Source organism: Brucella grignonensis (assembly GCF_002252505.1).
GTDB lineage: Bacteria > Pseudomonadota > Alphaproteobacteria > Rhizobiales > Rhizobiaceae > Brucella > Brucella grignonensis.
Genome location: NZ_NNRL01000147.1, coordinates 113,702 through 163,828, shown reverse-complemented (window position 1 = coordinate 163,828; position 50,127 = coordinate 113,702). Strand labels below are relative to the sequence as shown.

Sequence of the window (50,127 nt, the reverse complement as noted above, 5' to 3'; positions counted from 1 at the left end):
ATATTAGGGATGTAGCTGAGAAGGTTTATACGCGAGATCTGTATGGGTCCGATTGAAAGTTTACTGGCACACGCAGTTCGCCAGTACTTATGACGGTAATTGGATAAGGCGTGCAATAACGACGATTATGCCAAGAACGGCACTTATTGCCAGGCCGACTGGAGACAACGTCACCAGCAGGCTAATGATGCGCTGATGTCTTGGTCGTAGGTCAATCGTCATACGTTCTGTTTGGCTGAAATTGAGGAGCAATGATATATAATATCCTACCAAGGCAACTGGAAAAGCGTTGTTGAAAATAATCGATTTAATCATCTTTATTCATCCAGTCTCTTCTTCTGTAGTCAAGTATTTTATGCCAAATTTTGGCTTTTGGGTGACAGATTGAAACTGTTAGCCAAATTATGTTTTTTAATCGATCGAAAGGTAGCTCTTAATTCGATAATAGTTAATCTCACAGTTGTGTTATCGTTTGTGTATAATGCATGCGATCGCGAGAATCACAAGAGAAAGAACGGAAAATGACAATGAAACTATTAAATCATCATAGAATATAGTCATTAACAACCCAGTTTAAATTAAAACCATACTGGTTCAATTTGTCAGAGTATTGGCACGAGCCGATATATAGCCACTCAGATCTTCCACGTCACATAAGGACTGTACAAGTAGCATAACTAATCAGCTTATGCCAACAGCGTTTATATAGGAGTTATCGAGAAATCCAACCCTGCAGATATCACGTTACAATTGGTATCAATGCAACGCACCTGGTTGAATTTGGGCCTCCTATGTAGATCACTTATCGCGCCGGGATTTAATTTTTTTGATTCCAGCTTATAACCCAGTCGGTGAAGAACTAATGCGGTGTAACGCATAGAGGGATTGGTGTCTTTACTAACAAGCTGGCTCGCATGGGTATTCGATACACCTAAGACCGCAGCTAAGTCAGTAAAATTCATCTTCCTTTTAGCCAGTCCATCCGCCAAGACCTGTCTAAAATGATCCACAGCATCTTGTGCGATCTGCTTTTCCAGATCATTCCACGCCCTCATAATTCTTGGCATCTTGAATAGCCCGGAGTTTCGTAGACACCCTCGGGTTAGATTTTCTGCTGCTTCTCGAACTCGACTGGCGACAGCATCCCGTTCCTGACGTGTTTGCGTTTTGGGTTGTAGAACATTTCTATGTAGTCGAACACGTCCAGACGAGCTTCATCGCGTGAACGGTAGACCTTGCGGCGTATCCGCTCTCGCTTCAGCAGGTTGAAGAAGCTCTCTGCCACCACGTTGTCATGGCAGTTGCCCCGACGACTCATCGAGTGAACCAGGTTGTGGTGCTTGAGGAACGAGGCCCAGTCCATACTGGTGAATTGTGAGCCCTGATCCGAGTGGATCAGCACCTTGTCTTTCGGTTTGCGTCGCCACACCGCCATAAGCAGGGCCTGCAGTACGACGTCCATGGTTTGGCGGCTCTGCATCGCCCAGCCGATGACACGACGGGAGTAGAGATCGATGACGACCGCGAGATAGGCGAAGCCCTCACAGGTTCGGATATAGGTGATGTCCGTGACCCACGCCGTGTCTGGAGCCTCGACGTCGAACTGCCGGTCGAGCGCATTATCTACGACGATGGCAGGCCTGCCGCCATAGATGCCGGGACGGCGTTTGTAGCCAATCTGCGCCTTTATCCCGGCAATGCGTGTCAGGCGTGCGACCCGGTTCGGGCAGCACATCTCGCCTTGGTCGAGAAGATCGTCGTGCAGCTTTCGATAGCCGTAGACCTTGCCGCTCTCTTCCCATGCTTTAAAGAGCAGATCGGTCTGTCGCTTGTCCTCACTGGCCCGCTTGCTCAGCGGGTTCTTCAGCCAGATATAAAACCCACTGGGATGAACCCGCAGGAGGCGGCACACCGTCCGCACAGAAAACTGCAAGCGATGCGGGACAATGAACGCGTACTTCACTTTGCATCCCTGGCGAAATACGCGGCCGCTTTTTTAGGATATCTCGCTCCTCGGTGACGCGAGCCAGTTCCTTCTTCAGTCGCCTGATCTCCTCGGCCTCGTCATTGCCTTTGGCGCTAGACGCAGAAAACTTCTTCTTCCATTCGTAAAGGGAATGCTGGCTGACGCCCAGACGCTGCGAGACCTCCGCGACAGGATAACCTCGCTCCGTGATCTGACGCACAGCGTCGCGCTTAAATTCTTCGCTGAAATTCGATTTGCTCATGATGCCCTTCTTGCCTCAAAATTAGGAAAGAAGGTGTCTACAAATCTAGGGGCTATTCACAGGGAATCATAACCTCTTACGCGCAAGCCTCGATGGTCGCGTGGTCCAATGGCCAAACTTCGGTCATCTGTTCGATCCATGAAGATCAAGCCAATGACGATGAGGCTCCGCTCAAGGAGCTTGCGCGTTCCTGCTGTTCGACACTTTGTCAGGCAGCTTGCGCCTTCGGTGTTGGCCTTACCGCTCAAGCGCTGTCGTTTGCCTACCACGCAGTATTTGTTGCCCGTTATCTTGTCGTGCGGCTTGTGGTTCACGGCCCACCTGATTTTCTGGCCGAAACCTATCTCCCCAGAGGCCCGCCTGAATTTTCAGCTGATGCATGAATCAATTCCGGCGTTATGTAGCTTGCGCGCATTCCAGAGCGCACTCCGAAAAGCGTGAAGCGGTTTTCGGATAAGATGCGCATCAAAACAAATACTTTAAATGATGCGCGGTTGCGTACCGTCCGGCTGTTTCACACTGGCTGGAGATGCCAATGTTTTCTTTTTATCTAACCGAAAGTGCTGCACAAAATGAGGTGCAGCTATGACTGATGCCATATTGCCAAAAGCTCAATCGAAGAACGGGCCTGCCGAGATAACACGCGCTTCCGGTTCAAGTTTAAAGGCCTTCATCACAAGGCTTCACTTCTATGTTGGGCTTTTCGTCGGCCCATTCATTCTGATCGCGGCGATCACAGGCACGCTTTATGTGCTGACGCCACAACTCGAAGATATGATCTATCGCGATCAATTGTGCACATCGTCCCTGGGCACTGCACAGCCTTTGGCCGATCAGGTTAAGGCCGCTGGCGATTATATAGGGGAAGATCCGAGGCTCTTTGCTATTCGCCCACCTGCTGGCTCCATGCCGCGAACCCTGATTCAAAGCTGGCTCTATCTCCGCATACCGCAGAAGCTTTCGGTGGTTCTGATTGCAGCTGTGATTGGTTGGGCTCTGCCGATGATCGGTTTGAGCCTGATCGCATTTTTGCTGATTGATCTTGCCCGCTGGAAATTGGGCAGAACGAGGATTGTGAAAGCGTGAGTAAAAATGGCACCGACATTCTCCGTCGGTGCCAATTTCGTTTTTTAGAACGCGTTTCGATCTGATTGGATCAGATCGGCACTCTAAATATTTGTTTTAACGCGCATCTTTGTCCGAAAACCGTTTCACACTTTTCGGGATGCGCTCTAGCTGGCAGGGCGCGGTGGCAAACCTGCGCGGGCGCGCATCTTATCAAGCAAAGCTGCGGCTATCGGCTCATAGTTTTCATCGAAATGATGCCCGCCGGACAGCTTCATCAAATCGGCACCTTTAAGCTCAGCTGCCGTGCAGGCTGTATCTTCTTCTTCTTCGCCATAGACGCAGACAACGCGATCAAGCGGGATCGTCGTGATAGCCGGTACAACGTCCTTGTCTCCATTCATACCCAGCCAGCCTTCAATAGAGACCTGGAATGTCGTGGTGGTTTCAACGCCGAGAAGCCCAACCATCTTCGTGCGGTCCTGAAGCGCCGGATCAAGATATTTCCATGCAAACGGGAAGGTATCTGCCCCGAAAGAATAGCCGAGAACGGCAACTGGCAGCTTGCCCGTTGGATCGGCCTTCTCGATCATCGCTGTTGTGTCCCGAGCGATTTCTTCAGGCGTGCGTTCGGACCAAAAATAGCGCAAAGAGTCGACGCCGATCACATGAACGCCATGAGCTTGCAGCCATTCACCGATTGATTTATCGAGATCGCGCCAACCGCCATCACCTGAATAGAACACGGCGACCATATCGCTCTTGCCGCCCTTGGCAGGAAGGTCGACGATAGGTAACGCTTCGTTCTTGGCGTCCAGATCGGCCATAGCGACGACGTTATCGACTGCCATCTTCATGCGTGCGGGAAAGTCGGGGCCTGATTGCAATACGGCAATCTTCTTCTGACGTGCGTCAACCGGGTTATTCACCGGCGAGCCAGTTGGCCCAATCACAAGTGTCGGAGCGGGCATATTTACGTCAAAACCGTAGGTGAAGCCGCCATCAGGTGTTTTGGTGGCTTCAGCTGCTTCTGTGCAGGAAGGCAGGCGCGTTTTTGCAGGCGTAGGATCCAAAACAATGGCGCCTGCAATGGTCGCAGCAGGCGAATCTGATGCGGCTGCATAGGCAATCGTTGCGCCCTGACCAATGCCGGTTACGACCGGATGAAAGTAAACATCAAGATCAAGTCCGCGCAGTGCTTCCTTGGCGATGGCTTCAAAATCAGAGTCGAGATAGTTGCACTCGCCGTCCTCTTTATCGAGCGCCGCCCGCCACGGACCAAGCTCGACGGGCAAAACGATTATGTTTCGCGCAAGCATCGCATCCATATAGCTGCGTTCTTTGTCACCGATGCCGTTTTCATCACTGAGCAGAATGGCAAGCCCGACCGGATCGCCCTTCGGCATATAGACTGGAATGTTTGAAAGTCGTTCGGCGCTCGCGTGAATCACAGGTTCGTCCGCGTTGAAGAACTGTGCCCATTGACGTGCAATTTTGCCGGGGTGAAGGGCTGCATAGGCACCAGCACCTCCGATCAGTGCCAACCCGAGAACAGTTAAAAGAATGCGTCGCTTCTTCATTTGCGGATGAACTCCAGAGGGCTACCATTGATCAGTGTTGTGGCATCGATAAGGGCACGCGGTGTTTCCAGCCCACCGGGGCAAACCATATAATGCGGCGTCCAGATCGGGTCGAACTTCTCTTTGAAAGCCTTGAGGCCGTCGAAATGATAGAGGTCCGCACCGCGGCGATAGATGAATGAACCGAAGCGGTTCCAGCGTGAAGCAAGTCTGCTGCGGTTCAGGCCGGAGAGCGGTGCCGCACCCAGATTGAACCATTTATAGCCTTGATCCTTACTATACATAAGCAATTTGGCAAAAAGCGCATCCATCAAAAGCTTATGCACATTGGGCATATAACGCATCAGGTCGACGGTGATTTCGTATTTGTCGGCCCCACGCCACAAATTGGCGAAGGCGACAATCTCGCCATCCTTTTTCATCACGGCAACGTCGAAGCGCTTCATGTAATCTTCGTCGAAATAGCCGAGAGAAAAGCCTTTCTCGCTGCCGGATTTATGGTCGAGCCATGCATCGGAGATTTCTTGCAAGCGAGGGACGAGTGGCGCTACATCCTTCACGTCGATGACTTCAAAGGTCAGTCCATCCTTGTCGACCTTGCGGTCGGCATAACGGAATGGCTGGCGGCGAGGGCCTTCAAGCGAGAAATCAGCAAGATCGACGCGCGCCACTTCACCGAGTTTCAGCGCTACAAGGCCCATATCCAGAAACAGCGGCAGGCTTTCAGGTCCAACGCCATAAAACACCGTGCGCAATGCCATTTTGTCAGCAAGGCCGTGGAACGACCATGCAAGTTCCCTGGCAGCTTTTTTGTCTCCGATTGGTTCACCCAAGGCGATCAGACTGCCACCGGATTGGGCATACATAATGAACGCGTTGTTATCAGGTGAGAGCAGGAATTGCTTGTCGCCCAGCATTGCAAGCGCTGCATCCGTATGCGGGCAGGCAGCGACAAGCGCAGGAACAGCCTCAGGAATGGAGTAATCGCGTTTACGCTTGCGCTGGCTGTGCCGGTTGATGATCGAATGGAGGCCAACTGCCGCTACAACTGCGAAGACCAGAACGGTCGCACGCAGGAAGCGCGGCGCATTGGCATTCCATGCAAAATCCCACCAGAGATTGTTGGAATATTCAACATGGCGATAAACGAAGAAGCCCAGCCATGTGGAAACGATAACGGTGGTGCCGACCGATGTGATCCAGCTCCAGCTCAGTTCAAACGGGCCAGAAATCGGACGACGATAGAAGGAGTCGCGAAAGCCCCATAGAGCAAAGGCAAAGATGCAGAGAATTGTCGCTTCTTCCCAGTCGAGGCCTTTTGTGAGCGAGAAAACTGCACCGAAAAGCAGAAGAATGAGGGCAGCAATCCATGCGCGCTCCAGCCGTTTGAACAGGCCACGCGCAACGATGAGCAGGGCAACGCCCACGAGACTTGCTGCGAGATGCGATGTTTCGACGAGAAACTCTGGCACGATGTCGGAAAGAATTTCTACGCGGTATCGCATATCTGGCGTTGCGCCAGATATCAGAAGAATAATGCCACCAAGGAAGATAATACTGGCGGAAAGTCCCGGTATCAGAGGCTCAACGAGACGTTTGGCAAACTTGGCCTGCCGTCCCAGCATGTGCCTGCGTCGCATGATTTCCCATATCAGGATGCCTGCTGTGGCGACCACAAGCGGCATGACCGTATAGATCACGCGATAGGCAAGGAGAGCCGCGATAGCATCGGGGTGTCCTCCGATGCCGAGGCCAGCAATAATCGTCGCTTCAAAAGCGCCAAGCCCACCCGGAGCATGGCTGGCGATGCCGAGCACAATGGCGATGACATAGACGAGCGCGAAGACTGCAAAGCTTGGTACGGCATCCTGAGGCATCAGCACATAGAGCGTTGCAGCAGCAGCGCCGACATCGACAAGGCCCGCAAAAATCTGTGTAATGGCACCTTTGGAGTTAGGCAGACGCAGGCTCAGCGATCCAACGCGCAGTGTGCGCTCGCCATGCGAAAGCCAGTAGATCAGCCAGCTGATGCCACCCAGAATGATGATGCCAGCGACAATATCGATGCGGGAGTCGATCGTGGAAATCCACGGTACGTCCTGTGGGTCGATAAGGAGTGCGGCTCCTACCATGATGATGAGCGCAAACCAGATCGCAAACCAGGAAGTGCCAACGATTTTTCCGATATCTGCAAGGCTGATGCCTTCAGCCGCATAGATGCGATAACGAAGCGCGCCACCGGTCAGAAGAGAAAAGCCAATCGCATTGGAAATTGCATAGCCAGCCGCACCTGCTATTGCTGCGATGCGGCGCGGAATTTGATTGGGCGCTATTGTGTCCACCGCAACCACGTCATACAGCGCCACGGCTGCATAGCTCAGCATCGTGAAAAATACGGCGAGCCCAATGGTCGTCCACGAAATGGCATGAAGGGCCTCAAGCGTATCCTTGCGTGAGGTATTCTGGAGCAGATTTTCCAGAACGTAGATTGCTAAAAGGGCGATGGCGATGCCCGCTATGGGGAACAGAAAATGCTGGTATCGTTTCAGAAATCCGAAAGACTTATTCTGTCTGGTGGATACTGAAGAAGGTTCTTCGTTATCAATTAAGCTCATCGGAGCGTCGTCCAGTTGGAGCAATCTAAAATTGCGCAAATGATCCTGATTTAGGGCGAACTTATGTTCGAGTGAGATGCGGCATTGAAAAGTTTCAAAGTAATGTCGAAGTTAGGCTATAAGGCCAGCAAACTGGTTTGGCCGCAAGCATTTTGAGTGACGTCGGAAAATTTGATATTTTTTTCGTAATTTGCTCAAAAACAATTCAATAGAACAGCTTGTCTGGTTCAGGTAAGAACTGCTCTATGTGAAAAAATGAGGTTTTGGTGCTCAGTGTTTCTTATCTGACGGCTGCCGGTGCGGGTGCGCTGTCGTTCTTATCACCCTGCGTTCTGCCGCTGGTTCCGCCTTATCTATGTTATATGGCGGGTGTAAGTGTTGAAGATTTTCGCGCCGAAAAGGAATCACGCGTTGCCGCCGCTTCCTTGCAGCGTCGCTCGCTGGCATTGGCCGCGATCTCATTTGTGCTTGGCTTTACCACAGTTTTTGTAGCGCTTGGCGCGGGTGCTTCGTCGATTGGCGCATTCTTGCGCATGTGGCAGCAGGAAATCGCCATGGTGGCTGGGGTCGTCATCATTTTGATGGGCCTCAACTTCCTTGGCATATTGCGTTTCTCGTTCTTGTCTCGCGAAGCCCGGTTTCAGGCACGCAATGCACCTGCGTCACCGCTTGGGGCTTATGTGATGGGCCTGGCCTTTGCATTCGGCTGGACTCCTTGTATCGGGCCGGTTCTCGGACCAATTCTCACATTGGCGGGCGGCAGCAGCACGGTGGGTGAGGGGGCCGCACTTTTAGCCGTTTATTCGCTAGGCTTGGGAATTCCGTTTTTGATCGCGGCCCTTTTTTCGGGCGCATTCATGCGGTTTCTGTCTAAGTTCCGCGTTCATCTTGGCAAAGTCGAAAAGGCAATGGGGGCGCTTCTCGTTATTGCCGGCGTCCTCTTCCTTACCGGCGGCATGCAGTCGTTTTCATTCTGGCTGCTTGAGACCTTCCCTGCGTTAGGCCGATTAGGCTGAGCAATCCGTAAGTTTCCATATACGCTTTGATGCTATGAGCAGATGAGCCTTCAATGTTTCTGGACGATATTATGACAGACCGTACCTGCCTTTCCATCGTGCTTGCCGCTGGCGAAGGCACGCGTATGAAATCAAGCTTGCCAAAGGTGCTGCATCAGGTGGCAGGGCTTCCACTGGTTTGTCATGTGGTGAAAGCCGTTCAGGGCACCGGCAAGAGCGATGTGGCGCTGGTCGTCGGGCGCGGTGCAGATGAAGTACGCGGTGCTGTTGAAAAGGTCGCTGACGCTGTTTCAGCTTTTGAGCAGAAAGAACGTCTTGGTACAGCCCACGCGGTTCTTGCGGCACGCGAAGCCATCGCGCGCGGTTATGATGATCTGCTGATTGTCTTCGGGGACACACCATTGATCGAAGCCCAATCCCTTCTGGTCGCCCGTGAAAAATTGGCTCATGGCGCCGACGTGGTTGTGATTGGTTTCCGTCCGGTGAATCCGCACGGTTATGGTCGCCTCATTGAAGAGGACGATCAATTGGTTGCTATTGTTGAGGAAAAGGAAGCCACCCCTGAGCAGAAAAAGATTGGTTTCTGCAATGGTGGTCTGATGGCTGTGCGCGGTGCCCACGCGCTTGCTTTGCTCGATGCTGTCGGTAATGACAATGCCAAAGGCGAGTATTACCTCACCGATATCGTGTCTATCGCTCATGACAAGGGGCTGAACGTCACTGCCATCGAAGTGCCAGTGGACAATGTGATCGGCATCAACAATCGCGCGGAACTGGCAGAGGCAGAGAGCATCTGGCAGAACCGCAAGCGTCAGGACATGATGCTGACAGGTGTGACGCTGATTGCACCTGAAACGGTGTTTTTCAGCCATGACACATTGATCGAAGCGGATGTTATAATCGAGCCAAATGTATTCTTTGGGCCTAAGGTTCATGTTGCATCGGGTGCGTTGATCCACGCTTTCTCGCATATTGAAGGCGCAAAAATTGGCGAGAAAGCCGAAATCGGGCCGTTCGCACGTTTGCGTCCCGGCGCAAATCTTGGTGAAAAGTCTAAGGTCGGAAATTTCTGCGAAGTGAAAAATGCTGAGGTCGGCAAGGGCGCCAAGATCAATCACCTTAGTTATATCGGGGATGCGATTGTCGGAGCATCAAGCAATATCGGTGCAGGCACGATTACCTGCAACTACGATGGCTACAACAAATACAAGACTGTAATTGGTGAAAACGCGTTCGTAGGCTCCAACAGTTCGCTCGTGGCGCCGGTCGAAATTGGCGATAATGGCTATATCGCTTCAGGCAGCACGATCACAGATAATGTGCCGGCAGATGCGTTGGCCTTTGGCCGTGCCCGACAGGAAACCAAAGAAGGCCGGGGAAAGATCCTGCGGGAGAAGTATGCTGCCATCAAAGCGGCTAAAACCTCTTTGAAATAAACGACCAACGGATTAATGGAACGGTGGTCCCTTGGGTTGCCGTTCTACGTTAGACTCTATAAATCGCAGCTATATGCGTGAATCTCGGATTTGGAGCACCTTATGTGTGGAATTATCGGCATTATCGGCAATGACGAAGTCGCACCGCGTCTGGTCGATGCGCTGAAGCGACTTGAATATCGTGGCTATGATTCTGCCGGTATCGCCACGCTGCTCGATGGAAAGCTTGCTCGCCGCCGTGCCGAGGGCAAGCTTGTCAATCTGGAAAAGCGTCTTGCAGGCGAGCCACTTCCGGGCGTGATTGGCATCGGCCACACCCGCTGGGCAACACATGGCAAGCCGGTTGAGCGCAACGCACACCCGCATATCACCACCCGTCTGGCTGTGGTGCATAACGGTATTATCGAAAACTTTGCCGAACTGCGTGCCATGCTCGAAGCGGAAGGCCGCAAGTTCGAGACAGAAACCGACACCGAAGCAGTCGCGCATCTCGTGACGCGTGAGCTGGAAAAGGGCAAGTCGCCTGTGGAAGCCGTGCGCGATAGCTTGCCATTGTTGCAGGGTGCTTTTGCACTCGCATTCCTGTTTGAAGGCGATGAAGAAACATTAATCGGTGCGCGTCAGGGGCCACCGCTGGCTGTCGGCTACGGCGAAGGCGAAATGTTTCTTGGCTCCGACGCCATCGCGTTGTCGCCCTTCACTGACACAATCGCTTATCTTGAAGATGGCGATTGGGCTGTGCTGACCCGCAAGGGCGTGACCGTCTATGACGAGAACAATCTTGAGGTTGAGCGCGCGATCCAGAAGTCGCAGACTGCCAATATGCTGGTCTCGAAGGGCAATCATCGTCACTTTATGCAGAAAGAGATGTTCGAGCAGCCGGAAGTTATTTCCCATACGCTTGCAAACTATCTTGATTTCACCACTGGCAAAGTCCGTGAAGAAGCAGTCGGTATTGATTTCAGCAAAGTCGACCGTCTGACGATTTCTGCTTGTGGCACCGCCTTTTATGCAGCATCGGTCGGCAAATATTGGTTTGAGCAGATCGCACGTCTGCCGGTCGACAGTGATATCGCCTCGGAATTCCGCTATCGCGAAATGCCGCTCTCGAAAGATTCTCTGGCGATGTTCGTTTCGCAGTCTGGCGAAACCGCCGATACGCTTGCTTCGCTGCGTTATTGCAAATCGCAGGGTCTGAAGATCGCCTCTGTTGTCAATGTCACCGGCTCGACCATTGCCCGTGAATCGGATGCCGTGTTCCCGACACTTGCCGGCCCTGAAATCGGTGTTGCATCGACCAAGGCTTTTACCTGTCAGCTTTCGACCATGGCATCGCTGGTCATTGCCGCTGCAAAAGCACGCGGTGCGATTGATGACAAGCGTGAACAGGAACTGGTGCGTCAGCTTTCCGAAGCACCGCGTTTCATCAATCAGGTATTGAAGCTTGAAGATCAGATTGCTGCCGTTTGCCATGAGCTGGCCAAGGTCAACCACGTCCTTTATCTCGGTCGTGGAACATCTTTCCCACTGGCTATGGAAGGTGCGCTGAAGCTCAAGGAAATTTCCTATATTCATGCTGAAGGTTACGCCGCCGGTGAGCTGAAGCACGGCCCGATTGCACTCATTGATGAGACCATGCCGGTTATCGTCATTGCACCGTCGGATCGTCTATATGAGAAGACCGTTTCTAATATGCAGGAAGTCGCAGCACGCGGCGGTCGTATCATTCTGATCACCGACAAGAAGGGCGCGGCAGCTGCAAGTCTTGATACGATGGCAACCATCGTTCTGCCTGACGTACCAGAGTTCATCACGCCGCTGGTCTATGCTCTGCCGATCCAGATGCTCGCTTATCATACCGCTATTCTGATGGGTACGGACGTCGATCAGCCGCGCAATCTCGCGAAGTCGGTGACTGTAGAGTAAAGGAAAAACAGTCTTTTATAGATAGGCTTTAATAGATGAATAGAAATGGCCGCAGCAATGCGGCCATTTCTGTTTCCATTATCCTGCTCGAAGCAGGCGGATCGCTTCATCGCGACCGAAAAGATAGAGAAGCACGCGCAGCGCTTGCCCGCGTTCGCCTTCAAGATCCGGGTCGCTTGCCAGAATATAACGGGCATCTTTGCGCGCTATTTCCAGAAGATCGCCATGAGCTTCAATGGAAGCAAGCCGAAAACCTGGCGTGCCGGATTGTCTTGTGCCGAGCAGTTCGCCTTCGCCGCGTAGCTTCAAATCTTCTTCGGCAATACGAAAGCCATCTTCCGTTTCGCGCATCACCTTAAGACGTGCCTGACCGATTTCTCCCAACGGGCCTTTATAGAGCAGCAGGCAAGTGGAAGGCTTGTCGCCACGGCCAACGCGTCCACGTAACTGATGCAATTGCGAGAGACCGAAACGCTCGGCATGTTCGATGACGATGATCGTTGCATCCGGCACGTCGACGCCGACTTCAATGACGGTCGTTGCCACCAGAAGCCGTGTTTCGCCCTGCTTAAAGGCGCGCATGGCTTCATCTTTTTCCGCGCCATTCATGCGACCGTGAATGAGCCCGATCTTGTTGCCAAAAACAGGTTTGAGCGATTCAAATCGTTCCTCGGCGGAGGTCAGTTCAACGAGTTCTGATTCTTCCACCAATGGGCAGATCCAGTAGATCTTCTGTCCTTCGCTCACCGCTTTATGGATGCGCTCAACGAGTTCGTTCATCCGCTCCATGGGCAGAATTGCCGTGGTGATCTTTTGACGTCCGGCTGGCTTTTCTGTGAGCTTGGAAACATCCATATCGCCAAAGGCCGTCAACACGAGCGTGCGTGGGATGGGTGTTGCTGTCATGACCAGCATATCGGGAGCAGTGCCCTTGGCGGTCAGCATCAGACGCTGATGCACACCGAAACGATGTTGTTCATCGATGATAACGAAGACCAGATCGTGATATTCGACCTTCTCCTGAAAAAGAGCATGCGTGCCGATGATGATATCGATGTCACCGCTTTTCAGGCCGTCAAGAATAGCATTACGCTCTTTGCCCTTATCGCGACCTGTGAGAAGAGCCACTTTCAGACCGACTTTTTCAGCCAGAGGTGCAATCGTTGCAAAATGCTGTCGCGCCAGAACTTCTGTCGGCGCCATAAGGGCCGATTGCCCTCCAGACTCAGCTGCATGTGCCATAGAAAGCAGGCCCACGACCGTCTTGCCGGAGCCCACGTCGCCCTGCAAAAGCCGCAGCATTCGATCCGGTGATTTAAGATCGGCGATGATTTCGCGCACCGCCTGATCCTGCCCCTTGGTCAGTTGATAAGGCAGGTGGCGCATGATTTCTGCAACAATACGTCCATTGCCTTCCAGTGGACGACCCGAAAGGCGGCGCGTTTTGGCGCGCACCAGCGCCAAAGCCAGTTGACCAGCTAGAAACTCGTCATAAGCAAGCCTGCGACGCGTGATGCTTTCAAGTGCAATATCGCTCGGGTCTTCCGGCAGATGCATTGTATCGAGCGCATCTTTGAATGAAGCAAAACGCTCACGCGTGATCAGCGGCCCGTCTATCCATTCGGGTAGCACCGGCACGCGGGTCAGCGCTTCTTTCATTGCGCGGCCAAGGGTCTTGGACGAAAGGCCAGCCGTCAGCGGATAGACTGGCTCAACCATCGGCAGATTAGCCGCATCTTCGAGGCTCGCAATATAATCGGGATGCACCATCGAGGCGCGTCCGTTGAACCATTCGACCTTGCCGGAAACGATGACGGTTTCGCCTTCGGGCAACATCTTTTCAAGCCATGGCAATTGCGCATGAAAGAAGGTGAGAATGATTTCACCGGTATCGTCATGGGCAATGACGCGATGCGGAACGTTGCCTCTCCCACGCGGGGCAGGCTGATGCTGATCGATCATCACTTCCAGTGTAACGATCGCGCCTTCCTGCGCAAAAGCGACGCCGGGACGGTTGCGCCGGTCGATCACACTATGCGGTGGCAGAAAGAGAAGCTGGCCAACTCTCGGCTCCGCACCGGGAATATCAGTGCCCAAAAGTTTACCAAGCAAGGCAGCCACTTTCGGGCCAATGCCGGAAAGCGAGCGGACGGAAGCGAAAAACGGATCAAGCACAGACGGACGCATGGCGGCGAGCATTAACTGCTTTGCTTTTCTGCGCAAGCCTTTGAAATGATTTTGTACTATTTTTGTTCTTGTTGCCTAAATGGGTTCCCACTTGCGCCGTAGATGCTATATACCGGCAGCATATTTTGTTAATGGAGCGCTCAAACAATGACTGGCAGCACACTTGCGGCAGAAAATCTTGATGTAAGGCGTCGCAAGCTTCTGTTTCGCGCCTGGCATCGCGGTATGCGCGAGATGGATCTGATCCTAGGGCAATATGCCGATCAGTATCTCCCAGCCTTCACCGATGCACAGCTTGATGAGTTTGAGCAGATTCTTGAAGTTCTTGATCGCGATCTTCTGAAATGGGTGACAGGCGAAAGCGAAACACCACAGGAATATGATACACCTTTGTTTCGAGACATTATCGCTTTCCGCGATCGCATAGAATTCTGAGAATAAGTCCCATGCCCGTATTCAGCAAACTCGGTCTTAAAACCAGTCCAGGCGTCAAAAACAGCAAGCATATCGTAATCGACGGCGTTGCCGATGGTTTCGAAGCCTTTTGTCTTGCGCGTCTGGTCGAGGAGATCGGTGAGCGCGGGCCTGTTCTGTATGTCGTCCGCGATGGTCAGCGCATTGCCGATTTGGAGCAGGTGCTGAATTTCGTTTCGCCCGATCTGCCGGTTCTGCATCTGCCGGCCTGGGACTGTCTGCCCTATGATCGCGTGTCGCCGGGAGCAGATGCATCGGCGCGCAGACTTGCGGCACTGGCCGCATTGGCTTCGCTGAAGAAGTCGCCGCATCCAGCTGTTATCATCACAACGGCGAATGCCATTTTGCAAAAGCTGCCGCCACAGGCAGCAATTGCCGAGCAGGTAATTTCGGCGCGTCCCGGCAACCAGCTCAATATGAATGATCTGGGTGTGCGGCTGGAACGCAACGGTTTTGAGCGTGTCTCGACTGTACGTGACATCGGCGAATATGCGGTTCGTGGGGGCATTCTTGATCTTTATGCGCCGGGTTCAGAAGAACCGCTGCGTCTTGATTTCTTTGGCGATACGCTGGAAACAATCCGTGCTTTTGATCCGGCGTCACAACGCACCACAGGCGCGCGCAAGGAATTCGTACTCCAGCCAATGAGCGAAATTTCGCTTTCGCCGGATATGATCAGCCGCTTCCGCAAAAACTATGTGGCGATGTTTGGCGCACCACAACGCGATGATGCGCTGTATCAGGCAATCAGTGAAGGCCGTCGCTTTGCCGGTATGGAACACTGGCTGCCACTGTTCTACGACAATCTTGAAACAGTGTTCGACCATGCGGGCGATATGCCGGTGGTGTTCGATCATCTGGTGCATGAGGCGCTGACCGAACGCCATACAATGGTCGTCGATCATTATGAGGCACGTCTCAGGCAGGCTGAAGGTAAAGAGCCGGGCAGCGATGCCATTCCCTATAAGCCGGTCAAGCCGGAAGCGCTTTATCTGACACCAAGGGAAGTTGAAGCGGTTGCCGCGTCGACGGGTCTGCGTATCGATCTTACGCCATTTGGCACACCAGAAGTCTCCGGTCGGACGGTCGTTCATGCCGATGTGCACAAGGGCCGTAGCTTTGCGGAAGAACGTGCCGCGACCGATGTGAACCTTTTTGAAGCGGTGGTGAAATACATCGCCGATCTGCGCGGGGCTGGCAAAAAAGTACTGGTTGCTGCATGGTCTGAAGGCTCGCTCGACCGTCTCTTGCAGGTGCTGGATGAGCACGGCCTTGAGAAAATCGAAACTGTTGATCGCCTTTCGACAGTCAAGGCGCTTTCGCGTGACAAGATCACAGCAGCCGTTCTTGCGGTCGAAAGCGGCTTTGATGCAGGCGATCTGGTCGTCGTTGCCGAACAGGATATTCTTGGTGACCGTCTCGTGCGTCGCACCAAGCGCCGCAAACGCGATCAGGATTTCATTTCCGAAGTGGCGTCGCTCTCAGCGGGCGATATCGTCGTCCACGTCGATCACGGTATCGGGCGGTTTATTGGTCTTAAGACGATCACGGCGGCGGGTGCGCCGCATGATTGTCTGGAGATACATTACGCAGGCGATGATCGTCTGTTCCTGCCGGTTGAAAATATTGAGTTGCTTTCTCGCTTCGGCTCGGAAGGGTCTGAAGCTGTTCTTGATAAGCTTGGCGGCGGCGCATGGCAGATGCGCAAGGCCAAACTCAAGAAGCGCTTGCTGGAGATTGCGGGGCATCTGATCCAGATTGCCGCTGAACGGCAGATGCGCGGCGCGCCGTCCATGACACCGCCCGACGGGCTTTATGCCGAATTTGCCGCGCGCTTCCCTTATGATGAAACCGAAGATCAGCTGCGTGCGATTGATGCCATCACGGATGATCTTGCGGCAGGCAAGCCGATGGATCGCCTGATCTGCGGTGACGTCGGTTTTGGCAAAACGGAAGTGGCACTGCGCGCAGCTTTTGTTGCTGCCTTGAGCGGTTTTCAGGTGGCGGTGGTCGTGCCAACGACACTTCTGTCACGCCAGCATTTCAAGACTTTCTCCGCGCGTTTCCATGGTTTGCCGGTCAATGTGGCTCACGCTTCACGCCTTGTGGGCACAAAAGAGCTGGCGGCGACCAAAAAGGGGCTAGAAGACGGCACCGTCGATATTGTTGTGGGCACTCATGCACTGCTCGGCAATTCGATCAAGATCAAAAATCTTGGCTTGCTTATCATCGATGAGGAACAGCATTTTGGGGTTAAGCACAAGGAACGGCTGAAGGAACTGAAGTCGGACATTCATGTGCTGACACTTTCAGCAACGCCAATCCCGCGCACATTGCAGCTGGCTCTGACAGGTGTGCGCGAGCTTTCGCTGATCACGACGCCGCCCGTGGATCGTATGGCCGTGCGCACTTTCGTCTCCCCTTTCGATCCGCTTGTAATCCGTGAAACATTGCTGCGCGAACGCTATCGCGGCGGCCAGAGTTTTTATGTTTGCCCGCGTATTGCCGATCTCACGGAGATTGAGGAGTTCCTCAAAGAGCATGTCCCAGAGCTGAAAATTGCCGTAGCTCATGGCCAGATGGCTCCGGGCATGCTCGACGACATTATGAATGCCTTCTATGACGGGCAATATGATGTGCTGCTCTCCACGACCATCGTTGAATCCGGCCTTGATATTCCGACGGCCAATACGATGATCGTGCATCGTGCGGATATGTTCGGTCTGTCGCAGCTTTATCAGTTGCGCGGACGTGTTGGTCGCTCCAAGCAGCGTGCATTTGCATTGTTCACACTCCCTGCCGGACGCACACTGACCGCCACTGCCGAACGTCGCCTTAAGGTTCTGCAATCGCTCGATACACTTGGCGCAGGCTTCCAGCTTGCCAGCCACGACATGGATATTCGCGGTGCGGGCAATCTGCTCGGCGAAGAGCAGTCGGGTCACATCAAGGAAGTCGGCTTCGAACTGTATCAACAGATGCTGGAAGAGGCGGTCGCGACGCTCAAGGGCACAATTGAGGTTGAAGACAGCCAGTGGTCGCCACAGATTGCGATTGGTACAGCTGTCATGATCCCGGAAGCCTATGTGCCGGATCTGCAATTGCGTCTTGGGCTCTATCGTCGTCTGGCCGATCTCGAAGAACCGCAGGATATCGACGCCTTCGGCGCGGAACTGATCGATCGTTTCGGCTCGATGCCGGAAGAAGTGCAGCACTTGCTCAAGATCGTTTATATCAAGGCGCTGTGCCGTCGCGCCAATGTCGAAAAGCTCGATGCCGGTCCGAAGGGCGTGGTTATCCAGTTCCGCAATGCAACCTTTGCAAACCCGGTTGGGCTGGTGAAGATGATCGGCGAGCAGGGCTCCATGGCCAAGATCAGACCGGACCAAAGCATCGTTTTCATTCGCGACTGGGCAACCCCGGAAAAGCGGCTTAACGGCTCGGCAGTTATCATGACTCAGCTTGCAAAAATCGCGGCTAGTGGCTGAGATACACAGAGATTGAACATTGAGTGTTCGGAGCCAATCCCCCGGCTCTGAAGTTTAAAACGGAGAAAACTTTGATGCTTAAGAATGCTTTGCGCGTTTCCTGCGCTGCTGCCGCACTCGTATTGGTTTCTCAATCGGCTTTTGCTCTGACTACGCCTAATTGCAAGGCTCAGGAGATTGAGCATTTCGTTAAGAATTTCAGCCACGATATCGCGATTCAGGAAGCTTCTACCGCAAAGACAGTCATCTTTGAGAGCATGGATATGGAAGCCGACCCAGAGCCGAAGAAGGTCAGCAGGCAAGTTCCTCTTGCTGACGTTGAATGGCCGGTGATGCCAGATGTGGAAACGCTGGCCGGAAGAAAACGGCAGGCTGAGTACAAAGATGGTGAGAATGGTAACAAGATTGTCGTTATCAAAGGCACCGACAATGGCGAATACATGGAGTTCGAATTTGCCAAGCAGCCATGCTGGACTCTGGTTCGCGTATCCGACGAAAGCATGTAAGTATTTACTTGATACTTAAGCAAAAAGCCCGCGCATCCGGATGGAGCGCGGGCTTTTTGTTGTATAGTTCTGTTTTCAGCGATCTTCAGAAATTCCTGGTTCAAAGCCTTCCGCGGTCTGCTGAATTGCATCAGCCAGAACAGCCGCTGACTGCGCGCCCATGACGGCATATTTCTGATCGATAATGAAGCAGGGCACGCCGCGCACACCGATACGATTGGCGGTGTCGATTTCCTCACGGATCGTAGCCTTATCGGCATCCGTTTGCAGAAGCCGGGCGACGACTGGCGCTTCCATGCCGATGCTTGCTGCGGCATCAACGAGCACGTCATGGTCGCCGATATCCTGTCCCTGCTCGAAATAGAGCGAGAACAACGTGCCGACGAGCTTATCCTGCTTTCCCGGACCAGCTTGTGCGGCCCAATGGATCAGACGATGTGCATCAAGCGTGTTCGGTGCCCGCGTGATAGCCTCGAAATCGAAGACGATATCGTTCTCTTCGCCAAGCTCAGTGAGTTGCTTATGAATGTCGTCAATCTTCGAGCCTGTGCCGAATTTTTCGCGCATATAGGCCTGACGATCCTTGCCTTGTGCTGGCAAAGACGGGTCAAGCTGATAAGGACGCCAGCGGACCTCGGCATCGATTTCCGGCGCCAGCGCAAGGGCCTGTTCCAGCCTTTTGCGGCCAAGGAAGCACCATGGGCAGACGACATCTGAAACAACATCGATGGTGATTTTTCTTGCGGTCATAAAGGTGCTCCGTTCGACGAGCAGGAGACGTATTCTCCTGCTCGCTTATCTCTATAGTTCTAAAATGTAGTGTGAATTACGGCCTTATCAACTAAAGCTATTTGGCGACCTGCCACCATGTGGGAAGCTGATAGCCATACAGCGATGTTTTTTCCGGATGTCCGATCCGATCCCAGCGCGCTACCCACTGATAAGGCAGATAATAGAGCGGGATATAATAGTCACCGGATATGAGAATGCGGTCGAGGGCGCGTACAGCGCTGACGAAATCCTCACGTTTGCGTGCCGCAAGCATTGCTTCGATCATGGCATCCACCGCCGGATCGGCAACGCCGGGATAATTGAAGCTGCCCTGAGCTTCGCGCGATGCTGAGCCCCAGCGCTGCCATTGTTCGTTGCCCGGTGATAGCGAGCCAGTCAAAGCGCCAAGGATCATGTCATAATCAAAGGTCTGCAGGCGCTGCTGATATTGTGCATCGTCTGCACTGCGAATTTCGGCGTTGATACCAAGGCGCCCGAGATTGCGCTTATAGGCAAGCGCTACTTTTTCCTCGTCTGCTGAGCGTGTCATGATCTCAAATTGCAAAGGCTTGCCGGATGGATCGATCGCTTTGCCTTGCTCGAAAGAGAAACCCGCCTCAATCAGAAGCTCGTAGGCTGCCTTTGCCGGTCCGCGATCATGACCACTCCCGTCTGTGGTCGATGGGTGCCACGTTCCGTCCAGAACGTCCTTTCGAACGGCATTGGGGAACGGCTGCAGCAACTCACGTTCGCGCGCGCTTGCAGGCTTGCCAACGGATGACAGCTCTGAGCCTTCCCAGAAGCTTTGCAAACGGTTGTACTGATCAGCAAAGAGATTGCGATTGGCCCATTCAAAATCAAACAGCAGTCCGAGCGCCTGTCTCACCCGGCGATCCTCGAAAACCGGACGCCGTGTGTTGAAGACAAAGCCCAGCATGTTTGCTGGTGTGCCTTTCTCGAAGTTCTCTTTGATGACCTTTCCCTGTGTCACTGCCGGGAAATCATAGAATTTTTCCCAGCGTGTCGGGTTGCCTTCAAGAAATACATCAAGCAGTCCTTTCTTGAAGGACTCAAACAAGACAGTTTCGTTTCGATAATATTCGATGCTCAGGGTTTCGAAATTATCGAAGCCGCGTCGAACGGGTAGGTCCTTGCCCCAATAGTCAGGGTTCAGTTTATAAACGATGCGCTGGCCTGGCTGTATGCCAGATACGGTATAAGGACCGCTGCCGACCGGCGCTTTAAGCGTCGAATTGGCGAAAGTCGCAGGATCAATTGCATGTTTGGGAAGTACCGGCATGGTTGCGGCAATCAGCAGCGGGAATTCGCGGTCTGACTTGTCATTGAAGACAAAGCGCACCGAACGTTCACCGGTCTTCTCGATCTTTTCAATCCGGCTCATACGATTGTTGTATGGTGGGCGACCTTTCTCGGTCAGAATGTCATAGGTGAAGATGACATCGTCCACGGTGACAGGCTCACCGTCGGACCATTTGGCCTTCGGGTTAAGCGTAAATTCCACCCATTTGCGTTCTGGATCGACGGCAACTTTTTCGGCAAGCAGTCCATAAAGCGTGAACGGCTCGTCGCGTGAGCGCTGCATGAGCGTTTCATAGAGCAGATTGCCAAAGTCGAGATCGCCGAACAAACCACGGGCCGTCGTGCGCATACTTTTGAGCACAAAAGGATTGAGGCTATCAAATGTACCAACCACACCCATTTTAAGCGCACCGCCTTTGGGCGCATCCGGGTTCGCATAAGGAAAATGCGTAAAGTCAGCGGGCAGGGCCACGTCGCCATGCATTGAAAGCGCATAATTGGGCGAAGCGTTATTTTCCGCTTGTGCTGAAGCAATGCTCGCAAAGATGCCAATCAGGCTTGCCAAAGCTGTGTTGCGGAAAAGAGCAAACAATCCAGTCAACTTTCTCGCGTCCCCGTTCAACTTGATAGGTCCATTGTAAATAAGTGTGAGCTTAGTATCGATTCGTGTGGCGAAATTAGCATGAACCTTGCGTTTGTGCGGATTAAGAGCGTGTCTGGCGCGCGACAGTGCAGATTAAAACAAAAAATATGGCGTATTTTGCTGTCTGAATGCAGTCGACCATCTGGATTCATGCGAGAAGTCGTTGTAACACGGCCCTCGGATTGGGATGATAAGTCCCTGAGGTCACGCTGTTGCCGCATTTTCAAATCAGTGACGGTCTATCGCTGACTCAAACCAGAGACCGGAAGATCAAAGCCTTGGAAGGAAACTGTTGATCATGACCAGCACGAAGACAATCGCTGCCGCATCTGCATTTGCTGGCGCGTTCGCCCTGCTTGCCTCTGCGACGATGCCTGCAGCCGCACAGCAGCAGCCGCCACAAGGCTGGTTCAAGGTTTGCTCGAAGCAGGAAGATAACGATATCTGCAATACGCAGAACATTGTCACTGCTGACTCCGGCCAGCTGTTGACCGCCGTCAACCTCATCGAAATCAAGGGCAAGATCAATCGCAAGATTTTTCAGGTCACTGTGCCGATTGGCCGTTTGATCCCTGCTGGCGTTGGTTTGCAGATCGACAACAACAAGCCAACCAAACTTGAATACGGCATCTGCTTCCCAGATCGCTGCATTGCGGAAGCTCCGCTTTCCGACGATCTGATCAATGCTCTCAAGAAGGGCAGCAAGGTAACTCTGACTTCGGTCAACTACCAGAACAAGCAGAATCCGATTCCAGTTGCACTGACCGGCTTCTCGGCAGCTCTTACCGGCCCGGGCCTGAAGCAGTCTGAACTTGAAGAACGTCAGAAGGAACTTCAGGACGCTGTTGCAAAGCGCCAGAAGGAATTCGAAGAAAAGATGAAGGCTGAACAGGCCAAGGCAAAGGGTGCAGCTAACTAAGCTGTTCTGATGCATGGAATTCAAAAGGGCGCTTTAAAGCGCCCTTTTTTGTTGCACTATTCAATGAAAGAACCCGTAAAACTCAGTTTGTGTGCAGTTTTACGCGATATGATCCGTTCTCCAGACGCTCAAACATATCGTTGAGCTGTGGATGGCGAAGTGGTTCGTCGCTGAGATCGGGAACAAGGTTCTGTTCCGAGACATAAGCCACATATTCCGACTCTGAATTCTCAGCCAGCAAATGGTAGAATGGCTGATCGCGACGCGGACGCCCTTCTTCGGGAATGGATTCATACCATTCTTCCGTGTTGGCGAATTCCGGATCGACGTCGAAAATGATCCCGCGGAAGGGAAACAGTCGATGCTTGACCACCTGTCCGATCTGAAACTTAGCGTGTTTTATCTGTGCCATACTCATAAGACATATGTAGTTCACCGCGCGCCGAAATAAAGCTGCGGGAGGTTTCAGGGTCGATTATTGGGGTGTTTTATTATTTTTCCGAGGTTTTCCCGCGTTCGATCAGGCTTGGGAGCTTGGGCATAAATTGGGAAAAACCACTGCCGGGACGTAGACCCTCGCGCATGAAGAACGCTCTGAGCGGTGCGAAGGAACGCAGCATTTCAAGGCCCACGCCGCGTGCAATCTGTGCTGGTAGCATTGGTGACAGTAGCGACCGGTTCAGCGCATCAACAGATCCCGTGCGCGCCAGAATATCTGGGCGGCGGCCGCGATCATAAGCGCGCGTAACACGATCCGAACCCGGATCCGATGGATCATTCGCAATGGCCTTCACAAGCGTTTCCACATCGCGTGTCCCAAGATTAAGGCCCTGCGCACCGATGGGTGGAAACACGTGAGCTGCTTCGCCGATCAGCACCGTGCGCTTGGCAGCAAAAGCATGCGGAACCAGACCAGACAGAGGCCATGCCTGTGGACGGATGTCCAGAGTGACCTTACCGAGCATGGACTGCATCATTTCTTCGATGCGTTGACCAAGCGTTTCATCGTCAAGTGCGAGCAGCGTTTCTGCACGTCCTGGATTAACCACCCAGACAAGGCTGGAACGCTTGCCCTTGAGCGGAACCTGTGTGAACGGCCCTTCTTCGGTATGAAACTCGGTCGAGATATTTTCATGATCGACCGTATGGCTGAACGACAGCACGACAGCTGTCTGCGGATAGCTCCAGCGGCGCGTGCGAATGCCTGCAGCTTCGCGTGCGGCTGAGTTGCGGCCATCGGCAGCAACAACAAGACGGGTGTGGAGCGTATCGCCGCCTTTGAGCGTGATCGTTACGTGATCGTCGTTGTTACGATATTCGATGGCCGGAAGCGTGATGCGCTCAATCGCGCTGTTCTTCTCAACCGCTTCCGCAAGCTTCTGATTGAGTGCCGCGTTTGGAATGTTGTAGCCGAAAGCCACCTCATCAATCTCGCCAGCGCGAAATGTAACCGCCGGACTGCGGATGAGGCGATGGGTTGCATCAACAATGCGCATAGAGGCGAGAGGTGCTGCTTCGAGGGCAATATCGTCCCAAACGCCAATCTCTTCGAGAAAGCGAATTGCAGGCATCATGAGTGCGGTTGTGCGACGGTCGCCTCTGTCGGTTTCAGGGCCAAGCAACGCTGTCCGATAGCCTTTCGCGCTCAATGCAAGTGCCGCCATCATCCCGGCTGGTCCACCGCCACTGATGACGATCTCGGTGAGGGGCTTGTCGACGACCACGTCATTCATCGTATTCTATCCTTCGCCAAAATGCTGGCCGAAAGCGATTCTTGTTCGTTTTGATTTAGCCGCACTTAAACGCAAATAGGTCGAAAAGGCCAATGTTGCGTTAATTAAAACCTAATCTTTGGTGGAATGAGGGCGGTTTTGTCTCATGACTTACTTGCTCTTTTCGCCTTATTCGGGGAAAGCTTTATGCAAGATCACGACTTTTTGGCTCAGAGCCTTAGAGTCATATTGGCTGACCCGCACCCGGCAGAATGAACGCTGGAAGATTGAGGGCGGCCTTCAACAGAAATGGCGAACGGCGTGAAAACCAGACTGACCGGAAAACTCAAAGCCAAGAAAGTGACAGCGCCGCAGGCAAAGGCATTTTCTGTTCATCTTCTCACGGCATCAGGCTCGTTTCTTGCGTTTCTGTCGATCGTTGCGGCGAGCGATGGTCGCTACACAGCGATGTGGTGGTGGTTGGGTTTGGCTCTGTTCGTCGATGGTATCGATGGTCCAATCGCGCGCAAGCTCGAAGTCAAATATGTGCTGCCCAACTGGTCCGGCGAGTTGCTCGACAATATCATCGACTATGTGACCTACGTTTTGATACCGGCCTTCGCTCTTTATCAAAGCGGTTTTATGGGGACGAACCTGTCCTTTCTATCTGGCGCAATCATCGTGGTTTCGAGCGCTATTTACTACGCTGACACGGGAATGAAGACGAAAGAGAATTTCTTTAAGGGGTTTCCGGTTGTCTGGAATATGGTGGTGTTCACGCTCTTCATCGTCAGACCCGGTGAGTGGGAAGCTTTCGCCATCGTCGTTGCTTCAGCGATCCTCTCTTTCCTGCCGATCAGTTTCCTGCATCCTGTGCGCGTGGTGCGTCTGCGTCCATTGAACCTGACTGTCTTCCTGCTGTGGTGCGCTTTCGGTGCGGCAGGCTTGTATTACACGCTGGATGCACCGCTCTGGGTGCGTGTTGGTATCACTGTGACAGGGCTTTATATCTACTTCATCGGTGCGATCATGCAATTCTTCCCCAATCTTGGTCGGACGGCTGCGGTGATTGCTGCTGAGGACACCAAGAAGACAACGACTGGAGAAGCATCATGATCAATGCAATTCGTGTCCATCAGACGGGTGGCCCTGACGTCCTGCAATATGAACAGATTGAAATTGGTGAGCCAGGTCCGGGTGAGGTGAAGGTGCGCCACGAGGCGATTGGCCTGAACTTCATCGATGTCTATTTCCGCACCGGGCTTTACAAGGCGGCACAGATGCCGTTCATCCCCGGCAATGAAGGCGCAGGTATTGTCGTTGCTGTTGGTTCTGGCGTCGATGACATCAAGGTCGGTGATCGCGTTGCCTATGCTGCGACACCGGGTTCATATGCCGATGAGCGTATCCTGCCTGCTAATCGTCTATTGATAGTGCCGGAAACGATTGAGCTGAAATCGGCTGCTGCGATGATGCTCAAGGGGATGACGGCGCAATATCTGCTGCGTCAGACCTTTGTTGTTAAACCCGGCAACACGATCCTCTTTCACGCGGCGGCCGGCGGCGTTGGCCTTATTGCAGGTCAATGGGCCAAGCATCTTGGTGCAACCGTCATCGGAACGGCGGGTTCAGAAGACAAGATCGCGCTAGCCAAGGCGCACGGCTATGACCATGTCATCAACTATCGTACGGAAAATTTTGTCGAGCGTGTCAAGGAACTGACCGGCGGCGAAGGCGTGGATGTTGTCTATGACTCGGTTGGCCGTGACACCTATATGGGTTCGCTTGATGTGTTGAAGCCGCTTGGCATGTTCGCGTGTTTCGGCCAGTCTTCCGGAGCAATCCCGCCGTTCGATCTGAATATTCTTGCGCAGAAGGGATCGCTTTTTGCGACCCGCCCTACATTGTTCAACTACGTGGCGAAGCGCCCCGATCTGGAGAGAACCGCAAACGATCTCTTTGACGTTGTGGCAAGCGGCGCAGTCAAGATTGAAATCAAACAGTCTTATGCGCTCAAAGATGTGCGCAAAGCGCACGAAGATCTGGAAGCGCGCAAGACGACCGGGGCGAGCATCCTGCTCCCATAATGGGTATCAAATTCAGCTTTGGAGTATCGGCGGTGTGCATATGTCCACCGCCGTTTTCTTTTTGGCTTTTCAATTGAGGTCTTGCTGGATAAGGTCGTAAAAAAATAAGCTCGGGGAACAATGTCAGCGTCTTCATCCGACCGGCCTCTTCTAGATGTCCGCCGGCTCACCAAAGTATTTGGTCAACTTAGAGCCTGCGACGCGGTAGATCTCGTCATTGCAGAGGGGGAAATCCACGCACTTCTGGGCGAAAATGGTGCTGGGAAATCCACCTTCGTTAAAATGCTATTCGGCGCGTTGCAGCCGCTGGAAGGCGAAATCGTCTGGAAAGGTGAGCGCGTCACCATTGCCCAGCCCGGTACGGCAAGAAAGCTGGGCATCGGTATGGTTTTCCAGCATTTCTCCCTGTTTGACTCGCTGACTGCTGCCGAGAATATCGCCCTGTCTCTTGATGGTTCACTGCCGCTCCCGGAAGTGGCGAAACGTGCGCGCGAAATCGGCAATGCCTATGGTCTGCCGATTGATCCGCAGGCGCATGTTGGCGATCTTTCGGTGGGCGAGCGTCAGCGTATCGAGATTGTGCGCTGTCTTCTCCAAGAGCCGGATCTGATCATTCTCGATGAACCGACCTCGGTGCTGACACCGCAGGAAGCTGATCGGCTATTCGAGACGCTGGAGCGCCTGAAATCAGAAGGCAAGTCGATCCTTTATATCAGCCATCGCCTTGAAGAGGTGAAGCGGCTTTGCGACCGCGCGACCGTGCTTCGTCATGGTAAGGTGGTCGCACACTGCGATCCACGAGAACAAACTGCGGCGTCGCTCGCACGCATGATGGTTGGCAATGATATTAAGGTCGTAGCGCGCCAGCCGATTGACGTTACTGAAACCGCGGTCACGCCACTGTTTGAAATAAACAACCTGTCTCAGGCACCGCGCGGCCCGTTTTCGACCGCTCTCAACAATATCTCGCTTTCGGTAAAAGCGGGTGAAGTTGTCGGTATTGCGGGTGTGGCGGGCAACGGGCAGGGCGAGTTTTTTGAAGCTGTGTCCGGCGAAGTCCTTCAATCGTCAGCGTCTGCTGTACGCATTCGCGGCAAGGATGCAGGCAGGCTCGGAATCAGTGAAAGACGATTGATGGGCGCAGCCTTCGTGCCCGAAGAACGACTTGGCCACGGTGCAGTACCATCCTTGCCATTGACGGATAATCTCTTCCTGTCGCGTTATAAGACTGATGCGAAAGCGTTTTTGCGCGGTGGCAAACTGAAGCTGATTGCGGAAAGCGCTCTGTGTTCCGCTGCAAAGCGGATTATTGAAACGATGGATGTGCGCAAAAGCGCTGAAAACCCGCCAGCCTCTGCATTGTCTGGCGGTAATCTTCAGAAATTCATTATTGGTCGTGAACTCGATCGCTCTCCGACTGTCATGGTTGTGAACCAACCTACATGGGGCGTGGATGCAGGCGCTGCGGCGCATATCCGTCAGGCACTGCTCGATCTGGCGCGTTCCGGCTCTGCCGTTCTCGTCATTAGTCAGGACCTCGATGAACTGCTTGAAATCAGCGATCGTATTGCTGTCATGAACCATGGTGCGCTTTCTGATCCCATGCCTATCGCCGAAGTGACGCTGGAAAAGATCGGCCTTCTCATGGGCGGTGTATCTGGCACGGATCAGGCAGGGGCAGCATAATGCGGATAGAACTTGTCAAACGGCCTCAGCCTTCAAAAATCTTCAGTGCAGTTTCACCTTTGTTGGCGCTGGCGCTTACGATGGTTTTTGGTGGCCTCGCTTTTGCACTGATGGGCAAAGACCCGTTTCAGGCGCTTTACGTCTTTTTCGTCGAGCCGTTGCTTGATGTTTGGTCGTGGCATGAGTTGCTGGTCAAGGCGACGCCGCTTATCCTGATTGCAGTAGGCCTCTGCGTTTGTTTCCTTTCAAACAACTGGAATATTGGTGCCGAAGGTCAGTTCATCATCGGTGCGATAACCGGCTCCATTTTGCCGGTCATGTTTCCTGAATTGCAGCTCTGGATCGTTTTGCCGCTGATGATGCTGATGGGCATGGCAGGTGGTGCCGCCTATGCGTCCATTCCGGCGCTGCTCAAGGTTCGTTTCAACACCAATGAAATTCTGACGAGCCTTATGCTGGTCTATGTCGCGCAGCTGTTCCTTGACTGGCTGGTGCGTGGACCATGGCGCAATCCTGAAGGCTATAATTTTCCGGAAACACGCCAGTTCAATCCGAGTGCAGTATTGCCGGAAATCTGGAGCGCATCGGGTCGTGCCCATTGGGGCTTCATCTTTGCAATCATTGCCGCTATTGCTGTCTGGTTCCTTCTGGCCAAAACGCTCAAGGGTTTCGAGGTCAAGGTCATCGGGCAAAGCCCAAGGGCAGGGCGGTTTGCTGGTTTCAGTTCCGGCAAGCTGGTTTTCTTTGTCTTCGCTGTTTCAGGTGCGCTTGCGGGTCTCGCCGGTATTGCGGAAACATCGGGCGCCATTGGTCAGCTTCGTCCCGTCATTTCACCCGGCTACGGTTTTACGGCGATCATCGTTGCCTTTCTTGGCCGTCTTAATCCACTTGGGGCCATAGCGGCAGGTTTTGTGCTTGCGCTGTCTTATCTGGGCGGCGAGGCCGCACAGGTTGCCATCGGCATATCGGAAAAATCGGCCCGCGTGTTTCAGGGCATGATCCTGTTCTTCGTGCTCGCCTGCGACACACTCATCCATTATCGCATCCGCTTTGTAGCGGGCCGCTCAGCAGGGAAGGTGTGATCAATGGACCTGACACAGGCAATTCTCCTCACCATTGCAACGGCTGCAACGCCCTTGCTGATCGCAGCCATTGGCGAACTTGTCGTCGAGCGTTCCGGCGTGCTGAACCTCGGCGTTGAAGGCATGATGCTGATGGGTGCGGTTTCGGGTTTTGCTGCCGCACAATATACCGGATCGGCCTGGCTCGGCATGATCGCTGCTATCTTTGTTGGCAGTCTCTTTTCAGGCATTTTTGCATTCCTGACGCTGACGCTTGTGACCAATCAGGTTGCGACGGGTCTGGCACTGACTATCCTTGGCATTGGCGCTTCGGCTATGCTCGGCGAGAGCTTTGTCGGCATGCCGGGTGTGCGGTTGGAGGCGATCAGCATTCCGTATCTCAGCGAGATTCCTTATGTCGGCCGTTTCCTGTTCGGTCAGGATCCGATTTTCTATATCTCCATTCTGCTGGTTATTGGTGTGACGTGGTTTCTGTTTCGTACCAGAGCGGGGCTGCAATTGCGTGCCATTGGTGACAGCCATGGCTCGGCACATGCGCTCGGTGTGCATGTGGTGCGTACCCGTTATCTCGCAGTGTTGTTTGGTGGTGCTTGTGCCGGGCTTGCCGGTGCGCAGCTTTCGCTCGTTTATGTGCCGCAATGGGTCGAGAACATGTCGGCAGGGCGCGGCTGGATCGCGCTTGCGCTGGTTGTATTTGCCTCATGGCGTCCATGGCGCGTGCTGATCGGCGCTTATCTGTTTGGTGCGGTTACAATTGGTCAGTTGCACGCGCAAGCACTCGGTTTTGGCTTGCCATCGCAGTTTCTGTCGGCATTGCCTTATCTCGCGACCATTGTGGTTTTGGTCATCATCTCGCGCAACAGGCGTTTGACGATGATGAACACACCTGCGTCGCTCGGCAAATCTTTCGTGCCAGACAGATAATAGTTTGAACGGCAGTCCGGCTCCCACGGTCTGCCGTTTTATTTTGAGGGTGAAAAAAGGAGCGCAGGGAACATGAAAAAGACGCTGTTGGCAATCGCAACCGCAGCCAGCTTTATGCTTGGTGGGGCGGCACATGCAGAAGACAAGCTGAAGATCGGCTTCATCTATATCGGACCTCCGGGGGACTTCGGCTGGACGTACCAGCACGATGCCGCCCGCAAGGAGATGGTCGAAGCTCTTGGTGACAAGGTTGAAACGACTTTCCTCGAAAACGTACCGGAAGGTGCGGATGCTGAACGTTCGATCGAGCGTCTGGCGCGTGCAGGCAACAAGCTGATCTTCACGACCTCTTTCGGTTACATGGATCCGACTCTCAAAGTCGCTGCCAAGTTCCCGGATGTGAAGTTTGAGCACGCAACCGGTTACAAGACCGCGGACAACATGGCGGCCTACAATGCGCGGTTCTATGAAGGCCGCTATGTGCAGGGCCAGATTGCAGCCAAGATGTCGACCAAGGGTGTCGCTGGCTACATCGCATCAGTGCCAGTGCCGGAAGTCGTACAGGGCATCAACGCATTCATGCTGGGTGCACAGTCGGTCAACCCTGATTTCAAGGTCAAGGTCATCTGGGTCAATTCGTGGTTCGATCCGGGTAAGGAAGCTGATGCGGCCAAGGCTCTCGTCGATCAGGGTGTAGACATTCTCACCCAGCATACGGACTCCACTGCACCAATCCAGGTTGCGCATGAGCGCGGCATCAAGGCTTTCGGTCAGGCTTCGGACATGATCAAGTTCGGTCCTGAAACCCAGCTGACGGCCATTGTTGACGATTGGGGTCCATACTATATCGACCGTGCCAAGGCAGTTCTTGACGGTTCGTGGAAGACCCAGAACATCTGGTGGGGCATGAAGGAAGGCCTCGTGAAGATGGCGCCTTACACCAACATGCCTGACGATGTTAAGAAAATGGCCGAGGAAACCGAAGCCAAGATCAAGTCGGGTGAACTTAAGCCGTTTACCGGCCCGATCAAGAAGCAGGACGGCTCCGAGTGGCTCAAGGAAGGCGAACAGGCTGATGACAAGACCTTGCTTGGTCTGAACTTCTACGTCGCAGGCGTTGACGACAAGCTGCCGCAATAAGCTGCTATCGATTTAAAAGAAAAGGGCGCTTCAAGCGCCCTTTTTTTAATCAGCGGACTATTGGCCCTTGTTAAAGTGACAATTTCATACCTTCGTGGCTGTCAACAAAGCCGAGAGACTTGTAGAAACGTATCGCATCGGCACGAGATTTATCGGTCGTAAGTTGCACCAGACCGCAGTCGCGTTTGCGACATTGCTCAATTGCCCAATCAATCATTTGTCTGCCTATGCCGTCGCCACGTACATCACTGGCGATGCGTACGCTTTCGATCTGTCCGCGCCACATGCCTTTGCGCGATAATCCCGGAATGAAACTGAGCTGCAGGCAGCCGATTACTTTCTCATCCCGCTCGACCACTGCAAGCAATTGGTTGGGATCGCTGTCGATGGCTTTGAATGCGTCAATGTAGCATTGGTTCAGTGGGCTGCTGTTATCCTCGCGCGTGGCCCCCAGCGGATCATCCGCAAGCATGACTACAATTGCCGTAAGATCGGCGTCAATGGCTTTGCGAATGGATATGGTGGTATCGGTCATGGAGCACTTTCATAGGCTAGAGCATTTCCTGTTTTTCTTGAATCATTGGAAATGCTCTATCTCTTTTTTTGCATTATCCGACGCAAAACCGCTTCGCACTTTTGCTGGAAATGCTCTGGAAATTTGAAACACAAGCCTATGTGTTCGCACACCGTTACGAAAGCCAGAACAAATAAAAAAGCCGGAGCAAAGCCCCGGCTTAAAGTTTCGCTTAAGCGAACTTATTCGGCTGCGTCGGCAGGTGCTGCATTGAGCATGCCGTAACGTTCTTCGCCAATCTTGGCGAGCAGATCGAGCTGGGTTTCGAGGAAGTCGATGTGACCTTCCTCATCCGCCAGAAGCTCGTCAAAAAGCTGCTTGGAAACATAGTCGCCGAGTTCGTCGCAGATCTCGCGGGACTTTTTGTAGGATGCGCGAGCGTCGTATTCGCCTTTAAGATCGCATTCCAGAACTTCCTTGACGTTCTGTCCGATGCGCAGTGGCGCAAGCGTCTGCAGGTTCGGATGGCCTTCAAGGAAGATGATGCGGTCAATCAGCTTGTCCGCATGCTGCATTTCTTCAATGGATTCTTCACGTTCTTTCTTAGCAAGACGCGTGAAACCCCAGTCGTTGAGCAGACGATAGTGCAACCAGTACTGGTTTACGGCACCAAGCTCGAGAAACAGTGCCTCGTTAAGCCGCTCGATGACCTTTGGTTCGCCTTTCATTCCATGAACTCCCGAATTTGTCTCGTAGAGAACGCACACGATCCATGAACAGGATCACGTTTTCGTCCATTTGGTTGTGACGAAGATGGTATTCTTCAGTCACCCTTATGATCGTTTCTACGACGTTTGGGAAGCAGCCACAGCAGCGACCGCTCTTGGACATGGCGTTATAGACGGTGCCAGGAACAATTAATCGCCAGCAATCTTCATCAAGAAGCTGAATGACGACGGCTTCGATGTCTTTATCGGTAATAACGTTGCAGCTGCAGACTAGCATGAAAAGTATACTCCAGCATCTGCAATGCTATGTGATTGTATAAAATTCACAATGCGGAGTATCACACTTTGTTCGTTGCTATTATTTGCGTCAAAAATGTCGCTCATAGCGTTCATTTTTACTTCGATATTAGCAAAATTCTGTGTTGAACCGAACAAAGGTTCCTCCAATCGCAGGGGTTAAAGGCCCGAACATCAAAGGTAATCTTGGGTAAGTCTTTAAAAACCCACCAAATTAAGTCAGGTTATGGCTGGGGAAGGGTGGTTCTGTCAAATTTTATGTTTTTGAAACGTTCTAAAAATCAATAACTTAGAATCATTCTAAATATGAGTTAAGCACCCATCTTTAAACGTTAATTAGGCTTTTACATGGGGCAAAACAGGGCAGTTTTTGCCCTGCTTTAAATTTGTGCGCCATTTCGCCGCATGATGTGGAAAACACCGCGTGACAGTGGCTCAAACGCCTTCAACGGCCTCGAATCCCTCGAACTGTGGTGGGCCTGCATAGAGAGGCTTGTTGTTGCCAGCGTTGCGGTGAGCGTTGCGGAACTGTTCAGATTTTGTCCAGAAGACGAAATCATCACGATTGCGCCAGACGGTGTGGGAAGAATAGAGCGTATAGCCTTCTTCCTCATTGGTCGCGCCGCGCAGCAGATTGAAGCTTTCAAAGCCGGGAAGTTCGGAAAGCTGGGAATCGCGATTTCTCCAAATGGTCTCGAAATCGGCCTCGTTGCCGATGAGAACCTTGAAGCGATTCATTGCGATGAACATTGCTGATCCTTTTCTTTACAAAGATGGACTGGCTACAAAAAATCTCCAGAACAATCGCACAGATGTTCTGCCGTGTCCTGTCGGTTTTCCGGCGAGTGCGGTGGTAGGGCCCGCACTCGCCGCGCCGTATCTCGGGATATGAAGGCCACAGCCGCGGTCAGAGATGGGTGGACTTCGTAGACACGGCGATCAATGTTCGGGAGGCTGTCGTCTCCCGAATGTTTTTAGAATTTCTGCGTCAGTGATATTTTGAAGTAGCGACCTGCCTCTGAATAACGTTCGGTCACGTTAGCCAGGCTGTTTACATTCATAGCGTTGTAATAGGTCTTGTCGAATATGTTGTAGACGCCAGCCTGAAGACGTGTGCCGTTCAGTTGTTTTGGCTCCCACCAACCTGTCAGATTGACGAGACCATAGCCGGGCAAGCGACGTGTTTGTGTCCCTGTTTGGGTTGAAATAGTCTGATTAACATAGGCTGCTGCGACAACGCTGGTGTCTAGGCCCCAGGTTTCAGTGTTGTAGCCCACACCGAACACGCCTTTGAAGGGCTGCGATGATGCCAATGGAATATTATCATCCAGATTCATAGCCTTCGCGTAAGCCAAAGTACCATGCACATTGAAGCCGTTGACGAAGTTGTGGTGCGCTTTTACTTCAATACCGGCAATCCGTGCTTTATCGAGGTTGCGATATTCGGTCAGGCCCAGTGGGTACTGGGTCGTACGAGTGGTCACGGTATCGATGAAGTCACTGTAGCGGTTCACGAATGCGGTGATTTTACCGCCCGAGTTCTGATCGCCAAAGTTTGCGCCGACATCGATGCCGTATCCCTTTTCAGGGTTAAGGTCAGGATTGCCGATCGTGCCATAGCCAGCAGACAGGTAGGTGACATAAAGCTGATCAATTTCCGGAGCTTTGTAAGTCGTTGATATCTGCGCAAAGAGTTCAAGAGCGGGTGCAGCTTGCCAGGAGAAGCGGATTTTTGGCGAAATGCGGCTGTCCGAATTGTTGGCATAACCGCTTGTTGAATCTGGCTCATACTTGAACCAGTCGAACCGCACACCCGGAGTGATGGCAAAAGGCGTATCGCCTATTTCGATACGGTCTTCAGCGAACAGACCAAGGCGATAGGCGTCGATATCAGGCGTGTCTGCTTGATTGATATGCAAAAAGGCGCAGGTCGGGCTTTGAACACCACGAATACATGCGTCATCGCCTGTAAACGACTGAGTGCTTTTGCCGATGCTGAAATCACCGCCAACAGTCAGCGAGTGCGAAAGTGTTCCGGTGTCAAATCCCAGATTGGTGTAACCGCTTGCACCGTAACGCTCATCTTCAAGTTTGTAGTTGCGGCTAAAAGGACCTGCGAGTGCACCTTTGCGGATGGTGTCGGTGCCATAAGATCGTGTCATCTTCTGCCAGTAAACGGTTGCCCATGCATTGTTTACAATGCCATCATCCTGGCTCTCATAACGATAATCGAGCGATACACGGTCACGATCATTTTTACGGTTTTGATTGTAATCGCGATTGTTGTAGGTCGTCCCTGCGTCCGAATTCAGATTGGTGTCGGAATCATAACGGTTACGTTCAGCTGTGATCCCGACGGTGTGGCCACCTTCAAGCTCCTGCCGCAGCTTGAACATGAGGTTGCTGCGATCATAATCTTTCGGATCGGCTTCTGTACGGGCTGCGCCATATCCGCCGATGTCTCCAGTGCCCTGAACTTCATGGCCACGCTTATATGAGCCCTGGAACAGAACTGAGGTGTTCTGAATTTTCTGAGCGACAGCACCAGAGCCGATGAAGGATTTGTCGGAACCATCATAGGTAAGCTTGGCAATGCCGCCAAAAGCCTTGCCGGGAGCGAGCAGATCTTCAGGTTCCAATGTCTTCAGTGCAACGGCGCCCCCCATGGCTCCCGAACCAAGGCGGCTGGCATCAGCGCCATAGAGGACGTCAAATGTTGAGAGGGCGGAAATGTCATATGCATCGCTTCCACCGCCATTTACATCTGTGCGGACAGTCGCATCAAGATAAGGAATTGGAATGCCATCAATGGTCGTCAAGACGCGATCATCTTGAAGACCACGAATATTTACGCTGCCAGTTGTCGTGTTTACAGCAAGGCCCGGCTCCAGCGTATTGGACAGGTCTTTGACGGATTCGATGTCCTTCTTGCGGATTTCGTCAGCAGTTGTGACGTTTGCCAAAGGTGTATCGGAAACCGAGCCCTTTGTGCCGCGTGTGTTCTTGATAACAATAGGTTTCAGCTCAACGCCGTTGCTGTCAGTTGCTGCAGTTTGTTCCTGCGCATATGCCCCCGACGTCATTGCCATAATTACGACTGCGAGACCGGTGCTCGCCAAAAATGACCGCTTCTGTTCCCCGTTTATTGCCCGCATTGCCTAGTTTCTCCTGAAGGACAAAGCAAATTTCTCACGCCCGTCGGAGGTGAGAAAATTAAATTTTTCAATAGGTTATGACCTCCTCATCCCGAGAGGAGTTCTGATGCTGGCTGGAAGGAGAAACCTTCGGGCTTGCTCTGGAAAAAACAAGAATTAAACTTGACTCATTTAATCCAGTAAGGCAGTGATTATTAAACATGACTTTAGATGTCAACTAATGATTTGGTCGACATTCGGTCAGTTAACAAGACGGCTCCATAACTGGCGCAGAGGCAGAAAAATGAACAGGCGTATTCACATCGACATGCAGGTGCGGTTGCCGCGGGAACGCGTCTCCAGCCGCATGCCCGAAATCCAGTCCCGCCTTGCTGCAGACGGACAAGTCAAAGCGCGCACTTCTGAATCTCCGCTCGAGCCGCAGCTCCAGACTTATGGCAGCCGTGAACTCTTCAACGGTTCCCGCGAAGTGGCGATAGAGCATGGCGGCTCTCTCTATCGCTTGAAGATCACCCGTCAAGGCAAGCTCATCCTGAACAAATAGGCAAACAACAGATGACCACCCAGACCAAGCCCTCCCCAGAGCAGATACTCAAGGCACGGGCAGATAACCCGAAAATGCGCGAGCGTGATTTCGCTCAAAGTCTCGGGATATCGGAAGCCGATTTCATCGCGGCTTATACCGGTGCAGAAGCCGACAGCTCGATCTCTGCTCGCCGCATCCGTGCAGATGTGGAAACCCTGCTTAAACATGCGCCTTCGCTTGGCGAAGTCATGGCGCTGACGCGCAATGAAAGCGCTGTGCATGAAAAGATTGGTCCTTTTGAAAAGACGATTTGGGGTCCGCACGCGTCCCTTACGCTCGGTAAGGAAATCGATCTCCGCATTTTCCCGAAGCATTGGGTGCATGGTTTTGCTGTAGCAAAGCTTGATGGTGAGCATGTTCGCCGAAGCCTGCAGTTTTTCGATGCATCGGGCGAAGCCGTTCACAAAATTCATCTTCGTCCGGCATCCAATCTGGAAGCTTATGAACAGCTCGTTTCCGAATTGCTGTTCGACGATCAGACGCCAGCCATCGAAACGAAGCCAATCGCTGCAAAGGCAGTAAAAGCCGATGCTTCGACCATTGACGGCGATGCATTCCGCGAACGCTGGGGCTCTCTGACGGATGTCCACCAGTTTGTCGGTCTGTTGAAAGATTTCGGTGTTGATCGTCATCAGGCCGTGCATCTTGCCGGACAGGACTTTGCCTGGCGCGTTGATCTTTCAGCAGTCGAAGCGATGATGAACCACGTGGTTCAGGAACAGATCCCGATCATGTGCTTTGTCGGTAGTCGTGGCTGCATTCAGATCCACACTGGCACGATTGCGGAAATCAAGACGATGGGTCCATGGCTCAATGTGCTTGATCCGACGTTCCATCTGCATCTGCGTGCCGACCACATTGCTGACGCCTGGGTCGTTCGCAAGCCAACGAAAGATGGTCATGTCACATCGCTCGAAGCTTATGACGCCAATGGTGAGCTGATCATTCAGTTCTTCGGTGAGCGTCACGAAGGTGAAGTCGAACTTGCTGACTGGCGCATGATTGCTGAAAATCTCCCGCGCTTGCCGCAGTCGAGCGCTGCTTGAAAAAATAGCAGCTAAGCCTTTGTTCTGATGTGCAGTCCGGAAGTGCCGTTCATTTCCGGACTGCAGTCAGAACCATAGTTTTTATGCACGTCTTCAGTGGAGCGCCGGTTCCGAATTTTCGGAGCGTGCTTTAGGGAAACAGAACATGTCAATCATTTCTTCGCGTATCGGGCGTTGTGCCGCTTTGGCTGTCGTGGCTGCTTCGGTCGCCTTTGGCGGGGTAGCACAAGCTGATACGGTTGGAAAAATCGCAGATACGTCGCGACTTGTTTCAGTCGGTGGTGCAGTGACCGAAATCGTCTATGCGCTTGGTGCGGGCGATAGGCTGGTGGCTCGCGATCAGACCAGCACTTATCCGGAAGAAGCTCGGAAGCTTGTTGACGTGGGCTATATGCGCCGTCTGTCGCCAGAAGGTGTCCTCTCGGTCAACCCGACCGGTATTTTATTATCAGAAGGAAGCGGTCCCCCGGAAACGCTGGAAGTACTTAAGAAAGCTTCTGTTCCTATCGCTATTATTCCTGACGACCACACTGCTGAGAGCGTGATTCAGAAGATTGAAGCGGTCGGTAAGGCGCTTGGGCTTGAAGACAAGGCCAATGCCCTTGCAGCAGATGTGTCGCGTGATCTGGAAGCCGCGCAGAAAATCTCTGCCAGCCAGAACCCGCGCAAGCGTGTGCTGTTCATCATGTCGGCGCAGGAAGGACGTATTATGGCGTCTGGCACCGGCACGGGTGCCAATGGCATTATCACCCTTGCGGGCGGTGTGAACGCAATCAACTCTTATCAGGGTTATAAGCAGCTCACCGATGAAGCTGTTGAGAAGGCCGCTCCTGATCTGATCCTCACCATGGATATCGGCAAGGACAGTATTCAGAAAGATGACCTTCTAAAGAACCCGGCACTTGCGAATTCCCCCGCAGGGCGCAGCGGAAATATCGTGCAGATGGATTCACTCTATCTGCTCGGCTTTGGTCCACGCACGGGTGCAGCCAGTCGCGAGTTGTCAGAAAAGCTCTATGGCAAGCAGGCCGCTAACTGAAACATATGCCTGTCGAGCGTCATTGCAGGCAGGCATATCGCGGAAACCCGCAATAAGGACATATCGAAATGACCAGCCAAGATCGCGCTGCAAACCCCGACGGCTTTGCCGTGCGTGATCAAGCCAACGATAGTCATGCCGGAGATCGCTCCGTGAGAGCTTGTATGGCTATCGCAACTCTTGCTATAGCCCTTTGCCTCACGGCACTTTTCAGCCTGACGGCCGGTGCTTCGGACGCTTCTGTTCTGAGTGTTATGCGGTCACTCGTTTTTGGCACGCAGGAAAGCGTTGAGGCATTCCGGCGCGATCATCTGATCATCATGGAAATACGCTTGCCGCGCATCATCATGGGAATATTGGTTGGTGCTGCACTGGCGGTTTCAGGCGCAGTTATGCAGGGATTGTTTCGTAATCCTCTCGCTGATCCTGGTCTTGTTGGCGTGTCTGCCGGTGCCAGTCTCGGTGCCGTATCGATGATTGTTCTGGGAGGAACAGCGCTCGCTCCGCTTTATCTTCTGCTCGGCCTCTATGCCTTGCCACTCGCGGCTTTTTTTGGCGGGCTTGTCACCACGCTTCTTCTTTATCGCGTGGCGACACGGCGTGGCCGCACTTCTGTTGCAACGATGCTTCTGGCTGGTATCGCGCTTGGAGCACTCACAGGGGCTGCCACTGGCGCTCTCGTCTATATTTCTGATGATCGACAGTTGCGTGATCTGACCTTCTGGGGCCTTGGTTCGTTGGCCGGGGCCACATGGGGCAAGATTGGCACCGCTGGTCCGATCATTGCCGTTGTTTTGGTTGCAACGCCATTTTTGGCACGCGGTCTCAATGCGTTAGCCTTGGGTGAGGCCGCAGCCGGACATCTTGGTATTCCTGTGCAGCGGATCAAGAACGTAGCAATTGTTACAGTGGCGGCGGCAACCGGTGCAACTGTAGCCATATCCGGCGGTATTGGTTTTATCGGTATTGTGGTGCCGCATATGCTGCGTCTGAGCATCGGGCCGGATCATCGCTATCTGCTGCCTTCGGCAGCACTTCTCGGCGCCATCATGTTGCTGCTTGCAGATGCTGTGAGCCGCACGATCGTTGCCCCTGCGGAATTGCCAATTGGCATCATCACGGCCGTTTGCGGCGCTCCATTTTTCCTCTGGATATTGCTGCGTCAGCGCGGCGTTCTTGATCTGTGAGGCACGAGATGATTGAAACCAAAAATCTATGCGTTTCCATCAGCAGCAAACAAATCATCGAGAATATCGATTTTGTTGCACGCCCGGGGGAAGTAACGGCGATCGTCGGTCCCAACGGCTCTGGGAAAACCACATTGTTGCGCGCGCTTTCGGGCGATCTTTCCTATACCGGTTCTGCCTATCTCGATGGTGAGGATTTCATCGAGATCAAGCCATGGCGTATGGCGGCACGGCGTGCAGTATTGCCGCAGGCCAGTGCCTTGTCATTCCCGTTTACCGTCCGCGAGATCGTGCATATTGGCCTGACGGGTGGCTTTAGCGGTGTAACAGGTGCTGAACAGGAGAGGCTGCCTGATCTTGCGTTGCAGAAAGTCGATCTGACAGGCTTCAGTGGCAGGCTGTATCAGGAGCTTTCCGGCGGTGAACAGCAGCGCGTGCAGCTGGCGCGTGTGTTGTGCCAGGTCTGGAAGCCTGTTGTTGACAGCAAGCCACGCTATCTGTTTCTGGATGAACCCATTTCCAGCCTCGATGTCAAACATCAGATTACAGTGATGGAAATTGCACGCGAGTTTGCAGCAGCAGGCGGCGGCGTCATTGCAATCCTTCATGATCTCAATCTGACAGCCATGTTTGCAGACAGCATTGCGGTCATGCACAAAGGCAGGCTCGATACCATCGGCACACCGCAGCATGCTCTGACGGATGATAGGCTCAAACGGGTCTATGAATGTTCGTTGCGGGTAGGAGTTCCGCCAGCGAAGGGTGCCCCGTTCGTGCTGCCGCAGTCGGCCTATGCAGCTGCACCGTAAAAAACTCTAAAGCATTTCCTGTTTTTCTTGAATCTTTGGAAATGCTCTCTTTCCTTGTTTTTTCGCATTATCCGACGCAAAACCGCTTCGCACTTTTGCTGGAAATGCTCTCGCAACAAGAAAAGGCTGAGAACCTATCCAGTTCTCAGCCTTTTTGTATTTTCCGGTTGCGGCTAAAGATCAGCTGGCAACGCGCTCTACTTCAACTTCATCGATGCCTAGCAGGGCGCGAACATTCGGACGTGCCTTAACCAGATCTGCAATGCTGTACTTCATCAGAACACCAAAGAAAGCATTCAGTGCTTCGCGTAGTGCGGAATTCAAGCCACAGCTATCGACGAGCGGGCATTCAGTGGCGTCGTTTTCGAAGCATTCCGCCATGGCGAAGTTTTCTTCGGTTACACGCACAACATCGAACAAGGAGATGTCCTTTGCTGCGCGCCCAAGACGCACGCCGCCATTACGGCCACGCACGGTCTCAACCAGACTATGCTCGACAAGAGGCTGCAAGATTTTGAAAAGAAACAGTTCCGATACGCCATAAGCGCGTGCGATCTCCGGAACGCGGCTCAGTTTGCCGTCATTGGCGGCACAATACATAAGCATGCGAATGGCATAATTCGTCTGACGAGTAAGACGCATTGATTATTCCTTTCAGCACATTCTCAAGCCTTCCAGATGGTTTTATCCATAGGAAAACTCTGCTTTTGTTACGTCACAAACCCATCAGAAGCCGGAATTTTCAGGCGGGATGTGCCAAGCGAGTGCATTCATCTCGAATCCACTTTAGAACTATTCTTAAAATATATGAAGCCCTTTATCACCTTTAAAGGGCAAAAAAGCGCTTCAGTCATCACGTCATCGCGATCAGGTATTTCGGGCAAGAATTGCTGTCATTGGCAGACATCAATCCATTCTGCCGAAACAAGTTCGGCTATTTTTTGCGGCGTTATCCGCACCGCGCTATTTGTGGCGCCAGCGGCTGGCACAACTTCTTCAAAACTTTTGAGCGACAAATCGCAATAGACGGGCAGGTTGTTAGGCAGCCCGAATGGGCACACACCGCCGACAGGGTGGCTCGTTTCGTTCAATACGCTTTCGGCGTCCAGCATACGTGGCTTGGTACCAAAGCGGTCTTTAAATTTGCGATTATCAATTCGCGCGTCTCCACGCGTAACAATCAGAATGGTTCGGTCTTTCGCCGTGAAGGAAAGCGTTTTAGCGATCTGTCCTGGTTCTACACCATGTGCCTCGGCGGCGAGGGCGACTGTCGCCGTACTGGTTGGCAGTTCAATCACTTCGATTTCGGGTGCCTTGTCTGCGAAAAACGCCTTGACCGATTCCAGGCTCATACGTTCCCTTTTCTTTATGACTGTTATTCTCAAGTTTATGCTTCATTAACCTGAAGAGCAAGACTATCAGTCATTTAATAGCGGATGATAGCAAGTGGCAGATTGACGCTGCTGTTTGATAACGATAAAGAGGCGTTCAAGTCTGCTTCGTTCAGATACGGAGGGGTGGCCGAGCGGTTTAAGGCACCGGTCTTGAAAACCGGCGTGCGAGAGATCGTACCGTGGGTTCGAATCCCACCCCCTCCGCCATTAGTTCTTTCAAACAGGCACACACGTTCGTTGGCGTTCAAAAGCCATTGTAAACCTTGAGTTTGAGTGTACATTCCGTTTCAAGCGCGTTCGGGCTTGGTTGCTGGAAGTCGACAACAAGTCGGATACGAACCGGATATCGTAAAAGAGAAAACCGGATACCGTTGTCCTGCACCTGTTCGCACAATGAGATAAACGCGTCTGTCGCTTCCCGAGGTCACAATCGGTTTTTAACGAATCCCATCCCGTTATTCGGCCCGGCGCATAGAGCCTGCAAGCATAGCGCGCTGGAAATACGACCTTGCTGGTCGCGAAAGTGGCTTTGCTGCTTGTGCCAGCCATTCGACGGTATCTTGGTTCGGAGATGGTGCAGGCATCCTGGCGCCGCGCGCGAAAATGGAAATTTCTTTGGAATGGGACGCCAGCACCGTGGCGAGTACACCTGTCAAAAAGCCCGTATCCTTGGCTCGCGGAAACCACACGCCACCGTCCTGTTCCTTTACTTCAGACAGGGCTGCGATATCTGCAAACAATAACTTCCATTGCCGACCAAGGCGTTCGAACTGCCGGTTCAGCAGCATCGCCGTTATATAGTTTCGCGCGGCTGCGCGTCCTGCAATCTCGCTCTCGAGATAGTTTGCTACTCCCATGGGGTCCGTTTCGAAAGCCAGCACCAGATCGGGCAAACTATCAGTCGTTATCTCTTGCGCGGCGGCGACAAAATTCTCGGATGCAATCACACTACTCTCGGCATGCAGGATCGTAGGAACCAGCACCGCACCGATTATGGCAGCGATCCGAATTTTACGCGATGTACGCAAGATGGACCTCCCATTTTCCGCCTGCTGTCGGCTTGAAGTCCTCGTTCGGTCTCGTCAGCAATCAAAGTGGCTAGGTATTTTGGAGTTTTAGATGTGTAAAATCTTATCGGGCTGTGCTGCAAACCATGCGTCCATGATGATGGATGTAGTATTTACGCTTCTCATCAGCAGAGAATTATTGATGTTAAAAGACCACCATTCTTTTGTGTGTAGTGATACTTGGCTTACAATCTGAGTTTGCGAAACCTTAAGGAGATGATGGCAGAGCGTGGCGTTGCGATATATCATTCAACGGTGCATCACTGGGTTCTGTATTTCAATCCAAGACTGCTTGAACGCCTCCATCGAAAGAGGCGTCAGGTGGCACGGAAGTGGAACCTGGATGAGATTTACATCAAGGTAAGTAGCATAATTGCGTCCGGAGGTAAGACTTGTTCCAACCGATCCGGATGCTTGCAACGGAACCGGCCAGATACCATCGATTGCATAAGAAAATGACAGACGTATCGCAATGGCGGTCTTTGAACACTGAAAACACTCAGCCGCCTAAAAGGCAAATCCTACCATCCAACGTATTGACGAAAAATTTGCAACATAACCGAAGACTGCACTGTTGAAGAGTGGAAATGTCGCATTCAATACCGGCGAAAAGATCGGGTTCGAACATGCCCCACCAGAAGCTCACCGCCCGGAGGTGATCCGGGCGGCAGCTCAACGAGGGCATGTTGTTAACCGTTTTCGCCTTCTTCGCTTTCACCGTTCACGCCGTTTTCTTCGGCGCCGTTCTGGTCTTCATTGGCGGCGCGTTTCTCGACCTTACCCGTATTGGCGTCGACCATGAAGTCGTGCTCTGTCCCGTCAGCGGCGATGATCGAAATCTCGTAAGCCGGTGCGCCTTTTTCGAGATCGAACTGCGCTTCGGCAACTTTGCCGGGCTGAGCCGTTTCAGCAGCCTTGATGGCGTCGGTGATCGAGATTTTGGAACCCATCAGCGCCTGCATCTCGGCCTTATCCTTTGCTCCGCCATCATTCGCTGCAGACGCAGCGGTGACGCCGGCAGCGCCGATACCTGCAACCAGAACAGATGCGGCAATGATCATGAGCTTTTTCATGGATCTCTCCTTTTTCTGGATCGGCACCATGCCAATCTCATGCACCGAAGATGGGGATTGATTATTACGATGTTCTGGCTGACCGCTTACAAAACCGTATGTTGTATGGCGTCGAAGCGTCTGTAATACGGCGGGAATAAGAACTCTTTCCAACAAGGTGCATGGAGGCAAAATGAATAATGACGTACAGCAGCTCGCGGAACATTTGTTGCAAACTGGCTATGATGATCTGCCAGCAAGAGAACAGCGCGTGCTCCGACGTATGGCAAAACGGGTAGCAATCTCTGAGAACATCAACGAGACCTTCCACGAGCGTCTGACCCTCGGCCAACGCCTTGCCGACAAGGTTGCTGCGTTCGGTGGCTCCTGGACTTTCATCATTTCATTCGGCGTTATCCTGGCGATATGGGTTGTGATGAACACTATTGCGCTGCCGGGCAAGGATGTTTTCGATCCCTATCCGTTTGTGTTTCTGAACCTCGTGCTTTCGATGCTTGCGGCGATCCAAGCTCCCGTCATCATGATGTCGCAGAACCGCCAGGCCAATAAAGACAGACTGGCCGTCTCGCATGACTACGAGGTCAATCTGAAAGCAGAACTTGAAATCATGCAGTTGCACGACAAGATGGACCAGATCCGCAGCGAACAGCTCGCTGAGATTCTTCGCCAACAGCAGGAACAAATTCGACAACTCAGCTCAGTCGTTCAAAGACTCGAAAACGGCCCGCAATGAGAAGAACTGCTGCTCCTAGCTCCGGCACCAGCCCCAAGCGATTAGGGCCGAAAACACCCACCGATAGGTTGGCAGTAGCAAGCAGTCCATCACAGTGCCTTCCAGGAACGGTCTGAAAGGCAAAATTACCAGCATCCCGATAACAGCGGTCAGCAAGCCACCAGCCATGTCGAAAGGGAAATGAACACCAAGATAGATGCGCGACCAGGCGACCAAAATGGTGAGAATAGCTGCCAACCCCGCAGCAATTCGTTCACATGCAAGCCACCACAGTCCGATCGCGATTGCCGCCATGAAAGTCACGTGATCGCTCGGGAAGGAACTGTCAGCAACATGTTCGACCAGCGTGTTGCCGACCGGGACCATGAATGGCCGTGGGTGAAACCAGATCAAACCCGCAATCTGGTTCAGACCAAGGGCGAGTTCCGCGCCCAGAAAAGTCGAGACCAGTTGTCCGCGCCTATCCGAATTGCCCCACAGCCACAATCCGGCAAGCAGCAATGGAAGGAAATAGATCGCATAGTCCGCGGCGTATGTTGCCAAAGCTACAACGAGCGGTCGCGGATTGCTCGATGCATTCAGGATTGAAAAGAGTTCAAGGTTGAAGCTGTCGATCGGAAAATAGTTTTGGTTCATGAATATTCGCCTTGAACGAGTTGAAACCGGCAAGCCGAGAAAGCTTGTCGGTTGTTGCGATTGTATTTTCGCTGTGATCAGCCTTTAACGCCAATGAGCGCCAGGGCCTGAGTGTAAAAGTCGTCGGCGCGGTGATCGTCTTCTGCCTTGCAGCGTTCGTCACCCTTGGCCTTCAGGTCATTGAATTTCACCTGGTCAGCTGCGGCGGGCTTCTTCGTTTGCATTTCGGCTTCGATCTTTGCCTTGAGATCTTCGCAAGCAACCGGTGCCGCGTGAGCGAATCCGCCAGCAAGGCGACCAAAGACAAGTGCGGAAATGGCGAGTGTGAAGATGATTTTCTTCATGAGAGTTATCCTGTTGGGAGTGTTTCCGGGATGATCTGATCGGGCGCGTCAGCGAACCGAACGTCAGTATATGTGTCTGCCAATAGTTACGACGGTTTCGCCGGAAGCTTACAAATTTGTAAGCCAGTAAATCACGGGGGCGGCGATTTCTTACCAATCTGTAATCTGCTGGACCGATTGCTGTGAGAAACCCAAGCCATTCTAGTCACAGTCGTTGGTTTGCAAAGCACGTTTACGCGATCCGCCGGCCCCTAATTCCAACCGGTGCCATGCGCCATTCCGGAGACGAAAATGGACACGCTTACCATCGAAACCGAAACTGCTTCCGTTTCCGGAAGCCGGGAGTACAACCGCGTACCGCAGGTTACGCCCGACTTCTGGATCGTCAAGATCCTGGCCGTAACCGTTGGTGAGACAGCGGCTGATTTCATTAACATGAACCTGGGCCTCGGCCTATCGACCACATCTGTCATCATGGGCGGGCTCTTGATCGCTGCGCTGGTGTTCCAGTTTGCCCAGCGCAAGTACATTCCTTGGATCTACTGGTTGACCGTTGTTCTGGTCAGCGTGGTCGGCACGCTCATCACCGACACCATGGTCGACATCTTCGGCGTCAGCCTCGTCACTTCAACAGTAATTTTCTCAGGTGCTCTCGCCGCCACTTTCACGGTCTGGTATGCGCTCGAAAAAACGCTTTCAATCCATACGATCTACACATTCCGGCGCGAAGCGTTCTACTGGCTGGCTATCCTCTTCACTTTTGCATTGGGTACGGCAGCCGGAGACCTCGCCGCTGAACAGCTGGGCATGGGCTACCTTTCGGCAGGACTAATGTATTCCGGTCTGATCGCAGCGATTGCCGCAGCATGGTATTTCTTCAAGGTCAATGGCATTCTCGCCTTCTGGCTTGCCTACATCTTCACCCGTCCCATGGGTGCAGCCTATGGCGATCTGATGGCACAACCGACCGAATACGGTGGCCTCGGTTTCGGGTTCACCTGGACCAGCGCCATCTTCCTGGTTGGTATTCTTGCCGTCGTTGTCTACATGACCGTATCCCATGACGGCGACGAGTGGTCACGCACCAAGAATACATGATGCTGTTGGCCAAGAAGTTCTTGGGGCACCATTCCTCTTTGGTTCGGGCGCAGCCAATCCCCCTTTGGTGGCGCCCTCAATTTTTTGGGTTTATTCAATCAGGTAGCGATTGAGACAAGCACCAAACTCCGTTTGTCGATTGGCGCGACCTGGGATGCCGGCACCAGTTTCAGCGCCTTGAAATAATAGATCCAGGAGGCATCGGCCGCGAGATCCGAGAGGATCAGGAAGATGCTTGTCTTGACATCGATCCTGCTCAACTGTGATGTCTTGTCGCGAAACTATAGAATGGCGCTAAGCACCGTGATGACAACGAATGTTCGAACAAAGGTTGCCAGATGCGCAGCGAATTCATTCACCCAATGATTATACATTCCCCGATCGTGCTGGGGCTTGCGCTCTTCGCATACGATGCGTTCGCTCATAGCGAGGGACAAGCTGTTTTCGGGTGAGGGAGCCATCGCAAATATCGCTGCTTTCTTGGCACCTGCGACTGGAGTTTTGCGGTCCTGGCCTTCATTTTCGGAGATGAGGCATATGACTTGCACTTGCCGTAGCCGTGCTCCTTACTGCTTGGTGTGGCGGCGAACTTGTCTATAATTATGGAGTAGTGGTCGGCGGTTGATCTGGATGGGTTTTTGCCGGTTCACTGCCTTCTGAAGTAATCGAGGCTGTTGTGAGAATATTGTTGATCGAAGATGACCGCAAAACAGCGGAATATGTTCGCCACGGCTTTACTGAAGCTGGCCATGTTTGCGATTATCTGGAAAATGGCGCGGATGGCCTCTTTCGGGCAACGCGCGAAGACTACGATGTCATAATTGCTGATCGAATGCTGCCAGGCCTTGACGGACTGTCTGCTGTGAAGGCGCTGCGGGCGGCCGGTAAAAAGACACCCGTCATTTTTCTGACTTCTGTCAGCGGTGTGAATGACCGCGTCGAAGGTCTTGAAGCCGGTGGCGACGACTATCTGGTCAAACCGTTCGCTTTTTCCGAGCTTGCCGCTCGTGTGAATGCACTGGCGCGCAGACCCGTCATTCAGGAACAGAAAACAAAGTTGCGGGTCCATGATCTTGAAATGGATCTCATTCAAAGACGTGTAAGCCGGGCCGGAACGGAGATTGAACTCCAGCCAAAGGAGTTCCAATTGCTTGAGGCACTCATGCGTGCGGAAGGGCGTGTACTGACCCGCACCATGCTGCTCGAAAACGTCTGGGATTTTCATTTCGACCCGCAGACCAGCGTGGTCGAAACCCATATCAGCCGGTTGAGAGCAAAGATTGATAAGCCATTCGGTGTCCCTTTGCTTTACACGGTTCGTAGCACGGGCTATTCGCTTCATGCGCCCCGTTGAATTTTACAGGAGCATCACTGCGCGGCTTGCGGCGCTGTTGACGGGCATTGTTTTTCTCAGCCTCCTGGTTGGAGGTGCGGCTGCCTTTTTAGTCATCAAGACGGAGCTTAAACAGCGCCATTTCAATGTTCTTGAAAACAATATTCACTACTTCCAAGAATTGTTTAGAGAAAGTGGACGACCAGAATTCATTGACTCATTGAATGAGCATATCCGCTCGACGCGCAATCATGAAACCATTTTTCATCTTACTGATGCATCTGGGAATATACTTGTTTCCAATATCAAGCCAAGTCAGCCATTGCCTGACAAAGCGGAGATAGCTTCGACCTCATTGGGGCTTGAAGAAGATTTCTCCTACTTCATTGCCTCGATCTCTCTGGGAACCATGCGTCTGACGCTTGGTCAAAGCGCAGAAGATGTCAGTGAGATTGAAGAGATATTTCTGCAGGCGTGTGGATGGGCGTTGCTACTTATTGTTGCACTGACTCTATCTGGCGCCTTTGCCATTGCGGCAAGTACCAACCGTCGTATTTCTGAACTTGGGAGCGCCCTTGATGCAGTCAACGCCGGCAAACTCGATACACGTTTGCCGGTTTCCAGTCATAATGACGAGATTGATCGCATCGTCGCCCTGATGAACCGCTCAATTGCTGCACTCGGTGCTGTGGTTGAGACCAACCGCCAGATATCCTCGGACATTGCCCACGATCTGAAAACACCGTTGAACCGACTGCGCATTGACATCGAATTAGCCATTGAGCGTGAAAGCAAGGGTGAGAAGGTCACGGAGGAGCTGGAGCGAATCGAGGCGGAAAGCAGCAAGATCCTCTCGACCTTCGACGCACTCCTGCGCATTGCTCAGATAGAGGCTGGAGCGCGGCGAGAAAGGTTCATTCAGCTCGATCTTGCAACCTCAACTTCGAAAGTCGCTGAATTCTACCAGTCTTATGCTGAAGATCATGGCTCGAGGTTGGATATCGATGTGCCGGATCATCCATTGGTGGTCAACGGAGATGCGGAACTCCTCACCCAGCTTGTCTCAAATCTCATCGAGAATGCACTCAAACACGCGGGCGATCGACCGGCTGTTGTAGTGACTGTACGTAACAGCGGAGAAAAATTGTTTCTGGAGGTGACGGACAACGGACCGGGCATTCCGGCCGATGAACGCGAAAACGTGCTGCGTAGGCTCTACCGACTTGAGAAAAGCCGTTCGACACCGGGCTCTGGGCTGGGGCTTGCCATGGTAAAGGCGATTGCCGAACTCCATGATGCAATGATTGAACTTGATGACGCGAGCCCGGGACTCGTCATCCGCATTATCTTTCCCGCATGGAAGGAATGAACGGATTGTTCTCCCAATATCTCCACCAGCTTATTGACTATATCGGAAGCCACCCGATCGCGGCGCTCTTGATCATTTTGCTGATTTCTGCCGGCGAAGCGATTTTCATTCTCGGCTTGTTTGTTCCATCGACAGTCGTTCTTGTTGGTGCGGGGACCTTGATTGGACTGGGAAAACTTCATTTCGGACCCGTCTTTGCAGCCGCATCGCTGGGTGCAATCATCGGTGACGCAATCTCCTACTGGATCGGGCATGTCTACAAGGAGCATATCCGATCGATATGGCCGTTCAGCCGGTTTACGCACTTGCTCGACAAGGGCGAAGACTTCTTTCGGCGCCATGGCGGGAAAAGTGTATTCATCGGCCGATTCATACCAGGCGTGAAGGCCGTAGTACCGGGTATTGCAGGTATCGCGGGAATGAACCCGTTCTGGTTCACCACCATAAACGTGGCTTCGGCGCTCGCCTGGTCTGCTGCCCATATCTTGCCAGGAATTGGCGTAGGGCGCACGATCGGCGTTGCGACTACCGTCAACCCGCGCGTATTGGAGTTCATGATCGTCGTCGTCGTCCTCTTGACCCTCGTTTGGTACGTGACTCGATTGTCGGTCTTCTGGCTATTGCCAAGATTGGATAGCATCAGATTGTTGGCTGCAGACAAGTTGCGCAACGATGCGCGCAGCCCTTTGCATATCCTCCGCCGGCTTCTGCTGAACGAGGGCAATATCGTCGTTCCGTTTATTTATGGCGGGATCGCTGTCGCAGCCTTGATCAGTTTTGCATTGATCATTCTACAGCTATTCTTCGATCAGGAGTTTGTTCGCTCTGACCAGGCGGTCAGCGCCTATCTTCAATCGCTTCGCACACCGCTAATCGATCATCTGATGATCGGCATTACTATGCTGGGCGACGGT

General features: G+C 52.8%; 46 protein-coding genes, 1 tRNA gene and 1 pseudogene (1 of these 48 running past the window's edge). 27 read left to right on the top strand and 21 right to left on the bottom strand.

The features are described from left to right. Nucleotides 1-87: 87 nt before the first annotated feature. Both CEV33_RS23630 and CEV33_RS03110 read right to left on the bottom strand, forming a co-directional pair. Complete coding sequence (locus CEV33_RS23630) at nucleotides 88-315, bottom strand: hypothetical protein (RefSeq protein WP_141211558.1); 228 nt, start codon at nucleotides 313-315, stop codon at nucleotides 88-90. A gap of 787 nt (nucleotides 316-1,102) precedes the next feature. Further along, nucleotides 1,103-2,228, bottom strand: a protein-coding gene (locus CEV33_RS03110; protein WP_094538987.1) for an IS3 family transposase whose coding sequence is annotated in 2 segments (ribosomal slippage) — nucleotides 1,103-1,991 and nucleotides 1,990-2,228 — 1,128 coding nt in all. Because the reading frame shifts where the segments join, the coding sequence is not laid out codon by codon here. A 92-nt stretch (nucleotides 2,229-2,320) separates the two neighbouring features. Between CEV33_RS03110 and CEV33_RS03105 the strand changes: the two genes are divergently transcribed. Continuing rightward, nucleotides 2,321-2,611, top strand: coding sequence for a hypothetical protein (locus CEV33_RS03105; RefSeq protein WP_094538986.1), 291 nt, complete (start codon nucleotides 2,321-2,323; stop codon nucleotides 2,609-2,611). 202 nt (nucleotides 2,612-2,813) lie between these two features. Then, complete coding sequence (locus CEV33_RS24410; RefSeq protein ID WP_235818350.1) at nucleotides 2,814-3,314, top strand: PepSY-associated TM helix domain-containing protein; 501 nt, start codon at nucleotides 2,814-2,816, stop codon at nucleotides 3,312-3,314. A 146-nt stretch (nucleotides 3,315-3,460) separates the two neighbouring features. Here the strand turns inward: CEV33_RS24410 and CEV33_RS03095 are convergent, their stop codons facing one another. Both CEV33_RS03095 and mprF read right to left on the bottom strand, forming a co-directional pair. Further along, nucleotides 3,461-4,873 (bottom strand): AcvB/VirJ family lysyl-phosphatidylglycerol hydrolase, encoded by a 1,413-nt coding sequence (locus CEV33_RS03095; protein ID WP_208620152.1) that lies wholly within the window; start codon nucleotides 4,871-4,873, stop codon nucleotides 3,461-3,463. Further along, entirely contained in the window at nucleotides 4,870-7,488 is a 2,619-nt protein-coding gene (gene mprF, locus CEV33_RS03090) for a bifunctional lysylphosphatidylglycerol flippase/synthetase MprF (protein WP_094538985.1), read from the bottom strand. The genes CEV33_RS03095 and mprF overlap by 4 nt, the downstream gene beginning before the upstream one ends. Nucleotides 7,489-7,754: 266 nt before the next feature. Between mprF and CEV33_RS03085 the strand changes: the two genes are divergently transcribed. The 3 genes from CEV33_RS03085 (at nucleotide 7,755) to glmS (ending at nucleotide 11,866) form a co-directional block, all read left to right on the top strand. Beyond that, nucleotides 7,755-8,504, top strand: a complete 750-nt coding sequence (locus tag CEV33_RS03085; RefSeq protein WP_024900253.1) for a cytochrome c biogenesis CcdA family protein — start codon at nucleotides 7,755-7,757, stop codon at nucleotides 8,502-8,504. A 71-nt stretch (nucleotides 8,505-8,575) separates the two neighbouring features. After that, nucleotides 8,576-9,940, top strand: a complete 1,365-nt coding sequence (glmU, locus tag CEV33_RS03080; protein ID WP_094539003.1) for a bifunctional UDP-N-acetylglucosamine diphosphorylase/glucosamine-1-phosphate N-acetyltransferase GlmU — start codon at nucleotides 8,576-8,578, stop codon at nucleotides 9,938-9,940. Between the two features lie 102 nt (nucleotides 9,941-10,042). Further along, nucleotides 10,043-11,866: a glutamine--fructose-6-phosphate transaminase (isomerizing) gene (glmS, locus tag CEV33_RS03075; RefSeq protein WP_094538984.1), complete on the top strand. Its 1,824-nt coding sequence runs from the start codon at nucleotides 10,043-10,045 to the stop codon at nucleotides 11,864-11,866. Nucleotides 11,867-11,944: 78 nt separating this feature from the next. Here the strand turns inward: glmS and recG are convergent, their stop codons facing one another. Beyond that, nucleotides 11,945-14,065 (bottom strand): ATP-dependent DNA helicase RecG, encoded by a 2,121-nt coding sequence (gene recG, locus CEV33_RS03070; protein WP_208620151.1) that lies wholly within the window; start codon nucleotides 14,063-14,065, stop codon nucleotides 11,945-11,947. A gap of 135 nt (nucleotides 14,066-14,200) precedes the next feature. On the opposite strand from recG, the gene CEV33_RS03065 reads away from it, so the two are divergent. The 3 genes from CEV33_RS03065 to CEV33_RS03055 all read left to right on the top strand — a co-directional run bounded on the left by CEV33_RS03065 (nucleotide 14,201) and on the right by CEV33_RS03055 (nucleotide 18,521). Beyond that, nucleotides 14,201-14,488: an FAD assembly factor SdhE gene (locus CEV33_RS03065; protein WP_094538983.1), complete on the top strand. Its 288-nt coding sequence runs from the start codon at nucleotides 14,201-14,203 to the stop codon at nucleotides 14,486-14,488. Between the two features lie 11 nt (nucleotides 14,489-14,499). After that, nucleotides 14,500-18,015 (top strand): transcription-repair coupling factor, encoded by a 3,516-nt coding sequence (mfd, locus tag CEV33_RS03060; RefSeq protein ID WP_094538982.1) that lies wholly within the window; start codon nucleotides 14,500-14,502, stop codon nucleotides 18,013-18,015. A 74-nt stretch (nucleotides 18,016-18,089) separates the two neighbouring features. Further along, nucleotides 18,090-18,521, top strand: coding sequence for a hypothetical protein (locus CEV33_RS03055; RefSeq protein WP_094538981.1), 432 nt, complete (start codon nucleotides 18,090-18,092; stop codon nucleotides 18,519-18,521). A 75-nt stretch (nucleotides 18,522-18,596) separates the two neighbouring features. Here the strand turns inward: CEV33_RS03055 and CEV33_RS03050 are convergent, their stop codons facing one another. Together CEV33_RS03050 and CEV33_RS03045 are read right to left on the bottom strand one after the other, a co-directional pair. Continuing rightward, nucleotides 18,597-19,271 (bottom strand): DsbA family oxidoreductase, encoded by a 675-nt coding sequence (locus CEV33_RS03050; RefSeq protein WP_094538980.1) that lies wholly within the window; start codon nucleotides 19,269-19,271, stop codon nucleotides 18,597-18,599. 97 nt (nucleotides 19,272-19,368) lie between these two features. Beyond that, on the bottom strand, nucleotides 19,369-21,096 hold the full coding sequence (locus CEV33_RS03045) for an extracellular solute-binding protein (protein ID WP_094539001.1): 1,728 nt from the start codon (nucleotides 21,094-21,096) through the stop codon (nucleotides 19,369-19,371). Between the two features lie 457 nt (nucleotides 21,097-21,553). On the opposite strand from CEV33_RS03045, the gene CEV33_RS03040 reads away from it, so the two are divergent. Next, complete coding sequence (locus CEV33_RS03040) at nucleotides 21,554-22,174, top strand: invasion associated locus B family protein (RefSeq protein ID WP_094538979.1); 621 nt, start codon at nucleotides 21,554-21,556, stop codon at nucleotides 22,172-22,174. Nucleotides 22,175-22,256: 82 nt separating this feature from the next. Here CEV33_RS03040 and hspQ read toward each other — a convergent pair whose 3' ends face one another. Then, nucleotides 22,257-22,592, bottom strand: a complete 336-nt coding sequence (hspQ, locus tag CEV33_RS03035) for a heat shock protein HspQ (protein ID WP_094538978.1) — start codon at nucleotides 22,590-22,592, stop codon at nucleotides 22,257-22,259. 73 nt (nucleotides 22,593-22,665) lie between these two features. Then, nucleotides 22,666-23,907, bottom strand: a complete 1,242-nt coding sequence (locus CEV33_RS03030; RefSeq protein ID WP_094538977.1) for a UbiH/UbiF family hydroxylase — start codon at nucleotides 23,905-23,907, stop codon at nucleotides 22,666-22,668. A 288-nt stretch (nucleotides 23,908-24,195) separates the two neighbouring features. Between CEV33_RS03030 and pcsA the strand changes: the two genes are divergently transcribed. The 6 genes from pcsA to CEV33_RS03000 all read left to right on the top strand — a co-directional run bounded on the left by pcsA (nucleotide 24,196) and on the right by CEV33_RS03000 (nucleotide 30,805). After that, nucleotides 24,196-25,002, top strand: a complete 807-nt coding sequence (gene pcsA / locus CEV33_RS03025; RefSeq protein ID WP_094538976.1) for a phosphatidylcholine synthase — start codon at nucleotides 24,196-24,198, stop codon at nucleotides 25,000-25,002. Beyond that, nucleotides 24,999-25,973: a quinone oxidoreductase family protein gene (locus tag CEV33_RS03020; RefSeq protein WP_094538975.1), complete on the top strand. Its 975-nt coding sequence runs from the start codon at nucleotides 24,999-25,001 to the stop codon at nucleotides 25,971-25,973. Before pcsA ends, CEV33_RS03020 begins: the two co-directional genes overlap by 4 nt. A gap of 120 nt (nucleotides 25,974-26,093) precedes the next feature. Continuing rightward, nucleotides 26,094-27,659 carry an ABC transporter ATP-binding protein gene (locus CEV33_RS03015; RefSeq protein ID WP_094538974.1) on the top strand — a complete coding sequence of 522 codons (1,566 nt, stop codon included), beginning with the start codon at nucleotides 26,094-26,096 and terminating at the stop codon, nucleotides 27,657-27,659. After that, nucleotides 27,659-28,741 carry an ABC transporter permease gene (locus CEV33_RS03010; RefSeq protein WP_094538973.1) on the top strand — a complete coding sequence of 361 codons (1,083 nt, stop codon included), beginning with the start codon at nucleotides 27,659-27,661 and terminating at the stop codon, nucleotides 28,739-28,741. Before CEV33_RS03015 ends, CEV33_RS03010 begins: the two co-directional genes overlap by 1 nt. Nucleotides 28,742-28,744: 3 nt before the next feature. Next, the gene (locus CEV33_RS03005; protein ID WP_094538972.1) at nucleotides 28,745-29,665 is read left to right on the top strand and encodes an ABC transporter permease; all 921 of its coding nucleotides are present in this window, start codon (nucleotides 28,745-28,747) and stop codon (nucleotides 29,663-29,665) included. Between the two features lie 72 nt (nucleotides 29,666-29,737). Continuing rightward, on the top strand, nucleotides 29,738-30,805 hold the full coding sequence (locus tag CEV33_RS03000; protein WP_094538971.1) for a BMP family ABC transporter substrate-binding protein: 1,068 nt from the start codon (nucleotides 29,738-29,740) through the stop codon (nucleotides 30,803-30,805). 70 nt (nucleotides 30,806-30,875) lie between these two features. Here CEV33_RS03000 and CEV33_RS02995 read toward each other — a convergent pair whose 3' ends face one another. From CEV33_RS02995 to CEV33_RS02975, 5 genes are all read right to left on the bottom strand, one after another. Further along, a complete protein-coding gene (locus CEV33_RS02995) occupies nucleotides 30,876-31,340 on the bottom strand; it encodes a GNAT family N-acetyltransferase (protein ID WP_094538970.1) in 465 nt (154 codons plus the stop codon). A gap of 221 nt (nucleotides 31,341-31,561) precedes the next feature. After that, nucleotides 31,562-32,047 (bottom strand): bacterioferritin, encoded by a 486-nt coding sequence (gene bfr / locus CEV33_RS02990; protein ID WP_024900271.1) that lies wholly within the window; start codon nucleotides 32,045-32,047, stop codon nucleotides 31,562-31,564. Next, on the bottom strand, nucleotides 32,013-32,324 hold the full coding sequence (locus tag CEV33_RS02985) for a (2Fe-2S)-binding protein (protein ID WP_094538969.1): 312 nt from the start codon (nucleotides 32,322-32,324) through the stop codon (nucleotides 32,013-32,015). Before CEV33_RS02985 ends, bfr begins: the two co-directional genes overlap by 35 nt. A gap of 455 nt (nucleotides 32,325-32,779) precedes the next feature. Beyond that, on the bottom strand, nucleotides 32,780-33,094 hold the full coding sequence (locus CEV33_RS02980; protein WP_094538968.1) for an antibiotic biosynthesis monooxygenase family protein: 315 nt from the start codon (nucleotides 33,092-33,094) through the stop codon (nucleotides 32,780-32,782). A 224-nt stretch (nucleotides 33,095-33,318) separates the two neighbouring features. After that, complete coding sequence (locus tag CEV33_RS02975; RefSeq protein ID WP_167388110.1) at nucleotides 33,319-35,433, bottom strand: TonB-dependent hemoglobin/transferrin/lactoferrin family receptor; 2,115 nt, start codon at nucleotides 35,431-35,433, stop codon at nucleotides 33,319-33,321. A gap of 349 nt (nucleotides 35,434-35,782) precedes the next feature. On the opposite strand from CEV33_RS02975, the gene hemP reads away from it, so the two are divergent. The 5 genes from hemP to CEV33_RS02950 all read left to right on the top strand — a co-directional run bounded on the left by hemP (nucleotide 35,783) and on the right by CEV33_RS02950 (nucleotide 40,166). Then, complete coding sequence (hemP, locus tag CEV33_RS02970) at nucleotides 35,783-36,043, top strand: hemin uptake protein HemP (protein WP_094538966.1); 261 nt, start codon at nucleotides 35,783-35,785, stop codon at nucleotides 36,041-36,043. Between the two features lie 11 nt (nucleotides 36,044-36,054). Continuing rightward, complete coding sequence (locus tag CEV33_RS02965) at nucleotides 36,055-37,131, top strand: hemin-degrading factor (RefSeq protein WP_094538965.1); 1,077 nt, start codon at nucleotides 36,055-36,057, stop codon at nucleotides 37,129-37,131. Nucleotides 37,132-37,276: 145 nt separating this feature from the next. Continuing rightward, on the top strand, nucleotides 37,277-38,170 hold the full coding sequence (locus tag CEV33_RS02960; RefSeq protein WP_094538964.1) for a heme/hemin ABC transporter substrate-binding protein: 894 nt from the start codon (nucleotides 37,277-37,279) through the stop codon (nucleotides 38,168-38,170). A 68-nt stretch (nucleotides 38,171-38,238) separates the two neighbouring features. Next, entirely contained in the window at nucleotides 38,239-39,357 is a 1,119-nt protein-coding gene (locus CEV33_RS02955) for a FecCD family ABC transporter permease (RefSeq protein ID WP_094538963.1), read from the top strand. 8 nt (nucleotides 39,358-39,365) lie between these two features. Then, complete coding sequence (locus CEV33_RS02950; protein ID WP_094538962.1) at nucleotides 39,366-40,166, top strand: heme ABC transporter ATP-binding protein; 801 nt, start codon at nucleotides 39,366-39,368, stop codon at nucleotides 40,164-40,166. A 180-nt stretch (nucleotides 40,167-40,346) separates the two neighbouring features. Here CEV33_RS02950 and rirA read toward each other — a convergent pair whose 3' ends face one another. Then, nucleotides 40,347-40,808, bottom strand: a complete 462-nt coding sequence (gene rirA, locus CEV33_RS02940; protein WP_094538960.1) for an iron-responsive transcriptional regulator RirA — start codon at nucleotides 40,806-40,808, stop codon at nucleotides 40,347-40,349. A 251-nt stretch (nucleotides 40,809-41,059) separates the two neighbouring features. Continuing rightward, nucleotides 41,060-41,518 (bottom strand): YbaK/EbsC family protein, encoded by a 459-nt coding sequence (locus CEV33_RS02935; RefSeq protein WP_094538959.1) that lies wholly within the window; start codon nucleotides 41,516-41,518, stop codon nucleotides 41,060-41,062. Between the two features lie 159 nt (nucleotides 41,519-41,677). On the opposite strand from CEV33_RS02935, the gene CEV33_RS02930 reads away from it, so the two are divergent. Then, nucleotides 41,678-41,767: transfer RNA gene (locus CEV33_RS02930), tRNA-Ser, on the top strand. A gap of 248 nt (nucleotides 41,768-42,015) precedes the next feature. Here the strand turns inward: CEV33_RS02930 and CEV33_RS02925 are convergent. Further along, nucleotides 42,016-42,588, bottom strand: a complete 573-nt coding sequence (locus CEV33_RS02925) for a hypothetical protein (protein ID WP_094538958.1) — start codon at nucleotides 42,586-42,588, stop codon at nucleotides 42,016-42,018. Between the two features lie 197 nt (nucleotides 42,589-42,785). Here CEV33_RS02925 and CEV33_RS24405 point away from each other — a divergent pair. Then, nucleotides 42,786-42,990: pseudogene (locus tag CEV33_RS24405) on the top strand (IS6 family transposase); the annotation flags it as partial. A gap of 326 nt (nucleotides 42,991-43,316) precedes the next feature. On the opposite strand, the gene CEV33_RS02920 reads toward CEV33_RS24405, so the two are convergent. Then, nucleotides 43,317-43,700, bottom strand: coding sequence for a PepSY domain-containing protein (locus CEV33_RS02920; protein ID WP_167388109.1), 384 nt, complete (start codon nucleotides 43,698-43,700; stop codon nucleotides 43,317-43,319). Nucleotides 43,701-43,872: 172 nt separating this feature from the next. On the opposite strand from CEV33_RS02920, the gene CEV33_RS02915 reads away from it, so the two are divergent. Beyond that, nucleotides 43,873-44,433 carry a DUF1003 domain-containing protein gene (locus CEV33_RS02915; protein WP_094538956.1) on the top strand — a complete coding sequence of 187 codons (561 nt, stop codon included), beginning with the start codon at nucleotides 43,873-43,875 and terminating at the stop codon, nucleotides 44,431-44,433. A 15-nt stretch (nucleotides 44,434-44,448) separates the two neighbouring features. Here CEV33_RS02915 and CEV33_RS02910 read toward each other — a convergent pair whose 3' ends face one another. Both CEV33_RS02910 and CEV33_RS02905 read right to left on the bottom strand, forming a co-directional pair. Beyond that, a complete protein-coding gene (locus CEV33_RS02910; RefSeq protein ID WP_094538955.1) occupies nucleotides 44,449-45,069 on the bottom strand; it encodes an undecaprenyl-diphosphatase in 621 nt (206 codons plus the stop codon). Nucleotides 45,070-45,146: 77 nt separating this feature from the next. Beyond that, on the bottom strand, nucleotides 45,147-45,413 hold the full coding sequence (locus CEV33_RS02905) for a hypothetical protein (protein WP_094538954.1): 267 nt from the start codon (nucleotides 45,411-45,413) through the stop codon (nucleotides 45,147-45,149). A 291-nt stretch (nucleotides 45,414-45,704) separates the two neighbouring features. On the opposite strand from CEV33_RS02905, the gene CEV33_RS02900 reads away from it, so the two are divergent. Further along, entirely contained in the window at nucleotides 45,705-46,511 is an 807-nt protein-coding gene (locus CEV33_RS02900; RefSeq protein ID WP_094538953.1) for a COG4705 family protein, read from the top strand. Between the two features lie 98 nt (nucleotides 46,512-46,609). Here CEV33_RS02900 and CEV33_RS23955 read toward each other — a convergent pair whose 3' ends face one another. Continuing rightward, a complete protein-coding gene (locus CEV33_RS23955; RefSeq protein ID WP_167388108.1) occupies nucleotides 46,610-46,771 on the bottom strand; it encodes a hypothetical protein in 162 nt (53 codons plus the stop codon). A gap of 416 nt (nucleotides 46,772-47,187) precedes the next feature. On the opposite strand from CEV33_RS23955, the gene CEV33_RS02890 reads away from it, so the two are divergent. The 3 genes in view from CEV33_RS02890 to CEV33_RS02880 are tightly spaced (each overlapping or abutting the next) and all read left to right on the top strand, a layout consistent with a single transcriptional unit that may run on beyond the window. Further along, the gene (locus tag CEV33_RS02890; protein ID WP_094538951.1) at nucleotides 47,188-47,865 is read left to right on the top strand and encodes a winged helix-turn-helix domain-containing protein; all 678 of its coding nucleotides are present in this window, start codon (nucleotides 47,188-47,190) and stop codon (nucleotides 47,863-47,865) included. Beyond that, nucleotides 47,852-49,213 carry a sensor histidine kinase gene (locus CEV33_RS02885; protein WP_094538950.1) on the top strand — a complete coding sequence of 454 codons (1,362 nt, stop codon included), beginning with the start codon at nucleotides 47,852-47,854 and terminating at the stop codon, nucleotides 49,211-49,213. Before CEV33_RS02890 ends, CEV33_RS02885 begins: the two co-directional genes overlap by 14 nt. Further along, nucleotides 49,201-50,127, top strand: the 5' end (the start) of a protein-coding gene (locus tag CEV33_RS02880; RefSeq protein WP_094538949.1) for a bifunctional DedA family/phosphatase PAP2 family protein. 1,095 nt of this gene lie beyond the right edge of the window; the window shows 927 of its 2,022 coding nt (coding positions 1-927); the start codon lies at nucleotides 49,201-49,203; its stop codon lies beyond the right edge, outside the window. Before CEV33_RS02885 ends, CEV33_RS02880 begins: the two co-directional genes overlap by 13 nt.

Bases quoted from the DNA above. Each gene is read 5' to 3' on its own strand.
- CEV33_RS23630 (WP_141211558.1), bottom strand. From the start codon at position 315: ATGATTAAATCGATTATTTTCAACAACGCTTTTCCAGTTGCCTTGGTA.
- CEV33_RS03105 (WP_094538986.1), top strand. From the start codon at position 2,321: ATGGTCGCGTGGTCCAATGGCCAAACTTCGGTCATCTGTTCGATCCAT.
- CEV33_RS24410 (WP_235818350.1), top strand. From the start codon at position 2,814: ATGACTGATGCCATATTGCCAAAAGCTCAATCGAAGAACGGGCCTGCC.
- CEV33_RS03095 (WP_208620152.1), bottom strand. From the start codon at position 4,873: ATGAAGAAGCGACGCATTCTTTTAACTGTTCTCGGGTTGGCACTGATC.
- mprF (WP_094538985.1), bottom strand. From the start codon at position 7,488: ATGAGCTTAATTGATAACGAAGAACCTTCTTCAGTATCCACCAGACAG.
- glmU (WP_094539003.1), top strand. From the start codon at position 8,576: ATGACAGACCGTACCTGCCTTTCCATCGTGCTTGCCGCTGGCGAAGGC.
- glmS (WP_094538984.1), top strand. From the start codon at position 10,043: ATGTGTGGAATTATCGGCATTATCGGCAATGACGAAGTCGCACCGCGT.
- recG (WP_208620151.1), bottom strand. From the start codon at position 14,065: ATGCTCGCCGCCATGCGTCCGTCTGTGCTTGATCCGTTTTTCGCTTCC.
- CEV33_RS03065 (WP_094538983.1), top strand. From the start codon at position 14,201: ATGACTGGCAGCACACTTGCGGCAGAAAATCTTGATGTAAGGCGTCGC.
- mfd (WP_094538982.1), top strand. From the start codon at position 14,500: ATGCCCGTATTCAGCAAACTCGGTCTTAAAACCAGTCCAGGCGTCAAA.
- CEV33_RS03055 (WP_094538981.1), top strand. From the start codon at position 18,090: ATGCTTAAGAATGCTTTGCGCGTTTCCTGCGCTGCTGCCGCACTCGTA.
- CEV33_RS03050 (WP_094538980.1), bottom strand. From the start codon at position 19,271: ATGACCGCAAGAAAAATCACCATCGATGTTGTTTCAGATGTCGTCTGC.
- CEV33_RS03045 (WP_094539001.1), bottom strand. From the start codon at position 21,096: ATGCATGGCGACGTGGCCCTGCCCGCTGACTTTACGCATTTTCCTTAT.
- CEV33_RS03040 (WP_094538979.1), top strand. From the start codon at position 21,554: ATGACCAGCACGAAGACAATCGCTGCCGCATCTGCATTTGCTGGCGCG.
- hspQ (WP_094538978.1), bottom strand. From the start codon at position 22,592: ATGAGTATGGCACAGATAAAACACGCTAAGTTTCAGATCGGACAGGTG.
- CEV33_RS03030 (WP_094538977.1), bottom strand. From the start codon at position 23,907: ATGAATGACGTGGTCGTCGACAAGCCCCTCACCGAGATCGTCATCAGT.
- pcsA (WP_094538976.1), top strand. From the start codon at position 24,196: ATGGCGAACGGCGTGAAAACCAGACTGACCGGAAAACTCAAAGCCAAG.
- CEV33_RS03020 (WP_094538975.1), top strand. From the start codon at position 24,999: ATGATCAATGCAATTCGTGTCCATCAGACGGGTGGCCCTGACGTCCTG.
- CEV33_RS03015 (WP_094538974.1), top strand. From the start codon at position 26,094: ATGTCAGCGTCTTCATCCGACCGGCCTCTTCTAGATGTCCGCCGGCTC.
- CEV33_RS03010 (WP_094538973.1), top strand. From the start codon at position 27,659: ATGCGGATAGAACTTGTCAAACGGCCTCAGCCTTCAAAAATCTTCAGT.
- CEV33_RS03005 (WP_094538972.1), top strand. From the start codon at position 28,745: ATGGACCTGACACAGGCAATTCTCCTCACCATTGCAACGGCTGCAACG.
- CEV33_RS03000 (WP_094538971.1), top strand. From the start codon at position 29,738: ATGAAAAAGACGCTGTTGGCAATCGCAACCGCAGCCAGCTTTATGCTT.
- CEV33_RS02995 (WP_094538970.1), bottom strand. From the start codon at position 31,340: ATGACCGATACCACCATATCCATTCGCAAAGCCATTGACGCCGATCTT.
- bfr (WP_024900271.1), bottom strand. From the start codon at position 32,047: ATGAAAGGCGAACCAAAGGTCATCGAGCGGCTTAACGAGGCACTGTTT.
- CEV33_RS02985 (WP_094538969.1), bottom strand. From the start codon at position 32,324: ATGCTAGTCTGCAGCTGCAACGTTATTACCGATAAAGACATCGAAGCC.
- CEV33_RS02980 (WP_094538968.1), bottom strand. From the start codon at position 33,094: ATGTTCATCGCAATGAATCGCTTCAAGGTTCTCATCGGCAACGAGGCC.
- CEV33_RS02975 (WP_167388110.1), bottom strand. From the start codon at position 35,433: ATGGCAATGACGTCGGGGGCATATGCGCAGGAACAAACTGCAGCAACT.
- hemP (WP_094538966.1), top strand. From the start codon at position 35,783: ATGAACAGGCGTATTCACATCGACATGCAGGTGCGGTTGCCGCGGGAA.
- CEV33_RS02965 (WP_094538965.1), top strand. From the start codon at position 36,055: ATGACCACCCAGACCAAGCCCTCCCCAGAGCAGATACTCAAGGCACGG.
- CEV33_RS02960 (WP_094538964.1), top strand. From the start codon at position 37,277: ATGTCAATCATTTCTTCGCGTATCGGGCGTTGTGCCGCTTTGGCTGTC.
- CEV33_RS02955 (WP_094538963.1), top strand. From the start codon at position 38,239: ATGACCAGCCAAGATCGCGCTGCAAACCCCGACGGCTTTGCCGTGCGT.
- CEV33_RS02950 (WP_094538962.1), top strand. From the start codon at position 39,366: ATGATTGAAACCAAAAATCTATGCGTTTCCATCAGCAGCAAACAAATC.
- rirA (WP_094538960.1), bottom strand. From the start codon at position 40,808: ATGCGTCTTACTCGTCAGACGAATTATGCCATTCGCATGCTTATGTAT.
- CEV33_RS02935 (WP_094538959.1), bottom strand. From the start codon at position 41,518: ATGAGCCTGGAATCGGTCAAGGCGTTTTTCGCAGACAAGGCACCCGAA.
- CEV33_RS02920 (WP_167388109.1), bottom strand. From the start codon at position 43,700: ATGAAAAAGCTCATGATCATTGCCGCATCTGTTCTGGTTGCAGGTATC.
- CEV33_RS02915 (WP_094538956.1), top strand. From the start codon at position 43,873: ATGAATAATGACGTACAGCAGCTCGCGGAACATTTGTTGCAAACTGGC.
- CEV33_RS02910 (WP_094538955.1), bottom strand. From the start codon at position 45,069: ATGAACCAAAACTATTTTCCGATCGACAGCTTCAACCTTGAACTCTTT.
- CEV33_RS02905 (WP_094538954.1), bottom strand. From the start codon at position 45,413: ATGAAGAAAATCATCTTCACACTCGCCATTTCCGCACTTGTCTTTGGT.
- CEV33_RS02900 (WP_094538953.1), top strand. From the start codon at position 45,705: ATGGACACGCTTACCATCGAAACCGAAACTGCTTCCGTTTCCGGAAGC.
- CEV33_RS02885 (WP_094538950.1), top strand. From the start codon at position 47,852: ATGCGCCCCGTTGAATTTTACAGGAGCATCACTGCGCGGCTTGCGGCG.